General features: G+C 57.7%; 43 protein-coding genes and 1 pseudogene. 8 read left to right on the plus strand and 36 right to left on the minus strand.

The annotated features are described in order from the left end of the window. Positions 1-183: 183 nt before the first annotated feature. The 3 genes from ACESLM_RS14465 to ACESLM_RS14475 form a co-directional block, all read right to left on the minus strand. Positions 184-909, minus strand: coding sequence for a response regulator transcription factor (locus ACESLM_RS14465; RefSeq protein ID WP_372632282.1), 726 nt, complete (start codon positions 907-909; stop codon positions 184-186). A 120-nt stretch (positions 910-1,029) separates the two neighbouring features. Continuing rightward, positions 1,030-2,829: a two-component system histidine kinase PnpS gene (pnpS, locus tag ACESLM_RS14470; RefSeq protein ID WP_372632283.1), complete on the minus strand. Its 1,800-nt coding sequence runs from the start codon at positions 2,827-2,829 to the stop codon at positions 1,030-1,032. A gap of 24 nt (positions 2,830-2,853) precedes the next feature. After that, positions 2,854-4,386 carry a fumarate hydratase gene (locus ACESLM_RS14475; protein ID WP_372632284.1) on the minus strand — a complete coding sequence of 511 codons (1,533 nt, stop codon included), beginning with the start codon at positions 4,384-4,386 and terminating at the stop codon, positions 2,854-2,856. Positions 4,387-4,506: 120 nt separating this feature from the next. Here ACESLM_RS14475 and yfbR point away from each other — a divergent pair, with 120 nt between their 5' ends. Next, on the plus strand, positions 4,507-5,115 hold the full coding sequence (gene yfbR, locus ACESLM_RS14480) for a 5'-deoxynucleotidase (protein ID WP_372632285.1): 609 nt from the start codon (positions 4,507-4,509) through the stop codon (positions 5,113-5,115). Next, entirely contained in the window at positions 5,112-5,918 is an 807-nt protein-coding gene (locus ACESLM_RS14485) for a sugar phosphate isomerase/epimerase family protein (RefSeq protein ID WP_372632286.1), read from the plus strand. The genes yfbR and ACESLM_RS14485 overlap by 4 nt, the downstream gene beginning before the upstream one ends. A 226-nt stretch (positions 5,919-6,144) precedes the next feature. Here the strand turns inward: ACESLM_RS14485 and ACESLM_RS14490 are convergent, their stop codons facing one another. The 6 genes from ACESLM_RS14490 to citZ form a co-directional block, all read right to left on the minus strand. Then, complete coding sequence (locus ACESLM_RS14490) at positions 6,145-6,699, minus strand: DUF3221 domain-containing protein (protein ID WP_372632287.1); 555 nt, start codon at positions 6,697-6,699, stop codon at positions 6,145-6,147. Continuing rightward, positions 6,696-7,313 (minus strand): hypothetical protein, encoded by a 618-nt coding sequence (locus ACESLM_RS14495; RefSeq protein WP_372632288.1) that lies wholly within the window; start codon positions 7,311-7,313, stop codon positions 6,696-6,698. Before ACESLM_RS14495 ends, ACESLM_RS14490 begins: the two co-directional genes overlap by 4 nt. Positions 7,314-7,591: 278 nt before the next feature. Continuing rightward, complete coding sequence (locus ACESLM_RS14500) at positions 7,592-8,026, minus strand: DUF2269 family protein (protein ID WP_094041961.1); 435 nt, start codon at positions 8,024-8,026, stop codon at positions 7,592-7,594. Between the two features lie 196 nt (positions 8,027-8,222). Further along, on the minus strand, positions 8,223-9,167 hold the full coding sequence (gene mdh / locus ACESLM_RS14505) for a malate dehydrogenase (RefSeq protein ID WP_094041962.1): 945 nt from the start codon (positions 9,165-9,167) through the stop codon (positions 8,223-8,225). Positions 9,168-9,293: 126 nt separating this feature from the next. Beyond that, the gene (icd, locus tag ACESLM_RS14510; RefSeq protein WP_372632289.1) at positions 9,294-10,586 is read right to left on the minus strand and encodes an NADP-dependent isocitrate dehydrogenase; all 1,293 of its coding nucleotides are present in this window, start codon (positions 10,584-10,586) and stop codon (positions 9,294-9,296) included. A gap of 112 nt (positions 10,587-10,698) precedes the next feature. Further along, on the minus strand, positions 10,699-11,814 hold the full coding sequence (gene citZ, locus ACESLM_RS14515) for a citrate synthase (RefSeq protein WP_372632290.1): 1,116 nt from the start codon (positions 11,812-11,814) through the stop codon (positions 10,699-10,701). Between the two features lie 351 nt (positions 11,815-12,165). On the opposite strand from citZ, the gene ACESLM_RS14520 reads away from it, so the two are divergent. Further along, positions 12,166-13,734 carry a Ppx/GppA phosphatase family protein gene (locus ACESLM_RS14520; RefSeq protein ID WP_372632291.1) on the plus strand — a complete coding sequence of 523 codons (1,569 nt, stop codon included), beginning with the start codon at positions 12,166-12,168 and terminating at the stop codon, positions 13,732-13,734. On the opposite strand, the gene ppk1 is transcribed toward ACESLM_RS14520, so the two are convergent. Continuing rightward, positions 13,729-15,876: a polyphosphate kinase 1 gene (gene ppk1, locus ACESLM_RS14525; protein ID WP_372632292.1), complete on the minus strand. Its 2,148-nt coding sequence runs from the start codon at positions 15,874-15,876 to the stop codon at positions 13,729-13,731. The genes ACESLM_RS14520 and ppk1 overlap by 6 nt on opposite strands. A gap of 84 nt (positions 15,877-15,960) precedes the next feature. Between ppk1 and ytvI the strand changes: the two genes are divergently transcribed. Then, entirely contained in the window at positions 15,961-17,076 is a 1,116-nt protein-coding gene (gene ytvI, locus ACESLM_RS14530; protein WP_372632293.1) for a sporulation integral membrane protein YtvI, read from the plus strand. Between the two features lie 24 nt (positions 17,077-17,100). Here ytvI and ACESLM_RS14535 read toward each other — a convergent pair whose 3' ends face one another. After that, on the minus strand, positions 17,101-17,505 hold the full coding sequence (locus tag ACESLM_RS14535) for an FxsA family protein (RefSeq protein ID WP_372632294.1): 405 nt from the start codon (positions 17,503-17,505) through the stop codon (positions 17,101-17,103). Positions 17,506-17,521: 16 nt separating this feature from the next. Next, positions 17,522-17,992: an acyl-CoA thioesterase gene (locus ACESLM_RS14540; protein ID WP_372632295.1), complete on the minus strand. Its 471-nt coding sequence runs from the start codon at positions 17,990-17,992 to the stop codon at positions 17,522-17,524. A 984-nt stretch (positions 17,993-18,976) separates the two neighbouring features. Here ACESLM_RS14540 and ACESLM_RS14545 point away from each other — a divergent pair. The 3 genes from ACESLM_RS14545 (at position 18,977) to ACESLM_RS14555 (ending at position 22,933) form a co-directional block, all read left to right on the plus strand. Beyond that, positions 18,977-19,906: a transposase gene (locus tag ACESLM_RS14545; protein WP_372632296.1), complete on the plus strand. Its 930-nt coding sequence runs from the start codon at positions 18,977-18,979 to the stop codon at positions 19,904-19,906. A 748-nt stretch (positions 19,907-20,654) separates the two neighbouring features. After that, complete coding sequence (gene uraA / locus ACESLM_RS14550) at positions 20,655-21,962, plus strand: uracil permease (RefSeq protein WP_372632297.1); 1,308 nt, start codon at positions 20,655-20,657, stop codon at positions 21,960-21,962. Between the two features lie 362 nt (positions 21,963-22,324). Continuing rightward, positions 22,325-22,933, plus strand: a complete 609-nt coding sequence (locus ACESLM_RS14555; protein WP_372632298.1) for a 3'-5' exonuclease — start codon at positions 22,325-22,327, stop codon at positions 22,931-22,933. A gap of 37 nt (positions 22,934-22,970) precedes the next feature. On the opposite strand, the gene ACESLM_RS14560 is transcribed toward ACESLM_RS14555, so the two are convergent. The 20 genes and pseudogenes from ACESLM_RS14560 to ACESLM_RS14655 all read right to left on the minus strand — a co-directional run bounded on the left by ACESLM_RS14560 (position 22,971) and on the right by ACESLM_RS14655 (position 51,903). After that, positions 22,971-23,180 (minus strand): helix-turn-helix domain-containing protein, encoded by a 210-nt coding sequence (locus tag ACESLM_RS14560; RefSeq protein ID WP_372632320.1) that lies wholly within the window; start codon positions 23,178-23,180, stop codon positions 22,971-22,973. Positions 23,181-23,364: 184 nt separating this feature from the next. After that, positions 23,365-24,498 carry a response regulator gene (locus ACESLM_RS14565; RefSeq protein ID WP_372632299.1) on the minus strand — a complete coding sequence of 378 codons (1,134 nt, stop codon included), beginning with the start codon at positions 24,496-24,498 and terminating at the stop codon, positions 23,365-23,367. Between the two features lie 141 nt (positions 24,499-24,639). Then, positions 24,640-25,173: a hypothetical protein gene (locus ACESLM_RS14570; RefSeq protein WP_372632300.1), complete on the minus strand. Its 534-nt coding sequence runs from the start codon at positions 25,171-25,173 to the stop codon at positions 24,640-24,642. Between the two features lie 285 nt (positions 25,174-25,458). Continuing rightward, entirely contained in the window at positions 25,459-25,965 is a 507-nt protein-coding gene (locus ACESLM_RS14575) for a hypothetical protein (RefSeq protein WP_372632301.1), read from the minus strand. Further along, positions 25,962-28,121 (minus strand): ATP-binding cassette domain-containing protein, encoded by a 2,160-nt coding sequence (locus ACESLM_RS14580; protein ID WP_372632302.1) that lies wholly within the window; start codon positions 28,119-28,121, stop codon positions 25,962-25,964. Before ACESLM_RS14580 ends, ACESLM_RS14575 begins: the two co-directional genes overlap by 4 nt. 32 nt (positions 28,122-28,153) lie before the next feature. Further along, a complete protein-coding gene (locus ACESLM_RS14585) occupies positions 28,154-32,740 on the minus strand; it encodes an InlB B-repeat-containing protein (protein WP_372632303.1) in 4,587 nt (1,528 codons plus the stop codon). A 57-nt stretch (positions 32,741-32,797) separates the two neighbouring features. Beyond that, the gene (locus ACESLM_RS14590; protein WP_372632304.1) at positions 32,798-33,070 is read right to left on the minus strand and encodes a hypothetical protein; all 273 of its coding nucleotides are present in this window, start codon (positions 33,068-33,070) and stop codon (positions 32,798-32,800) included. A gap of 274 nt (positions 33,071-33,344) precedes the next feature. Continuing rightward, on the minus strand, positions 33,345-36,431 hold the full coding sequence (locus tag ACESLM_RS14595; RefSeq protein WP_372632305.1) for an ATP-binding protein: 3,087 nt from the start codon (positions 36,429-36,431) through the stop codon (positions 33,345-33,347). 41 nt (positions 36,432-36,472) lie between these two features. Further along, complete coding sequence (recQ, locus tag ACESLM_RS14600) at positions 36,473-38,281, minus strand: DNA helicase RecQ (RefSeq protein WP_372632306.1); 1,809 nt, start codon at positions 38,279-38,281, stop codon at positions 36,473-36,475. After that, the gene (gene helD, locus ACESLM_RS14605) at positions 38,278-40,635 is read right to left on the minus strand and encodes an RNA polymerase recycling motor HelD (protein ID WP_372632307.1); all 2,358 of its coding nucleotides are present in this window, start codon (positions 40,633-40,635) and stop codon (positions 38,278-38,280) included. The genes recQ and helD overlap by 4 nt, the downstream gene beginning before the upstream one ends. A 295-nt stretch (positions 40,636-40,930) precedes the next feature. Continuing rightward, the gene (locus tag ACESLM_RS14610) at positions 40,931-42,472 is read right to left on the minus strand and encodes an S-layer homology domain-containing protein (RefSeq protein WP_372632308.1); all 1,542 of its coding nucleotides are present in this window, start codon (positions 42,470-42,472) and stop codon (positions 40,931-40,933) included. A gap of 24 nt (positions 42,473-42,496) precedes the next feature. Next, positions 42,497-46,009 (minus strand): choice-of-anchor I family protein, encoded by a 3,513-nt coding sequence (locus ACESLM_RS14615; RefSeq protein ID WP_372632309.1) that lies wholly within the window; start codon positions 46,007-46,009, stop codon positions 42,497-42,499. 183 nt (positions 46,010-46,192) lie between these two features. Then, positions 46,193-46,459 carry a metal-sensitive transcriptional regulator gene (locus ACESLM_RS14620; RefSeq protein WP_372632321.1) on the minus strand — a complete coding sequence of 89 codons (267 nt, stop codon included), beginning with the start codon at positions 46,457-46,459 and terminating at the stop codon, positions 46,193-46,195. An 81-nt stretch (positions 46,460-46,540) separates the two neighbouring features. Further along, entirely contained in the window at positions 46,541-47,029 is a 489-nt protein-coding gene (locus tag ACESLM_RS14625) for a DsrE/DsrF/DrsH-like family protein (RefSeq protein ID WP_372632310.1), read from the minus strand. Between the two features lie 20 nt (positions 47,030-47,049). Further along, the gene (locus ACESLM_RS14630; RefSeq protein ID WP_372632311.1) at positions 47,050-47,844 is read right to left on the minus strand and encodes a sulfite exporter TauE/SafE family protein; all 795 of its coding nucleotides are present in this window, start codon (positions 47,842-47,844) and stop codon (positions 47,050-47,052) included. A gap of 37 nt (positions 47,845-47,881) precedes the next feature. Then, positions 47,882-48,112, minus strand: a complete 231-nt coding sequence (locus tag ACESLM_RS14635; RefSeq protein WP_372632312.1) for a sulfurtransferase TusA family protein — start codon at positions 48,110-48,112, stop codon at positions 47,882-47,884. A gap of 13 nt (positions 48,113-48,125) precedes the next feature. Further along, a complete protein-coding gene (locus ACESLM_RS14640) occupies positions 48,126-49,247 on the minus strand; it encodes an MBL fold metallo-hydrolase (RefSeq protein WP_372632322.1) in 1,122 nt (373 codons plus the stop codon). 42 nt (positions 49,248-49,289) lie between these two features. Further along, positions 49,290-49,838: pseudogene (locus ACESLM_RS14645) on the minus strand (sulfurtransferase TusA family protein); the annotation flags it as partial. 202 nt (positions 49,839-50,040) lie between these two features. Then, positions 50,041-51,033: a histidinol-phosphatase HisJ family protein gene (locus tag ACESLM_RS14650; RefSeq protein ID WP_372632313.1), complete on the minus strand. Its 993-nt coding sequence runs from the start codon at positions 51,031-51,033 to the stop codon at positions 50,041-50,043. Between the two features lie 48 nt (positions 51,034-51,081). Next, entirely contained in the window at positions 51,082-51,903 is an 822-nt protein-coding gene (locus tag ACESLM_RS14655) for an alkaline phosphatase family protein (RefSeq protein WP_372632314.1), read from the minus strand. A 204-nt stretch (positions 51,904-52,107) separates the two neighbouring features. On the opposite strand from ACESLM_RS14655, the gene ACESLM_RS14660 reads away from it, so the two are divergent. Next, positions 52,108-53,514 carry a SpoVR family protein gene (locus ACESLM_RS14660; RefSeq protein WP_372632315.1) on the plus strand — a complete coding sequence of 469 codons (1,407 nt, stop codon included), beginning with the start codon at positions 52,108-52,110 and terminating at the stop codon, positions 53,512-53,514. Positions 53,515-53,612: 98 nt separating this feature from the next. On the opposite strand, the gene ACESLM_RS14665 is transcribed toward ACESLM_RS14660, so the two are convergent. The 4 genes from ACESLM_RS14665 to ACESLM_RS14680 all read right to left on the minus strand — a co-directional run. After that, positions 53,613-54,374, minus strand: a complete 762-nt coding sequence (locus tag ACESLM_RS14665; RefSeq protein WP_372632316.1) for a hypothetical protein — start codon at positions 54,372-54,374, stop codon at positions 53,613-53,615. Between the two features lie 29 nt (positions 54,375-54,403). After that, positions 54,404-55,219 (minus strand): carbohydrate ABC transporter permease, encoded by an 816-nt coding sequence (locus ACESLM_RS14670; protein WP_372632317.1) that lies wholly within the window; start codon positions 55,217-55,219, stop codon positions 54,404-54,406. 1 nt (position 55,220) lies between these two features. Beyond that, entirely contained in the window at positions 55,221-56,129 is a 909-nt protein-coding gene (locus ACESLM_RS14675) for a carbohydrate ABC transporter permease (protein WP_372632318.1), read from the minus strand. Next, positions 56,119-57,296: ABC transporter substrate-binding protein (locus tag ACESLM_RS14680; protein WP_372632319.1), on the minus strand; the 1,178-nt coding region annotated here is incomplete at its 5' end. The genes ACESLM_RS14680 and ACESLM_RS14675, both read right to left, overlap by 11 nt.

Below are 57,296 nucleotides of genomic sequence, written 5' to 3' on the forward strand. Positions count from 1 at the left end.
GGGGATAAACCGCTCCCTCTTGCACCTGAGTCTTGTCGATCGGTCGCATGGCCGATTTCTCCCCTATCCTGAGCTCACGAAGTCTTACGGCCGTTCCCGGTTTGACAGAACCTTCAATAGCGCCAAGAAAAAACGCCCGAGTCGCAGGACCGGGCGATGATTGCGATATAAGTTCGGATGCTCTTAATGATTCGAAGTCGTCTTCCGGTTGACGAACAGCTTGTAGCCGACGCCGCGGATCGAATCGATCTGCACGCTCTGCTGGTTCAGCTCCAGCTTCTTGCGCAGGGAGCTGACGTGCACGTCTACGGTGCGTTGGCCGCCGATGTAATCGAAGCCCCATACGACGTTCATCAGGTCGTCCCGCGTAATGACGATGCCGGGCCGTTCCGCCAAGTACAGCAGCACCTCGAACTCCTTCGGCCGAAGCGTAATCCACTGGCCTCCCGAGAACACCTCGTACTTGTCGGGGAAAATCTGCAGATCGCCGATCGAGATGACCTTCTCGCCGTCCGCCGCTTTCGCCGGCTTGCTCTCCTCGTTGCGCGAGCGCCTAAGCACGGCCGACGTCCGGGCGAGCAGCTCCGCCACGCCGAACGGCTTCGTAATGTAATCGTCCGCCCCAAGCTTAAGCCCTTGCACGACTTCCTCCTCCGCGTTCCTCGCGGTCAGAATGATGACGGGCGTGCGCACGCCGTTCTGCCGCAGCTTCTGGAGCACTTCGAAGCCGTTCATGCCCGGGAGCATCAGGTCCAGGAAGATAATCGCATAGGATTCATGTATCGCTTTATGAAGCCCTTCCGCCCCGTTTCCTACCACTTCCGTTTCATAGCCTTCCTGTGAGAGGTTGTAGGTTACGAGACGGGCGAGCGTCGGTTCATCCTCTATAATCAAAACTTTGTCCGACATGCGTACCTCCGGATAGGCAGGATTCCCTGCCTTAATGGCTCATCTATGTTAGTTTTATCATACCACTGTAAAGCCAACATCATGCAAATGTTAACTCAACGTAAAATAGACTGGCCTGATTTACGGTTGCAGCAGCGGCAGCTCCAAAATAAACCGTGAACCCGCGCCGACCGTGCTTTCCACCCGAATCGTTCCGCGATGCAGCTCGGTCAGATGCTTGACGATCGACAGCCCGAGGCCGGTGCCTCCGGAGCTGCGGGAACGGGCTTTGTCGACGCGGTAGAACCGCTCGAAAATGCGCGGGATGTCCTTCTTCGGAATGCCGATCCCGGTATCCGACACCGTAATGCGCACCAGTTCCTCGTCTCCGCCATCCGCCTCCACGATCTCCGCCCGCACTCTCACCTTGCCGCCTTCAGGCGTGTAGTTGATCCCGTTCTGCATCAGATTCATGACGATCTGGCCGAGGCGGTCTTCGTCCGCTTCGAGGAACAGCTCCTCCTCCGTCTGCACGTCCAGCTCGATGCTCTTCTTCGCCGCTTCCGGCGACAGCAGCTCGGTCATCCGTGCGAGGAAGGCCGGCAGGTCGATCGGAGAAAATTGCAGCGGAGAACGGCGCGACTCGATCTTCGACAGCTCCAGAATGTCTCCGATCAGCCGGTTCAGCCGGTCGCTCTCGTCCTGAATGATCGTCAGGAAAGATCTCGCCGTCTCCTCGTCGTTCATCGCCCCCGCGAGCAGCGTCTCTGCAAAGCCTTTCACCGCGGCTACCGGCGTCTTCAGCTCGTGCGAGACGTTGGCGACGAACTCGCTGCGCATCCGCTCCAGACGGCGGATCGCCGTCACGTCCTGCAGCACGAGCAGCAAGCCTTGCTCGTCGTCGCCGCCCATCGTCATCGGCACGATATGAATTTCGAGCAGCCGCTCCTCCGGATAATACACCGTCAGCTCCTCGTGAACCGCAACCGGCTGCTCCAGAACTTCGCGGATCAGGTTGACCAGCTCGAAATGCTGGCGGATTTCCGTGACGTGCCGGCCGACGCGCTCGCGCACCGTGCTGCCGAGCAGCAGCTCCGCTTCGCGGTTGTACAAAGTAATTTTGCCGTCGGGCGCGATCATGACGACGCCGCTCGTCATATTGTCGAGCACGCTCTGCAGCCGCGTTCCGTTGTCGCGGATTTCATCGAGCTGATCCTGCAAGCTGGCCGCCATCGCGTTCAGCGCGCGCGCCAGCTCGCCGACCTCGTCCTTGCCGCCCTCCGGCACCCGCGTCGCGTAATCCATATTGGCCATCCGCTTCGCCGCCGAAGTCATCCGCTCCAGCGGCCTCGTCACGCCAAGCGCGACGCGGTAGCTGACCGCTCCGGCTACGACGAACAACAGAAGCAGCCCGAAAATAAGCGCCAGCCACATGTTGTCCAGGCTCCGCTCGACGTCCCCGAGGCTCATCGCCAGACGCACGACTCCCGTCGCAGCGGAGCCCTCGCCCGCGCTCACTTGAATCGCCACATACATCATTCGCTCTTTCACGGTAGAGCTGTACCGAATGCTGCTTCCCGTTCCGGACGCCAGCGCTTCGCGCACTTCCTCCCGGTCCAGATGGTTGTTCATCGTCCCGGGATCGTGATCGGAGTCGCCTATGACCGTTCCGTCAGGTCGAATATAGGTGATGCGCATCTCGGCGATTTCCTTGAACCGCTGAGCCTGTCCCTGCAAGTATTCGCTCGCTTGGGCGTCGTCCAGCGAACCCGGCCAAGGCACCGCCGCGTTCAGGACGTGCAGCTCGCGAATCATATGATCTCGCAAAGCCTCTTGATGGTTTTTCTGATAGGAATTGCCCATGAGCAGACCGGCCGCCAGCACGGAAGAGCCGATCAGCAGCACGAACAGGACGGTAAGCTTGAAACGGAACTTGGTCATGACCGGGGGTGCGCTCCTTCTTCGTTACGCGAATACGGGATCTTTGAACTGCTCCAGCTTCGCTCTTGAATCTTTGTCAACGTCCGCATGCAAGCTGTTGCCGTGAGCGTCCATCGTGACGATCGCCGCGAAGCCTTCGACCTGCAGATGCCACATCGCTTCCGGAATGCCGAATTCCATAAAGTCGACGCCGTTCACCTTCTGAATGCACTCCGCGTAATATTGGGCCGCGCCGCCTACCGCGTTCAAGTACACCGCTCCGTGCTCCTGGAGCGCCGCAAGAGTTTTCGGCCCCATGCCGCCCTTGCCGATGACCGCGCGCAAGCCGAATTTTTTCAAGATATCGCCTTGGTACGGCTCCTCGCGAATGCTCGTCGTCGGCCCCGCCGCCTTCACATGCCAGCCGTCGGAATCCTTGAGCATGACCGGTCCGCAGTGATAGATTACGCCGCCGTTCAGGTCGATCGGGGAATCGTGATCCATCAGGTGCTTGTGCAGCGCGTCCCGACCCGTGTGCATCTCGCCGTTCAGAATGACGACGTCTCCTACTTTCAAGCTGCGCACATCCTCTTCCGAGAGAGGCATCTGCAGCACGATTTCTTTCCCTCTGGGCGCTTCCGCCGCCGCAACCGCCTTGTCCTTCATCGGAACGTTCGAGCCGCCTTCGTAGATCCAGCTCTTGATCTCGTGCGTGTCGCCGTCGAGCAGCACGCCTTGGCGGCGATACGCCCAGCAGTTGTAGGCGACGGAGACGAAGAAGCTGGCCGGGAGACGGTTGACCACGCCGACTTTGCAGCCTAGCAGCGTAACGTTGCCGCCGAAGCCCATCGTGCCGATACCGAGCTCGTTCGCTTTCTCCAGCACATAGTCCTCCAGTTGGGCCAGCTCTGGAATCGCGTTAACGTCGTCGACGTTGCGGAACAGCTGCTGCTTGGCGAGCTCGTAGCCGGTCGTCCGGTCCCCGCCGATGCCGACTCCGATAAAGCCGGCGCTGCAGCCCTGACCCTGCGCCTGATACACCGCATGCAGAATGCATTTGCGGATACCGTCGAGATCGCGTCCCGCTTTGCCGAGCCCTTCGATCTCGCACGGCAGGCTGTATTGAATGTTTTTGTTCTCGCAGCCGCCGCCTTTAAGAATGAGACGCACGTCGACCTCGTCGCGCTCCCACTGTTCGAAATGGATGACCGGCGTGCCGGGTCCGAGATTGTCTCCCGTATTCGCGCCCGTCAACGAATCGACCGAATTGGTGCGAAGCTTGCCGTCTTTGGTCGCTCTGGCGATCGCGTTGCGGATCTCCTTCTTCATTACGATCTGGTTGGCGCCGACCGGCGTATGAACGACAAACGTAGGCATTCCCGTATCCTGGCAGATCGGCGACACGTTGCACTCGGCCATTTCGATGTTTTGCGCGATTGTGGACAGGGACAAGCCTGCGCGCGTAGCTTGGTCTTCCGCCTCTCTGGCGGCGGTTATGGCACGGCGGACATCCGCCGGAAGATTCGTGGACGTTTCTACGATGAGCTTATAGACGCTTTGTTCGAATGCAGATGACATAAGTGCTGAATCCCCTCTCTATTCGTTGACTCCTATTAAATATATAATAGCATATATGCTCCCTATAAGTTTAACCAAAGTCGAGCAAAACCGACTTGCCGGAGAAAGGGTGCCGCCTTCATGTCCAATCATTTTTTGGCGTATATGTACCGATTGCAGCATATCGAGCGCTGGAGTCTGATGCGCAGCGCGAATCCGGAAAACGTCGCCGAGCATTCCTTCCACGTTGCGCTGATCGCCCATTCCCTGGGCGTTATTGCGCGGGAAATATTCGGGCGCGACGTTCAGCCGGAGCAGCTCGCCTCCTACGCGTTGTTCCATGATGCGACGGAGGTATTCACCGGCGACATTCCGACGCCCGTGAAGCATCAGAACCCGCGCATTCTCGCCAATTTCCGCGAGATCGAAGCGATGGCCTCCGAGCGGCTGCTGGCCAACGTGCCCGAGCGGCTGCGCGGAAGCTATGCCCCGCTGTTCACGCGCCAGCCGGACGATCCTGCGCTCGCCAAGCTGCTGAAAGCCGCCGATCTGCTCGACGCCTATTTGAAGTGCACAAGCGAGATGTCCGCGGGCAACCGCGAGTTCGCCACGGCCCGCAGTCAGATCGAAGAAAAGCTGGCGCAGCTCGGGCTTCCCGAAGTGGAATGGTTTCTCGACCATCTGGCGCCGGGATTCGAACGAACGATCGACGAACTATCCGAAACCGAAGGAGGCGATCAGCCATCATGAAACTGAAAGTATTCAAATCGCTGTGGGGAATGGAACATCTGACGATTGAGGAAAAATTCGCGAAAATCGCGGCAGCCGGCTATGCCGGGGTCGAAAGCCCGCCGCCCGGCCCGGACGAGGAGGAGAAGTTCCGCGAGCTGCTGGCCCGATATGGACTGGAGTATTCCTCGATGGCGTTCACGAACGGCGATCACGTCGAGTCGTTCCGTAGTCAGCTTGAGCGGGCAGCCACGTTCTCGCCGGTGCTGATCAACGCTCATAGCGCGAAAGACGATATGCCTTACGAAGAGCAGCTGAGCTTCTATCGCCAAGCGGCGGAAATCGAACGCTCTCTCGGTATCCCCGTCGTTCATGAGACGCACCGCGGACGGGCGATGTATACGCCGTGGACGACCGAACGCCTGCTGAACGATCTGCCGGAGCTGCGCCTGTGCGCCGACTTCAGCCACTGGTGCGTCGTATGCGAATCCTTGCTCGAGGATCAGGCCGGACGGATGGAGAAAATCGCGGCGCGCGCCGCATACGTCCATGCCCGCGTCGGCTATGCCGAAGGACCGCAGGTCAATCATCCAGCCGCGCCGGAGCATGCCGACGCGCTTGCGGCGCACGACGCCTGGTGGCGCTCCATCGCCCGCCATCGGCGCGATCAAGGTGCGGACCAGCTCATTTTCGTCCCCGAGTTCGGACCTCCGGGCTATCTGCATTCGCTTCCGTTCACCCGGCAGCCCGTCTCCGATCTGTGGGAAGTGTGCCTGTGGATGAAAAATTACTTGGAGAGCCGTTGGGAAGAGTGGCTGGCTTAACGTACGAATAAGCCATCTTTTAGATGACCTGACCTCTATATTTCTTTGTCCATGTTCGTTTTGCGGGACATGTATCTCCTTCCGCTGACATTACGGTCGTGAAATCTGAATGATAAACCCTTAACAGGGAAATTTCACGACCGTAAGAAGCAGACGCTTCGCTCTATAGGAGATACATGTCCCTCTTTTTTATCGACAAATAGAACCTACTACTCTTTCAAGTCAGCTATTCTCTATCCGGAACGGTAACGACAACCGTACGAGCCTCTCCATTGTACGCCAGCTCGATCCGCCAATGCCCGGTGTTCGCCTTGTATTCCGCGGCTTTGACCGCTGGCGGGAACATTCCGCCGGCGTCTGGAGCTTCCAGCGCCTTGCGGATCGCTTCCGCCTCCGTCAGATTCGCGCCGTCAGGCTGCTGCGCCGCGAAAGCTTCCACGCGTCCCGCCTTCCCTTGCCCCGGGTAAGATTCCGCGATAGGTCCTTCCGGCCATACTCGAACCCGCTCGCCGATGTCGTGCTCCGTACCTGCATTGGAAAACCAGGTAGCTTCGTAATAGTGGTTTGCTCCCCCGTCGTCGCTGATATTCGTTTTGACAGAGCCCGTGACTAGAATTCCATCGCCTTTCCTATCGACGATATAACCCGTGTAGACAAACTCCGGCTCTTCGGAAGATTGCCCGGCCCCATCGTTCGATGTTCCCGTGCTCTCTCCGCAAGCCGAGAGCAGTACGACGAATGCAGCCAGAAACGCTAACAGAACACCCCTTTTCCTTCTCATCGTTGCCCGCCTCCTTTATTTTTGCTTCTGGTTCTGACGAAGATCAGAGCGCCAATGCCGACGGCGGCAGCTAATCCGATCCACACCCAGACCGAAGCTCCTCCTTCGACCGATCCGCTTCCCAACTCGCTCCCTTCGGCCGATACGCTTCCCGGCTTGCCCCCTTCGACCGGTTCATATCCCGCGCCCAGCTGCTCTAATGCGTCCCCGGCTTCATCGATCGGTTTCGTCAGCTCGCACATGCCCGTCTCCAACCGGTCCGGAATTCCGTAGGCGGACACGAGGTATCGGCCGCCTTCCTTGAAATGCACGTAACCGCAGCTTTCCGAGCCGATCGCCGTATACACCTTCGTTTGCTTGGTCAGCTCGCCTTTCCACACGTTCTCGACATCGAACGTCATTTCCACCCGATCGATCGAGCTGTCGATAATCCCTTTATCCGGCTTGACCACCTTCGTAACCGTGCCGGAAAATATCGCCGTCTTGCGGCTCAATTCGTCTTCGACGGACGGCGGAGCAGCGCAGGAGCAGGCGTAAGCCGTTCCCGGAGCCGCGATCGCGCCCGCGGCAAACGTCAGCAGCAGGCACGCGAACAGCGCCAATGCGGTTCTCATTTCTCATCACCTCTACCTTCAGACGACGAAAGCTCCCAGATTGTTCCGCGCTCGAAAAAAAAGAAGCCGACTAGGCGGCTTCGGAAAATTTGCGGACGACGCGGTATTGCGCGAAGCCGGCCAAAACTCGTAATCGTCGTTAACGCCGAGCCGAGCACCCTGATCCAGATTCCCGCGTCGTAGCGGTTGATTGCGTGTGCGATTCTCCACAGAATTAAGCAAAAATCCCCATCCGGCAACCGGAGGGGATTCCGCGAGAGGCGTTGCGCCCGCTCTGCTTACGCCTTATACCAAGGTACTTGCATAAACCAAATGATGACCAAAAACAGAACGAAAATGATCGTGCTAAGCGTCTGCACTTTCGAGATCGAAGCGCTGGCGCTCTCGCCCTTGACGGATGCTTCCGCGATTCGCTTAAGCGGTCCTTGGACGATGCCGCTGAGGGCGCCGATCGCGAGGAACAGGATGCCTACCGTCACGATCCAGGAGACGGCATAAGACACGTTTAATCCGGTCAACAGATAGCCGCCCGTGATCAGTTGGAGAACCAAGGCATACTGCCCGATTCTGCCGCCGGAGATCAACCCTCGGGCCAGCCCTTCCTGCGCGGTGCCGGACAATTGCTTGAACTTCCCGGCCACGAACGGCAGGATCGCGTACACGCCCATGCCGACCGCGCCTACTACGTGCAAAAACAACATTACATTCGCCATTCGTCTAAACCTCCAATATTGATCAACCAAACTAAGACATCCTAAGTATACACAAAAAAATGGACGAGCAAAACTTTTCGAGCCTGGGCGGCTGGGTTTCGGCTTCTTCTCGCTGCCCAACTCGCCCAAGACGCAAAAAATCGCCGAAGACCTGGTTCGAGGCAGGGTTTCGGCGATTCCGAGACGTCTTGATCCGTTACGCGTTGTCGACGATCTTGATGACGTTGCGCACGGAATCCGCGGATTTCTCGAGAGCGGCCTTCTCCTCCGCCGTCAGATCAAGCTCGATCACTTTCTCGATGCCGTCCCCGCCAAGCACGGCGAGCACGCCCATGAACAAGTTTTCGAAGCCGTATTCGCCTTGAAGCAGCGCAATGACCGGAAGGATCCGTTTCTTATCCTTCAGAATCGCTTCCGTCATTTGCACCAGGGATGCCGCCGGAGCGAAATACGCGCTGCCGTTGCCCAGCAGGTTGACGATTTCGCCGCCGCCTGTGCGGGTGCGGGCCACGATGGCGTCGATCTGCTCCTTCGGAAGCAGCTTCTCGACGGGAATGCCGCCGATCGTCGTATAGCGGACGAGCGGAACCATATCGTCGCCGTGGCCGCCGAGCACGACGCCGCGCACGTCTTCGACGGACACGTTGAGCGCTTGCGCGAGGAACGTGTTATAACGGGCGGTATCGAGCACGCCGGATTGGCCGATCACGCGATTTTTGGGAAAGCCGAGCGCCTTGTTCGCTACGTAAGTCATGGCGTCGACCGGGTTGGACAAAATGATGACGTAGGCATTGGGACTCGTCGCTTTGACATTCTCGCACACCGACTTCACGATGCCGGCGTTCGTGTTCACGAGATCGTCGCGGCTCATGCCCGGTTTGCGGGCGATGCCCGCCGTAATGATGACGACGTCGGAATTCGCGGAATCCGCATAGTCCGCCGTGCCGATAATGTTGGCGTCCACCCCTTGCACCGGAGTCGATTCCAGCATATCGAGCGCCTTGCCTTTCGTCGGATTCTCAAGCTGAGGAATATCGAGCAGAACGACGTCGCCCAACTCCTTCTGGGCCAGCATCAACGCCGTAGTCGCGCCTGTGAAGCCGGCGCCTACGACCGTAATTTTTGCGCGTTTGATTGCCACTTGATTGCCTCCTTTGTCATTTTGCCTTTTCCCGCATAACCCCGTTATGCGGGGAGAACCGCCGCCTATGCAGGCGACGGTTCATTCCCCTTGCGATTCATCCCCTTGCGGGCGACGGAATCTTATTTAGAAGTTCTTGATGATCTCGTCGGCGAACTCGGAGCATTTCACTTCCGTAGCGCCTTCCATCAGACGGGCGAAGTCGTAAGTAACGACTTTGCTGCCGATCGATTTCTCGAGGCCTTTGTAGATCAGGTCGGCCGCTTCCAGCCAGCCCAAGTGCTCGAGCATCATAACGCCGGACAGAATAACGGAGCCCGGGTTGACGACGTCTTTGTCCGCATATTTAGGAGCTGTGCCGTGCGTCGCTTCGAAGATCGCATGGCCGGTCACATAGTTAATGTTCGCTCCGGGAGCGATTCCGATTCCGCCGACTTGAGCAGCCAGCGCGTCGGACAGGTAGTCGCCGTTCAGGTTCAGCGTCGCGATGACGTCGAAGTCTGTCGGACGGGTCAGAACTTGCTGCAGAGCGATGTCGGCGATGGCATCCTTCACCAGGATTTTGCCTTCGTCCAGAGCCGCTTTCTGAGCCGCGTTAGCCGCCGCTTCGCCTTGCTCGGCTTTGATGACGTCGTATTGGCCCCAAGTGAACACTTTGTCGCCGAATTCTTGCTCGGCCACTTCGTAGCCCCAGTTTTTGAACGCGCCTTCCGTGAACTTCATGATGTTGCCTTTGTGTACGAGCGTAACGGATTTGCGGTTATGCTTGATCGCGTATTCGATCGCGGCGCGCACGAGACGCTTGGAACCTTCCGCGGATACCGGCTTGATGCCGATGCCCGAAGTTTCCGGGAAGCGGATTTTTTTGACGCCCATTTCTTTTTGCAGGAACTCAAGCACTTTTTTGACTTCTTCCGTACCGGATTGGTACTCGATGCCGGCATAGATGTCTTCCGTGTTTTCGCGGAAAATGACCATGTCTACGAGCTCCGGACGCTTCACCGGAGAAGGAACGCCCGTGAAGTAGCGAACCGGACGCAAACAGACGTACAGGTCCAGCTCTTGACGAAGCGCGACGTTCAGGGAGCGGATGCCGCCGCCGATCGGCGTAGTCAGAGGACCTTTGATCGCGATGATCATCTCGCGGATCGCTTCGAGCGTATCGTTAGGCAGCCATTCGCCGTAAGTATTGAATGCCTTCTCGCCGGCAAACACTTCGTACCAAGCGATTTGTTTCTCGCCGTTGTATGCTTTCTCGACTGCCGCGTCAAGCACGCGCTTGGAAGCTTTCCAGATGTCGCGGCCCGTGCCGTCGCCTTCGATGAAAGGAATGATCGGATTGTTAGGTACGTTCAGTACGCCGTTCGTTACCGTGATTTTCTCGCCGGAAGTCGGCGCTGCGAATTTTTCGAGTTTCATAATTACGTTACTCCTCCTGAATAATGATCTATTTGTCATCTCGCGAAGAACCGGCGGCCCGCCCCCGCGGAACGAGGATGGAGGCAACCCGCCGGCACACAGCTATGCTGCTTTAACCTCTTTGGGAGATCGGCGCGTAGTGCTGGTCTACCGGACCGACGTATTCCGCGCGCGGGCGGATCAGACGGTTGTCTTCGTATTGCTCCAAAATGTGGGCCGTCCAGCCGGATACGCGGCTGATCGCGAAGATCGGCGTGAACAGGTCGCGCGGAATGCCCAGCATCGTGTAGCAGGAAGCCGAGTAGAAATCCACGTTCGGCTTAAGCCCCTTCTGGCCGGTGACGAGCTCCTCGATCTTGACGGACATCTCGTACAGCGTCATATCGCCTTTCAGCTCGCCGAGCTGGCGCGACATCTGCATCAGATGCTTGGCGCGAGGATCGCCGTTCTTGTAGACGCGGTGGCCGAAGCCCATGATCTTGACCTTGTTGTCCAGCTTGTTCTGGATGTAAGGCTCCACGTTCGCCAAGGAACCGATCTCGTCGAGCATGACCATGACCGCTTCGTTCGCTCCGCCGTGCAGCGGGCCCTTCAGGGCTCCGATCGCCGACGTGACGCCGGAATAGATGTCCGACAGCGTCGCGACCGTGACGCGGGACGCGAAGGTCGAAGCGTTCAGCTCGTGGTCGGCGTGGAGGACGAGCGCTTTGTCCATCGCTTCGATGGCGACTTGCGCCGGCTCTTCGCCCGTCAGCATATAGAGGAAGTTATGCGCGACGCCCGCGCCTTTCTTCGGAGCGACCGGCTCTTTGCCTTCGCGGATTCGCGCGAACGCGGCGACGACCGTCGGCAGCTGCGCTTGCAGTCTGACCGCTTTGCGGTAGTTCGCTTCCTTGCTCATGTCGTTCGCTTCGCTATCGTATAGGGCCAGACTGGATACGGCCGTGCGCAGCGCGGCCATCGAGTTGGCGTTCTTCGGGTATAAGCGCAGGCCTTCGATAACTTCGGCCGGAACGGAAGCGTATTCGCCGAGCTGGGCTTGCAATTCGTTAAGCTGCGATTGAGTAGGAAGCTTGCCGTGCCACAGCAAATAAACGACTTCCTCGAACGAAGCCTTTTCCGCGAGTTCGTCGATGTTAATGCCTTGATAGGTCAGGACGCCGTCAATAATGGAACTGATGGAAGACTTCGCGGCGACGATTCCCTCAAGGCCCTTGGTTGCTGTCATATTTTTCTCTCTCCTTTGACCGGAAAATTCATGTCCGCCGGCTTGTCTGCCCTGTCGCCGGGGAATGCCCGCATAAGTCTGCGCGCTAGCTAGAATCGCTCCCAGCTCGATATTGTACGCAAACCGTAACAATCTTAACATTTTTTGACCTTTTTTAATGATAATCGATTTCACAGGCGAATGGAACCGATGGGGGCATAAAAATGCTTTATCGGGCCCATCACGAATCGTTCTTGAACAAGCGACTCTATAATCATTTGCTTAAAGCCCCTAATTATTCCACCGGACGATTTATGATACAATGTAACGAACAATGTCAAAGAAGGTTTGAACGTTTGGAGGACTCGCAGCATGCATACGACGACGAACCGGGTAACCGGAATTATAGATATCGGCTCCAACACCGTCCGCTTGTCCGTCTATCAGATTTCCGGCAACGGAGCTTACAGGGTTGTCGACCAGGGACGCTGGTCCGCCAGGCTGAGCCAGCGCATGGCGGCGGACGGCACGCTGCCCGCCGAAGCGGCGAACGAGCTTGCGGAAGTGCTGCGGCATTACGTCCGCATCTGCGCCAAGCACGGAGCCGAGCGGATTCGCGCCGTCGCCACGGCGGCGATCCGGCAAGCCGTCAACCGCGAAGACGTCATCGCCCGCCTTCGCTCCGCCTCCGGCCTCGACATCGAAATTCTGTCCGGCGAAGAGGAAGCGCGTATCGGAAGCGTGGCGATGCTGAACAGCTTGCCGCTCGACGACGGTTTCGTCGTGGATATCGGAGGCGGCAGCACAGAGATCACGCTTCTTCGGAACCGGGAAGTCGTCTCCGCCGTGTCGTTCCCGATCGGGTGCGTGAACGTCTCCGCCCGTTACGGCCTGGGAGAAGGCCCCGTGACCCCGGAAACGATGAACGAGATATTCGCCGATACCAAGCGCTTGCTTGAGGGGGCCGCCTGGATCGCCAAGCATCCCGGGCTGCCGCTTATCGGACTGGGCGGAACGGTGCGCGCGCTGGCCAAGCTTCGGCAGCGCGAATCCGGCTATCCGTTCCCGCATCTGCACGGATACGAGATGTCCGAGGCCGACGTGTCCGGCACGCTGGAGGATCTCGCCCGCATTACCGTTCCCCAGCGCCGCAAGCGCCCCGGCTTGTCCAAGGACCGCGGCGACGTCATCGTGCCGGGACTCGCCGTCTTGCTCGGCGTAATGAAGCATACGCGGGCTTCGGCGCTGGCCGTCTGCGGCACCGGGTTGCGCGACGGGCTGTTCTACGAAACGTGCGAGCCGTATCCGCTGCCCGCCTCCGTCGGCGACGTGCTGGAGGAAAGCGTGCGGAATCTGAACGCGTTGTATCCCGCCGCGCCGGGCGAGCATCTGCGTCAAGTGCGCAAGCTGGCCGCGGCTCTGTTCGAACGGCTGGCCGGCTCGTCACCGCTGCCGGAGGAAAGCCGCAGGCTGCTGGAGACCGCCGTCAGCCTGTCCCGGATCGGCGCGACGATCGACTATAACGACTGCGCCGATCATACCTTCTACATGCTTCTTCATACCCATTGGAACGGCTTGTCCCATCGCGAGACCATTCTGACCGCGGCGATCGCCTCGTACCGAAGCTCCAGCTCATCCAGGAGAAAGCTGTCGCCCTATCAATCCTTGCTTCTGGACGACGACCAGGAGACGGTCGTCAGGCTGGGAACGCTGCTGCTGCTCGCCTCGGCGCTGGACCGCAGCGAGTCCCAGGCGATCTCCGCGCTCGGGATCGCCGTCGAAGACAAGAAGCTCCGGCTGCTCGCCGAGTCCGAGGACCCTCTGCCGGTCGAGCGGATGGAAGTCGCCAACATGGCCAAGGAATTCAAGAAAGTATGGGGCATGACTCCCGAATTGCAAGTTGTCCGGACGAACGCCGCCGCTTCCGCGGACCGTCTATGAGTCGAACGCCGCTGCGACCGATTTCCACAGCGGAATGTCCGCCGCTTCGAACTGGCTGCGAAGCGGCGCCAGTTCGTTCGTCACCCGGGCGTACGAGCCCGTCGGTTGAAGCTCTCTCGCCTTGATGTTGTCGGCCAAGTTCATCTGCAGCACGTTCATCAGCATCAGGCGAAGCCCCTTGTCGTACACCGGACACATCAGCTCGACCCTGCGGTTCAAATTCCGGGTCATCCAGTCCGCGCTGGAAATGTACACTTCCTCGTTGCCTCCGGCAGACACCGCGAGTATTCTCGCATGCTCGAGATAGCGATCGACGATGCTGACGACCCGGATGTTCTCGCTCAGCTCCGGAACGCCGGGGCGCAGGCAGCACACCCCTCTGACGATCAGATCGATATTAACCCCCGCCCGGGACGCCTCGTACAGCTTGTCGATCATCGACTGGTTCGACAGCGAGTTCATCTTCGCCACGATCCGCGCGGTTTTGCCCGCTTGGGCGTTGGCGATCTCCCGGTCGATCAGCTCGAACAGCTTCGGCTTCAGGCCGACCGGCGCCACGGCGAAAGCCGACCACAGATGAGGCGCCGAATACCCCGTCATTTCGTTGAACAGCGCGGTCGCGTCCGCTCCGATGGCCGGATGGCTCGTGAACAATCCCGCGTCGGTATAAAAGCGCGCCGTGCTCTCGTTGTAGTTCCCCGTCCCCACATGCACGTATCTTCTGAGCGCTACGTCTTCCTTGCGCACGACGAGCGTGATTTTCGCATGCGTTTTTAATCCGACCAGACCGTACACGACGTGGCATCCCGATTTCTCGAGCTGACGCGCCCAGGCGATGTTGCGCGCTTCGTCGAATCTCGCCTTGATCTCCACGACGACCGTCACCTGCTTGCCGGATTCGGCCGCGCTCGACAGCGCCTGAATGAGCACGGAGTTGACGTTGACCCTGTACAGCGTCATCTTGATTGCAAGCACGTCGGGATCGGCCGCCGCTTGCAGCACGAAATCGTTAACGATCTCGAACGATTCGTACGGATGATAGACGAGCACGTCCCTCTCCCGGAGCACGGACAGAATGTCGTCAGTCTCGTCGAACTCCTCGGGATACACCGGCTCGTACTTCGGATACCGGAGATGATCGTAATTCGGGAGGGCCGCGGCGAATTTGGACAGGAAGCCCAAGTCCAGCGGCCCGTCGATCTCGTCGATAAACTCGTCGGACAGCTCCAGCTCGTCCTTCAGCAGATCGAGCGCTTCCGAATGAATGCCTTTCTCGACCTCGAGCCTTACCGGCAATCCTCTCTGGCGGCGGCGCAGCTCCTTCTCGATCTCCTGCAGCAGATCATCTGCGCCCTCCTCATTAGGCGTCAAGTCGGAATTGCGCGTCGCGCGGAAAGCATGCACCGCTACGACGCGGTATCCGCTGAACAGCAAGCCGATATGCTCCTTGATCAAATCCTCAAGCAGCAGATAGACGAGCTTTCGGCTGTTTCTTCTTCCGGGCACGAGAACCGTTCGGGCCAGAATCGAAGGCACCTGAACGATCGCGCAGTACGTCTCCTCCTCGTCTTCCGGCGTTCCCGCATGCTCCCTCTTCAGAACGACGGCCAAATACTGCTCCTTGCTATGAACGAGAGGAAACGGACGACTCTGGTCGACCGCCATCGGAGTCAGTACCGGGTAGACGATCTGTTTGAAATGCTCCGTCAGAATCTGCTGCTGCTCCTGATGCAAGTCCGCGTACGAGGCCAGCGACACGCCTTCCTTGGCCAGCAGCCTGAGCAGATCGCGATACGTCCGGTACTGTTCGCGCACCATCCGTATACTCCGTTTCATCAGCCGTTTGAGCAATCCTTGGGGCGTGTAGCCGGTAAAATCCGTTTTCGAGTAGCCGGCTTTGCTCTGAGCTTGTAATCCCGCGACCCTGACGCTCATAAACTCATCTAGGTTGCTCTGCACGATGGACAGAAACTGGAATCGCTCCAGAAGGGGAGTGCCCGGATCTTCGGCTTCTTCGAGCACCCTCCTGTTGAATTCCAGCCAGCTTAAATCGCGGTTAATGTATTTCTTGACGCTAGACAATCCGCTTCCCCCTGTTCGAAATGCCAGCGACCAACTGCTGCGCCGACTTGTTTCCTTCATTATGTTGGTCGATTGTAAACTCTAGATCAACGTTGCGTTAGCGGAATGTGAAATGAAATCCGGTTCGAGAAAGAGGCGATCGGCATGGATCGGAAAATCGGAGCCCAGTTGTCCCGTTTGCTGCTCGTGGCCGCGATGTTGACGACGGCGCTGCTGGCGCTGTGGTGGTCGCTGCCCTTCCTGTATCCGTTCCTGCTGGGCTGGCTGCTCGCCTATGCCTTGAACCCGCTGGTCGGCCTCCTCCACGTCAGAGCGCGGCTTCCCAGATGGCTTGCGGTCGGCGTCACGCTGCTCCTGTTCACGTCGGCATTGCTGGCGATCGCGTCCGCCCTCGTCATGCGCCTCGTCGACGAAATCGTAGCGTTGTCCCGCTCGCTGCAGAACCTGGTCGCCTGGGCGGAGAAATCGTTCAACGACTTGCTGGCCAATCCGGAAATTCAGGACGTCATGAGCCGGATCAACGACTTCTACCTGCACAATCCCGGCTACAAGGATACGATCAACAACAGCCTCTCCAATACCGCGCAAGCGATTACGAATACGGGAACCGGGCTGATCAGCCTGTTCTTCGGCGGCATCGTCCGCATTTTGTACTCGCTGCCCGCGGTCATGACGATCGCCATCGTCGTGCTGCTCGCCTCGTTCTTCATCGGCAAGGATTGGAACCGCTACGGAACTCGCATTCAGCTGTGGTTTCCCCGGGCGCTCGTCCGAAAAATCGGCGCAGTATGGAGAGACCTGCGCTTCGCCCTGTTCGGATACGTGCGGGCGCAGCTCATCATGATCTCCATTACGGCCGTCGTCATCATTATCGGGTTATGGCTGATCGGGGTTAAAAACGCGCTGGCGATCGGCCTCCTTATCGGATTCGTCGATCTGCTCCCGTACTTGGGCGTCGGCGCCGCGATGATCCCCTGGATCGCCTACGAGTTTCTGACCGGGAACTGGACGCTCGGGACGGGGCTGTCGGCGCTGTACGGCATTATCCTCGTCGCCCGCCAGATCATCGAGCCCAAAGTGCTCGCCTCCAGCGTCGGATTGGACCCGCTGCCTACGCTGATCGCGATGTTCGCGGGTCTGAAGCTGTTCGGCATATTCGGCCTGATCATCGGGCCGATCGCCGTCGTCATCCTGACCGCCTGCCATCGGGCGAACGTGTTCCGGGATATCGGACGCTATGTGAAATACGGCGGCCGCTAAGCGACAGCCGTATCGTTGTTATGTTTACCAGCGGTCCGGTCCCCGGTTGATCGTGAATCGGCCTCCGCGCACCAGGCGCTCGAGCCAGCGATACATATACAGCCGGTACAGCGGACGGGTAAGCGGGAGCAGCAGCGTCAGTCCGACGATGTCCGAGATAAAGCCCGGAACGATGAGCAGAATGCCCCCGGCCAGCACGCACAGTCCCTCAAGCAAAGTATGTCCCGGCGGCTGGCCGCTCTGCATCTGCTGCTGCGCCTGACGCCACACTTTGCGGCCTTCCGTCTGGATCAAGTAGGCTCCGAGCAAGCTTGTCGCCAGCAGAAGCCCGAACGTCCAGAATCCCCCGATCCAACTTCCCATCATATAAATGCCCCAGATTTCGATCAGAATCGCCAGTACGATAATCGTCAGCAGCTTTCTTGGCAAAGCCGTCACCCTCTCCTTATCCGTCTAGTCCCGCCAATACAGTCATTTTATCATACCAATCGGGAGCTTCGCGCGCGAATCGAACGGGCTTCCATTCCTTGTTCACCCACACATGGCGCGTGGATCCCTTAACGAGAAGCGTGCCGGGCGGCTCCTCTCCTTCATACAGATCGCCCAAACTGTCCGTCAAGTTGCCTCCGAGCACTCTCGATTCGAACCCGACGCGAAGGCTGGTCATCTCGGAGATGCGCGTACAGACGGTTATCCACTCGTCGTAATGCGCCGCCTGTTGGAACGAAGCCTCCAAATGCGTGACCGGGAGCAGCAAACCTCTGGCTTCCAACTCCCGATAGGCAATTCCCGCCCGCCGCACCCATTCCGTCCTGCCGATCTCGAACCAATTCAAATAGTTGACGTGATAGACGACCCCCATCTGGTCCGTCTCCTGATATCTCACTCTTAGCGGATGCAAAAACCATTTGCCCATTTTATCTTCTCCTTCCCGGACTTCCCTATAAAATCGGTTACGTACAATCATCTTCCTTGGTTTCAATGCAAAACAAGCTTTACGGTTTATTTCATAAAAGGGTATCATAGGTACCAGAAAATGTATTCGAAATCGACAATGAAACGAGCGGTGATCTAAAATTAGCCGAAACCGGAAATTAACCACCTTGTTCTATTTGGGCTCTTCTCTGCTTTTTCTTATTTGCGCCTTTTTTATTTTCCTGTTCGAGCCCCATTTTAAGCATTGGGATTCATTCTTTGTCGCGTATAGTTTGATTTCCGTAATTGCTTATGTATTTATCGGAACTTGACTTGATTATAACGATAATCTTCCCGAGTTTTTACGGTCAGTTTCCATCCCCAGCATTATCGGGTTTGTCATTTGGTTCTTTTTGTGCCTTTCCAGCCTCTCGGGCGGAGGCGGAGGGACGCTTGGCAACGGAATCGGATGGATTTTCTACCTTCCGTTCATTTCGCACTCCTTATTCGTTTTTCTGTTCAAACCTGCCGTGGACGGAGGTATCTTTCTTCTCCTCCCCTTCAATTTCCTTCCCATGTTCTTGTTCATGGCCGGAAGAGTGTTCAGTTTGCGGTCAAGCGACGACTCTTCTGTTCAATAGGAACCTCCCGGCAGTCCACGTTCAAGCAAACACGCACCGGTGTTCCCCATTAGCACACCTCTCTTTCATCACATTTGTCGCTATCCCTTTCATTCAGTTCACACCGCACCTGCCCCACCGTCTTTTCACACCCTTTTGCCGGTATCCCTTCCGGTCAGTTTACGCTATACCACGCTTTACAGCTTTTCGCCCCTTTTGCCGATATCCCTTTCAGTCAGTTGCGAATCAGGACAAATAAAGAGAAAAATCAACCAAATTGTAGCTTTAAATGAGAACAAATGTTTGGTATAATGAAAAGGAACATCAGTTCGCTATACGCGAAAGGGAGAGGAGAGGAGATTCGTATGAGCCTTAAAGAAGCCGCGGAGAAATTCCAAAAATTCTGTTCCGTCTTTAAAGAGGAAGCGGATTGTTTCCCTGTTCTGTTCGAGTTGAAGTGGCCCGACGGCTTTCGCTGTCCGCGCTGCAACCACCCGCTTTTCTATCTCATTTCCACCCGTCGGATTCCGCTCTACGAATGCCGCTCCTGCCATACGCAAACTTCCTTGATCGCCGGCACCATTATGGAGGGCAGCCGTACGCCTCTTCATCGTTGGTTCCAGGCCGTTTTTCTGCATGCCCAGCCCCGCTGCGTGAATGCCCGCCAGCTCTCCGAAGCGATCCATGTCACCTACAAAACGGCCTGGTTGATCTGTCACAAAATTCGCCGCGCCATGGCTGCGAGAGAATCGAATCGGCTGCTCTCGGGCATTGTTCGCGTTTCGGATTCCGTCTATTGCAAACGGATGGTTCCTTCCTTCGACTGGCATCAACAAGAACAGCCTCTGCTGATCGGCGCTTCGGATGCGAGCGACGGCACTCCAAACACGATCGTGATTAAACTGCAATCCAAAGCCCGGTTAAAAGACAAGTACGACTGCCCGGATACGGCACCTTTTATTCGCGCTCATGTTCATCCTGACGATGTGAAAAACGTGATCGTAACCCGAAAGTACGGACGGGATATGAATAAAAAGCTCGTGTGGATGGGGTACGATGTGACTTGGTGGATTGGCCGAACGTTTCTAGGCATCGGTCCTAAGCACCTGCAGGCGTATCTTGATCAATTTTGCTATTATTACAATCGCGGCCGCTCCACCCTCTACGTTCAATTACTCGCGGATTGCATCCATTCTTCTAGAATCACCTACCCGGAGCTCACTAAGACTGCCGACGGTTCCCGCTCTAACAGATTAACTCGAGCCGCACGGCAACAATCGCTTAAACTTGGGTAATCCTCCTCTCTATTCTTTGTATTTGTAAACAGCTTCCCTTCATTTTAACAAGCCCGATTTCCAACGAATTGGATTTGTACTGAGCGACGGGGATACTCTCAAGGGCGAATCAGTGTGAAATTCATAAATAGCACGAAATGCAACAACTGACCGAACGGGATAGTCTCTTCGCTAATGTCGGTTGATCAGGTTTCTGAGCTAACGGGATACCGGCAAAAGGAGAATAAGCGATATATCGATCTCGGATGAGAAATAGTCCATCCTGAACCAACGGGAGATCGGAAAAAGGGGAGAAAACGAAAGATGAGACCGGTCGAGATAGAACGAACTGACGGAAGGGGATAGCGACAAAAGGGAGAAAAAGCGATAGGTCGAGGCAACGCGAACTGACTAGAACTGACTTAGACGGGATACCGATAAAAAGGCGCGACTCGGAAAGGATCATACTTAAGGCGCACGACTTCCCTGACTCAACGGGATACCGAGAAAAGCGGGGAAAAGGAGCTTCTATCGGCGGGGGAAGTTCCGATGATTCGTGGCATTGAAAAATCCGATGATCCATGGCAAATAACGAAAATGAAGGCGCTACGAATAATAGATGCCATGATGCCGTTGGCAGCTCATTGAGAGGGCTAGATCGAAACTTGGCAGGTCCTAAAGAAAACGCTTGTCAAATGAACGGACTTGTATGTAGAATCAACAAGGAAAATCTCGAAGATCAGACGATTATTTTGGAGGAAAACAGACTATGAGACGCGCAATCGGGGTTCATGAGAGACCCCCCATCGGGCAAAGCTTGACGTTGAGCCTGCAGCATCTGTTCGCGATGTTCGGCTCCACGGTACTTGTCCCGAACCTCCTCGGCGTGGATCCGGCGGTCTGCCTGCTGATGAACGGTATCGGCACGCTGCTGTACCTGTGGATCTGCCAAGGCAAAATCCCCGCCTACCTCGGCTCCAGCTTCGCCTTTATCTCGCCGGCGGGCGCCGTTATCGGCATGTACGCCTCCGAAAGCGACGGCTACGCGGCTGCGCTTGGCGGATTCATCGCGGCTGGGTTGGTATTCACCTTGATCGCGATTTTGATCCAATATGCCGGAACCGGATGGATCAATGTCGTATTCCCTCCGGCGGCCATGGGCGCGATCGTCGCGGTCATCGGCCTGGAGCTGATTCCGGTCGCCGCGCAGATGGCAGGATGGATCGCTCCCCCAGGCGACGCCGAATGGACAATGGACGCGAATACGGTCATTATTTCCGTCGCGACGATGCTGGTGACGATTCTGGGCAACGTGCTGTTCCGCGGCTTCATGCGCATTATTCCGATTTTGATCGGCATCGTCTTCGGCTACGTGCTTGCATATTTGATGGGAGAAATCAAATTCGGATTCCTGGACGAGACGAACTGGTTCGACTCTCCGACGTTCACGGTTCCGGTATTCCATTGGGCGGCTATCTTGACGATCGTACCGGCTGCGCTGGTTGTCGTCGCTGAGCATATCGGCCATCTGATCGTGACCGGCAACATCGTGGAGAAGGACTTATCCAAAGATCCAGGCCTGCACCGTTCGATGCTCGGCAACGGACTATCCACGATGCTGTCCGGTTTCGTCGGGGCGACTCCGAACACGACGTACGGGGAAAACATCGGCGTGCTGGCGATGACCCGCGTCTACTCCACATTCGTCATCGGCGGAGCGGCAGTCATCGCCATCATCCTCAGCTTCCTCGGCAAGTTTTCGGCGCTCGTTGCCAACATTCCGGTCGCGGTCATGGGCGGCATCTCGCTGCTGCTGTTCGGGATCATCGCGGCGTCCGGTTTGCGGATGCTCGTCGAATCCAAGATCGATTACAGCAAACCGACCAACCTGTTCCTGACCACGATCGTACTCGTCACTGGCTTGAGCGGACTCAAGATCAAGTCGGGAGACTTCGAGCTGACCGGTATGGCACTCGCTACGGTCGTCGCCATCGTCTTCAGCCTGCTGTTTAAGCTGTTCGAGTTGACGAGAATGTCCAACGAAAGCGACGACGCGGTAGACACGACGAAACACTAGGCACGTTAAAGTTAGAGGATCGAACCGTCGGAGGGTAATGCGCCCTTTGGCGGTTTTTTCGTGCCGGGCGGCTTGCGGGCGTGAGGACTTGGCAGGCAATGAGGCTTGGCAGGCAATGAGGCTTGGCAGGCAATGAGGCTTGGCAGGCAATGAGGCTTGACGGACGTGATGGCTTGGAGGGCGTGAGGCTTGGCAAGTGGAGGCTTGTGTAGAAGGGCTAATTAGGAGCTGGCGTTAAGGGGAGTGGCGTTATTATTTCGGGTTAGATATTGGAAGGCGAATTATGGTAATGTAGGGATGACAGTATCATCCGTTATTCGGCATTATATGAGCTTATTCGCATTTGCGGGGAGGAAATTGCAGTGAGACTGGACAATATAACCGTGCTCGATTTCGAGACGAGCGGATTGGATCCCGCGCGCGACCGCGTCATCGAGGTTGCGGCCATTCGCTGCTACGGCGGGGAGATCGTCAGCCAATTTCAGACGCTGGTCCGGTTCGAAGGAACGCTGGCTCCGAAAATTACGGAGATCACCGGCCTCACGTCCGCCGATCTCGTTCATGGAATGGATGAGGAGACTTCCTTCCGCATCCTGAACCGGATTATAGGAGACAGCATTATCGTCGCCCACAACGCCTTGTTCGACCTCGGATTTCTGCATCACGCACTGGTGAGATTCGCGAAGCGGTCGTTCAGCAACGATTTTCTCGATACGCTGACGATCGCTCGCGACCGGCATACATACCCTCATAACCTGAAAGACATGTGCGACCGCTACGGAATCGTCCTGGAAGGCGCGCACCGATCGCTCAACGATATTATCGCGTGCTGGAAGCTGCTTGAGAAGATGAACGAGGAGAACAGCGTAAAGCCGTATCTGAATACGCTCGGCTATATGACGAAGTACGGCGTGCCCAAGTGGAGCCCGAAGCAGGCCAATCTGGTGCCTGTCCAGATCAAGTACGCTTGACGCCCCGAAAGAAAGACAAGTGCCCGGAGGCTCCGGCTTACAGGAACCGTCCGGGCGGAAGCCCGAAATGCTGCTTGAACAGCTTGATGAAATAGCTCTTGTTGTCATATCCGAGAGCCAGAGCCGCTTCTTCTACCGTTTTGCCCGCTCCTCCCCCCCAGCAGTTCCTTCGCCTTTTCCGTTTTCGAGCGATTGACGAATTCGATGAAGTTTTCTCCCGTCTACTTCTTGAACAGCCGGCTGAAATAGCTCGGGTTCAAGTGAAGGTGGCAGGACGCGCGAACGGTTGCCGTGTTGGCCATCGAATGCACCCGAATAAGCAAGGATTCTGACCGATTTGATAATATTTTTACTTTCGGAAAAAGGGGAATGTCGAGCGGAGCATAAGAAACGCCTCCGCTCAAACGCGGGGGCGTTGTACGTCGATAAGTTCAGAACATCGCGGCGGGATTCGCCTGAATCGATTCGTAATCCAGTTCGGACGCTTCATCTTCCCCCTCCATCAGCTCCAGAGCGAGCTCGTGATAGGCAAGAGCGTCCTTATCCCGATTCATCAGGAGCAGGAGGGCGATCATCTTCGCATGGAGCCTGCCGCTCAGAGGCAGCAGCTGCGACCATCTCTGCAGCGGATTCAGGGCGATCTCGTAACGCCCTTGTCCGACGTAGGCGTCGACCATCGCTTCGAGCAGCCCGACGAATTCGAGCTCAAGCTCCGCTTGGCGCGGGGCGGCCCATTCGTATCCGCTTCCTGCGAGATAACCTTCCCCGTAGAGCTGCACCGCGCGCATGAGCGGCGTCAGCGAACCGGTCTCGCGAAATCGCCGAAGCTCTTCCTCGTAAGCGATCACGTCGTCGAACGCCACGTCCCAGCGCAAAGCGTAGCTGCCGCCGGCCGTCTTCGACTGTTCGATCGCATTCTCCAGCCCGCACGATTCGAGATCCTTGCGCAGCTGGTAGACGGTCGTATGAAGATTCGCCTGCGTCTTCTCCGCGTCGCGGCCGAACCATAACCCGTCCGTCAGTTGGGCTTTGCCGACGGGTCGGCCTCGGTACGCGTGCAGCAGCGCGAGCAGTTCCCGGCCCTTGGAGTTGCGGAAACGAATGGGCTGGCCGTTCTCGTCTTCGACGCTGAAAGGGCCGAAGCTGCGAACGGACACTCCTTTGCGGGAAACCGTCTCCCGGGCCGATCCGGTCCGCTCACCGCGCCTGGCGGCCCGGCCGAGCGTGCGCTCGAGGTCCTCGGGCATGATCGGTTTCAGCAAATAATCGAGCGCCTCGACCTGGAAAGCTTCCCGGGCGTATTCCTCGTAGGCGGTCAGGAAGGCGATCTGAACCTCGGGACGGATTTCGCGAAGCCGTCGCGCCAGCTCCAGCCCGTGAATGCCGGGCATCTCCATGTCCAGCAGCACGAGATCGATCGGCTCGGGCGCCGTCAACGCATGCTCCAGAAACGCCTGGGCCTTGTCGAACAGTCCGTCTACCCTCACGCCCTCGAACGTCTCCAGCAGCTTTCCCGCTCTTCTGAGCGCGGGCAGCTCGTCGTCGACCGCGATTACCCTGATCATGTCGAACCTCCTTCCAGCCAAGCTATCTCCGATTCGATTCTATCATTCCCGCTGCCGCCAATCCAATAGATCCATAAGAACTCGAGACGTCTTCCCCACGGGTCGCTCTGCCGAGCGAATCGAAGACGCCCGAGCTTTTCCCTATCGGTGGTTCTTTCCATGCGTCTGCCTGTCGAATCGGCCGCAAAAGCTGACGAAAGAGTCATAGCTTGTCGAGTACTCATGAAATGGGCCGTAAGGGGTATCGTAACTGCGGAATCGCTTGGCGATTTTCCCGTAGAGCCGGTTCGTATATGCATTGCCGGCCGCAGTCGGCAGCCGGACCTCCTTGACCTCCGGCCCTGCGTCCCGGATTTGCTCCGCCAGCACCTGCAGGCCTCTCACGAAGGTCCGGTTGCCCTGAAACTCTTCCAAAAAATAAGCGTTGGCCAGAACGGCGATTTCTTTATGGCTGTACTTCTCTTCCGACAGGCCGAGCACGAAGCCTCCGATGCCGATTACTTGCCCCGCGTCATCCGTCAAAATCGCTCCCCTTCCGTGCAAGGCATAGCTTTTGACGTCCATAAGCGCGTTGATCACCGGATATCCCGGAATAATGCGCTCCCGATGCTCCAGATAAAAATCCGTAAATCGGGACCATTCCGGTTTGCCGGAACAGATTTCGAATTTCACCATTTCGAACGCCCCCGTCTCTATGCCATCAATTTCTATCTTGCATAACCACTAAATTTCTATCTTGCATATCCGTCATCGATGCATTATATTACTATTTAATCCATTATAAGGAGGTGTATTAGAATGGGTGCACCTGCATGCAATGCGCCAATGGCTGCGACTGTCGAGCGCGACGATGCCAAAACGTAATTGGACTATCTGCATCCGTATTCCGAATGGCCGGCGGCAACGCCGGCCATTTCGGCCACAAGGATGCCGATGGCGTTTTGGCCTTGCGTGTCAGCTCTAAGTTCGAAAACGTTCGGTAAATTCCAGCACGCGCTCCGGTGTCGTCGCGTAGAAATCCAGTTGACCGCAAGGCTGCTCCGACATATACTGCCATTGCGCGAATTTGCCGTATAGCCTCCTGCTCTCCTTGGCGACAGGCGCAAAGAAGACGACCTCACGGACGCCTGCCGCCAGCTCCAGCCAGTGTTCGGCAGCCATACTCATCGCCTGAAGCAGCGGCCTGCCACGCCTTAACCTCCGCTCGAAAAATAACAGGTGCACCTCGACTCTCGAACGATCCGCGTAGCTGTCCTCCATCGTCCCGAGCGTATAGGCCAATGCCGCCACAACGCGGCCGCTGTCGTCGCGGCCGATCATAAAGCCGTTATCCTCCATCGGATAGATCAACGAGGACATGACGGTAACCCAGCTGTAGGGAACCCCAAGCTCCTCTGCGTTCCTGCATAGCAGCCTCGCGCCCAGTTCCTTATCCCTTTCGTTCGCCGCGACCGACCATCGGATCATTGGGCAGCGCTCCTCTCGTTTCGTAGTTTCAGCGACGCTTCCAAGGAACGGCGAATAGACGGATAACGGGAAGTTATCGCATCGAAATCGGGTCGCGACAACGCCAGGCATAGGCTGGGCGTTAGAGCAATGACGCTTGCCGTCCGCGGAACGTTGCGAAGCAGCGCGATCTCGCCGAAGTGGTCTCCGTCTTCGAGAACGGCAAGCCGTCCGTGTTCCCCCGTACCCGTCTCTGCAACGACCTCTACTTTCCCGCGAGCGATCAGATAAAATTTATCGCCCTTCTCTCCTTGCGCGACTGCGCGCTCGCCCGCTTCGAATCTCTCCGCGACGAATAATCCGGCGATCTCTCGAAGCGTGGACGGCTCCAGCCCCTCTAAGAACGGGAGCAGGGCAAGCCGATCGGTTTCTACCCGGGCGCTGTCCCCTTTTCCGAAAAGAATGAAGCCTTGTTGCTTGTCCCACATTCGGCGATAGAGTCCTCCCCGCGCCCTCAATTCCTCATGGGAGCCGGACTCCGCCATCCTGCCTCCGTCCAGGACGATAATCCTGTCGGACAGGGCCGCATGCGCGAGCCGGTGCGTCACCGATACGACTGCCCTGTCTTTGGCCAGAGATCGCACGGTTTCGTAGACGGCCCGTTCCGTCTCGGGGTCGAGCGCCGATGTCGCCTCGTCCAGGAAAAGCACCCTCGGGTTCCGTACGAGCGCGCGCGCAAGCGCGATCCGTTGCCGCTGTCCTCCGGACAGATTGCTCCCCTGATTGAGGATCACCGTATCGTATCCATCGGCAAAGCAAATCACTTCTTCATGAATGCCGGCCGCGCGCGCAGCCTCCTCCACCTCGCGATCCTCTGCGTCCGGCTTGCCCATGCGGATGTTGTCTCGTATCGTGCCGCCGAGCAATATCGAATCCTGGAAAACGACGCCGACCTGCCGGAGCAGCGAACCGTAAGCGAACTCCCGAATATCATGTCCGTCATAGAGCACGGCTCCTTCCGACGGATCCTCGAACCGGAGCAACAATTGCAGCACGGTGCTTTTGCCCGATCCGCTGGCTCCTACGATAGACGTATAGCCGGTCGCTGGAAGGGTCAAATTCAAATGCCTAAGCACCTTCTGCCCGGGGACGTACTCGAACGAGACTTTTCGGAATTCAAGTTCCCGGCTGATTGCCGGAAGCTCGCGGGTTCCGTTCTCCTTCACGTCGGGTTGCCAGTCCAGCACCTCCTGGTAGCGCCGGAGGCTCGTTCTTGCCGTCAAAATATGGGGCAGCAGCGCAGCTACGCCGAACAGCGATTGTCCAACCGTGATAAAAACGGAATTAAACGTGATGAAGCTGCCAATCGACAACGCGCCGTTCGAAGCGAAATAGCTCCCAACGGCAAAAATCGTCGTCGTCAGCACCGCGACGCCAAGATTAGGCAGCCGGTTCAAATTCGCGTTGACGAAGCTTCTTTTCACGCCGATCGACAGCATGATCCGAAGGAGATCCTCGACCCGCGTCCGCATCTCGGACCTCAGATCGAATCCGCGAATAACCTGGTAGCTCTTGATGTTCTCGTCAATCGCTTCCATAAATCTGTCCAATTGCCCGGTGTAGGCTCCGTTAAGCTCCCGGGAGCGGGATTTAAGCAGACGATAAGGCAGAAATACGAGCGCGGAACCGACAACGGCGATCAGAGTCAATCTCCACTCCAGCGTCCATAAAATTGCGATTCCGAGCGGAACGCTCAGAATGGAGATCAGGCCGGAGGAGACCGTCAACTGCACCGCGGCCTGAATGTTGGGAACGTCTTCCGTATATCGCGCCATCAGATCGCCGCCCCGGAACCGTGCATAGAAACGGTGCGACTGCATTTGCATCTGTTTGAACAGCTTGATCCGATAGTCGAACACGAGCTTGCTGCTCAGCTTCGCCTTGGCATAATCGGAGGCAACTCCCGCGATCATGCTGCAAATCCCCAGCGCCAGCAGCGAACCGATAATGATGCTCAGCATGGAGGCATCGCGAGGAATCAGCGCGAGATCGATCAAGTATTTGTAGCTAACCGAGAACAAATAGTGGGAGGCAAGCTCGAAGAGCGCCCCTGCTGCGATCAGCAAAAACAAGCCGGGAGAAGTGCGAACCGATCGGATAATGGTTTTGAAAAACATCCATTCGCCCTCCTTCCCGGACAGGTTCGACTCTATCGCTGCCATTCCAATAGATTCAGCAGAACCGCGACCGCCTCCGCGCGGGTCGTCTTGCCCTGCGCATCGAAGACGCCGGAGCCTTTCCCCTGGATCAGCCCCGCGCCCTGCACGGCGTTAACGGCGGCTTTCGCCCATTGCGGAATCTGCTTGTCGTCCGCAAAACGGGTCGCGGCCAACGGTTCGAGCGTCTCGCCCATCGCGCTTGCGATCATGGCGGCCATCTCCGCCCGCGTAATCTCAGCATTCGGACGGAAGGTGCCGTCCTTGTACCCCTTCAAAATGCCCGCTTGCGCCGCCAGTACGACCGACTGCCGCGCCCATGCCCCGATTTTCTCGGAATCGGAAAACTCCGGCGGCGCATCCTCCGTGCCCTGCAGCTTCAGCGCTTGGGTCAGAAGCACGGCGAATTCGGCGCGGGTGACCGTGCGATTCGGCTTAAACGTTCCGTCCGCGTAGCCTGCGGCGATGCCCGCGGCAACCGCCGTCCTGATCTTCGCCTCCGCCCAGTGTCCCGCGATATCGCTGAACGGCGGAACGGGCTTCGTGACCGGGTTCGGCTCGCCGCCTCGATCGACCGCCAAGACGGCGACCGGCAGCAATCGCAGAACCTCGACGGAGATCCGGCTGCCGGTCACTTTCCCGCCCTTAAGCTCCGTCCATGCATCTGTCGCTTCATCGTAGACGAATGCCGCGGCTTCTTGACCGACCTTCAGCTTGGCCGGATCGAAGGAGATCGAGAGCGTAGCCGGCTTAAGCAAAGCCGCGGCCGGATCGCTCGCGATCCATAGCACCGGGCCGAGCGGCACGCTGCCGGATGGCAGACGCGCTCCTTGCTTCTCGGTAATGGCGATTTTCAGCTCCTGTTCCGAGGCGCCCGACGGAACCGTAATCGTTATCGCGCCGTTCAAGCTCACTTCGCCCTCCCGGCGAGCCGGGATCGTGATATGACCGTTATCGGAAACGGCGTCGCCGGCCGGCGGCAACGCCGGACCTCCTCCGCTTCCGCCGCTTGACGCCCGGTAAACGGTGACGACGTAGGTCTTCTTCGTTCCGTCCTGCGCCGTTACTTCGACGGTGATCGGATTCGAACCGACCGTCAGCGGAATTTCCGCGCCGGGTTGTCCGCTCGACACGGGGTGTCCGTTGACGGTAATCAAAGCCAACGGATCGGAGGCGTCAGCGGTAACGGCAAGGCTCGATACGCCGTTCGGCACATTGGCCGAATAAGCCGTCGTTCCCGGAACGAAGGCCGGAGAGAGCGCTCCGGCGGACAAAGCCAGTCCGCTTAAATCGGCAACGTTGCCGGCCTCGCGGATCACGTTGACGATGTACGCGTTAACCGTACCGTCCTGCGCGGTCACCCCTATGCGGATCGGATTAGAGCCTGTCGGAAGATCGGAAGCTTGATAGCGGTAGACCGCACCGGCGACCGATTGATAGACGGCTCCCGTGACGGAGACGGACTGGGTCGGATCGGCCTGGGAGAACGAAAGGCCGATGCCGGTCGTCGCATAGTCCAAGCGGACTTCGTAATTCAGAATCGACGGCGAGAACGCCGGTACCTGAACGGACGAATCTACCGACAGAAGAGAAAGCAGCGCGTTGTTGCTTAGCCACTGCGCATACAACGTCAGCGCGCCGTCGCCCATCGGGAACGTTTCGCCCGGCCGATAAGCGGTTCCGCTTCCGTCCGCCGCCGCGTTCCAGCCCGCGAACGTATAGCCCGGTTTATCCAACCCGCCTGTGTTATCCGGCACGAGAATGCCTGTGCCATAATCGTAGACGCCTCCGGCAGGGACGCTCCCCGCCGTGCTGCCGTTGCCGTCATAGGAAATCGAATAGCTGTTGACCGTCCACTGCGCGTAGAGCGTCACGCCTTCCGTCCCAATGGTCAGCGAATCGCCGGCGGCATAGACCGTTCCGCTTCCGTCCGCCGCCGTGTTCCAGTCGGCAAACGTATGCCCCGGCTTCGTCAATCCGCCTTCGTTGCCCGGCAGCGTAACCTGTTCGTTGTAATCGTAGACGCCAGCGGCCGGCACGCTGCCGCCGGTGCTGCCGTTGCCGTCGTAGGCCAGCGTATAGCTGTTGATGTCCCATTTGGCGTACAGCGTCAGGTCGCCTGCGCCGATCGGCGTCCCGAACGCGTACGGCGTTTGCATGCTCTCGTCGGAGTACCAGCCCGCGAACGTATGGCCCGGCTTCACCGGTTCGGCCGGTTCGGGGACGATCTGACCGAAGACGACGGACTGTTCCGTCACCAATGATCCGCCGTTGCTCTCGAAGCTCGCCAGGTAGCTGTTGATCGTCCATTTCGCGTACAACGTAAGGTCCTCCGCGCCGATCGGCGTTTCGAACGCATATGGCGTCTGCAAGCTTTCATCGGAATGCCAGCCCCTGAACGTATGGCCCGCTTTGGTCGGTTCGACGGGTACGGCAGCAGGATGGCCGTATACCACGATCTGATCGTCCACCTCCGAGCCGCCGTTGCTCTCAAAGCTAACCGCATAGCTGTTCGCCGTCCATTGCGCGTACAGCGTCACGTCTTCCGCACCGAGAGGAAAAACGTTCTGTGCGGCGTACCCCGCACCGCTCCCGTCCGCCTTCGTATTCCACCCCGCGAACGTATGCCCCGTCTTGAAGAGGCTGCCCGTATTGCCGTTCACCGTCACGTTCGTACCGTACGGGAACGCGCCTCCGGCCGGGACGGTTCCGCCGTCGCTGCCGTTGCCGTCGTACGAAACCTCGTAATCGTTAACGCTCCATTGGGCGTACAACGTTACCCCTTCCGTTCCCATCGTGAACGTATTCGCTTCGTTATAACTTGTGCCGGTTCCGTCCGCCTTCGTATTCCACCCCGCGAACGTATGCCCCGTCTTGACTAACCCCCCGCTATTGCCGGACACCGCGACCACTGTTCCGTAATCGCGGCTGCCGCCCGCTGGAACTTCGCCGCCTGTATGGCCGTTGCCGTCGTATGCGACCGGGTAGTTGTCCGCCGCCCATTTTGCAAAGAACGTAACGCTTCCCGCTCCCATCGTGTACGCGTCCCCTGCCGCGTAATTCGCCCCGGAGCCGTTAGCAGCCGTGTTCCAACCTGTGAACGAATGACCGGTTCTAACCAAGCCGCCCGTATTCCCTTGGACCATCACGGTGGCGCCGTATACCGCGCTGCCCCCGGGAGGAACGCTCCCTCCCGTATGACCGTTGCCTGCGTAATCGACCGAATACGGGATGGGAATCCATTGCGCGTAAAGCGTCACGTCGGCCGCGCCAACCGTTACCGGATAGCCCGCAGAGTAGCTTGTCCCGCTTCCGTTCTGAGCCGTATTCCATCCTCCGAACACGTGGCCTGTTCTGACCAGCCCCCCGACGTTCCCCCGCACCTCTGCGACGCTGCCGGAATCGTAGACGCTTCCGTCAACCGGCACGCTGCCGCCCGTATGACCGTTCCCGTGATAGACGACCTTATACCCCGTTGCCATTTTCATAACCGTCATCCTGTTGGAATTTGCCCCATCCTTAAAGGCGACGTAAGGCGTGCCGTTATCGATAAATAACGAGGTGTATTCGTAAGAATTGCCTAGGTTGGGATTTGCGCCTATTCCGGCGTTCCCTGCCGCCTCCCAGCCGCTCCCGTTAAATCTCATGACCGTGACCCTGCCGCCGTTCCCGTCATCGACATAGGCGACATAAGGGATGCCGTTACTCACCTTCAACGAGGTGTTCTTAGCCTGGCCTGCCGAAAATCCGGCATTCCCCACCGTCTCCCAGACGCTTCCGTTATACTTCGACACGGTCGCCTTAAAATCATGATAGTTATCCTTATAAGCGATATAAGGAACTCCATTGTCGACATACAAAGAGGGATACTCGGCCGAATATGGCGTAAATCCGGCTTCGCCTACAGGCTGCCAGCCGCTTCCGTCGAACTTCATCACCGTGATCCCGAAACCGTTCGCCGCATCCCGATATGCGACATAAGGAATTCCGTTATTGACGTGAAGCGAGGTGTCGTATACCCGCCCGGCCGAAAAGCCGGCGCTCCCTACCGTTTCCCAGCTGCTTCCGTTGAATTTCATCACCGTAGCTTTGTAGGAATTGGCAAAATCCTCATAGGCGACATAAAGAGTCCCATGATCCATATAAAGCGACAGGTATTCGGCGCTCCCTGCCGAAAATCCGGCGTTTCCCACCGTCTCCCAACTGCTTCCGTTGTACATTCTGACCGTCGCCTTATAGCCGACCTCATCATCGGCAAAGGCGACATAAGGATTGCCGCCGTATACGGCCAACGAGGTGAAAAAGCCTTCTTTGATTGAAGGGCCGGAACTGCCCAGCATTTCCCATTCTGTGCCGTTAAATTTCTTCACTTTGGCCTTATACCCGTGCCCATAATCCGTGTAAGCGACATACGGAGTGCCATTGTCTACGAACAACGAGGTATAAATGGCAATGCCTTCCGATATCCCGGCATGGCCAATCGTCTTCCAGCTTTCTACGGCGGCATGCGCGCGGTGTTCCGTTGTCGCAAGCATTCCCGGAATGCTGCCTGTCGCGATGGCGAGAGCGAGTAGGGTCATCCTTATTTTTCTCCAAATTTTACTCATCATCGTCCTCCGTTATTTGAACTGGTATCGCTAACTCAATAACTGATATCCGACCAGCAGGATCCACAGCATCGGAATCAAGTTGAGGATAATGGCCGCGCGCCGTCGCTTGGTCCTGAATTGCCAGGCGAAGATCGAGCAGACGATAACCATGATCGGGTACAGAGTTACGAAACCGGTAATCGCCAGACTAAACCAGTTGATGCCGTTGGCGAAGCCCATCAGCGTAAGTCCCCAGATTGTAAACCAGGGCAGCAGGCACAGCGCGTACACCGTTTGACAGGACACCAGAAATACTTTCATGGGTTTTTCCTCGCTTTCAGCGAATTTAGACGGATCATGAATTCGAGACAGCATAAAACGCGACGGCTTCTAAACCGAGTCGCCTTGTCCGCCGATTCCGGGTCGTCCTCGTTTCGGAAAACTTTTCTTCTCTCAGATTATAGCGACACTCTGCTTTCAGACTGAAAAGAAAGCGCTTCCTGTCAGGTTTTCGCCAAAAAAGGTTGGTCAGATGCAAAAAAAGAGAAGAGACGGCCTCCCTTTCGAGGAAACCTCTCTTCTCTCCCGTGCTTCATTATTCGCCATCGTTGGCGTTTGCCGCAGGCACCGTTATCGTCACCCGCGTTCCTTGTCCGGGCGCGCTGTCCACATCGAGTCCCTGTCCGAATTGCCGAAGCAGGCGCTGGTGGATGTTACGCAGTCCCACGCCTCCCGCTTCCTCGCGTTCATTCGAGAGGAGCGCCTGGGCCGGCAGAGACATTCCCGGGCCGTCGTCCGCGACGATAATGACGGCGGCGCCGCCTTGCGAAAGGACGGACACCGTCACGACGCCTCCATCCTCCTTCTTCGTTACGCCGTGTCGCACCGCGTTTTCCACCAAAGGCTGGATCGTCAGAGGCGGTAGCAGGCAATCCGCGCTGCCGTCGGCCTCGAAGCGTACGCGCAGCCGGTCTCCGAACCTGGCCCTTTCGATTTTCAGATAGGCCTCCGCCAGGTCCAATTCCTTCCGAAGCGGAACGAGCCGTTCCTTGTTTCTGAAATCAAAGCTGCCGCGCAAATACCGGCTAAGATACAGCAGCAAATCATGGGCGGTACCCGGTTCTTCGAGCGAAAGGGATATGATCGTATTCAGAGCGTTAAACAAAAAATGCGGTTTGATCTGCGCCTGCAGGAAGGCCATCTCCGAACGGACCGCTTCCTCCGCCGAACGCTTCATCTCCAGCAAAGTACGGGCACGGGCTCTTAAATCGTACGCATGAAACGGCTTGGTCACGTAATCGTTCGCTCCGGCCTCGAAGCCGTGCATGACGTCCTCGGGCTCGCTTCTCACCGTGGTGAGCAGAACCGGCAAATCCGACAGCGCATGCTGCTCGCGAATTCTCCGGCAAGTCTCGTACCCGGACATGCCCGGCATCATGACGTCTAGAATGACCAGCCCGATCCGGCTTCTTTGCTTCGCCAGCGCCTCCAGCGCCTCCGCTCCCCCGGAAGCCGTTACGATCTCGTAAGGCTCGTCCGCGAATACGGCCCTCAGCACGACGAGGTTAACAGGGTCATCGTCCACGGCCAGTATCGCGAGCTCCCTCGGCGCGGCGGCGTTGTCGGACGATAGAGCCGCCGCGGCTTCCAGCCGGCTTTGGCGGATTCCGTATCTCTCCGCGCCGTCCGCTTCCGGCAGCGAGCGGATCTCGGACCGTTCCGGAGACTTGACCGGGCTGACGGGAAGCGTGAACGTGAAGACGGAGCCCCTGCCCGGCTCGGAGTCGACCGTAATCTCTCCCCCGTGCAGCTCAACCAGGCGGCGGGCGATGCCCAAACCGAGTCCGGTTCCGCCGTATTCACGGGCGACCGACGTGCCCATCTGCTCGAACGTCCGGAAGATCGCCTCGATCTTGTCCTTGGGGATACCGATTCCGGTGTCCGATACGGAGACGGCCACTTTGCCGCCCGCGGACGCCGCAGAGACGACGACTTCCCCTTCGGGCGTGAACTTGATGGCATTGCCGATCAGATTATAGGCGATCTGGAGCAAGCGGCTTTCGTCCGCAACCGCGTTCGGCAGCTCTTCGGGCCACTCCATTCGCAGCGCGACGGGCTTGTCTCCGATATAGTTGCGGAAGATTTCCTGCTGCGAGCCGATGACGGCCCTGACGTCGACCGCCTTCGTCTGCAGCTGAATGCCCCTGTGCTTCAAACGGGACAAGTCCAAAATATCGTTGATCAGATTGGACATCCGACGGGCGACCGAGACGACGACTTCGAGCTGCTCCCGCTGCTGGACGTTCAAAGGTCCCGACTTGCCGTCCTTCAGCGCCGAGGACAGGTTGAGTATGCCGTGAAGCGGCGTCTTCAGCTCGTGGGACGTATTCGCCAGGAATTCGTCCTTCATCCGGTTCAGGTCGATCAATTCCTCCGACAGCGTTCCGATGACGCGATAGGCGTTCGTGAACCGTCTGGCCAGCTCCAGCGCCTCGATAAATACGAGCAGCAGGAAGCCGTAAGGGACGAGCTGCCAGTCTACCCAGATGATCACGCCGTTGCTGTACAATATGTCGTGGAAAGCCGCGGCGACGAAAGCCAGCCAGCCGAGCAGCTGGAGCAAGGCTCCGCTGCGTCCCCTCCACAGCGCCAGCGCGAATCCGTAAATAAAATAGGCCAAGCCGAGCAGCGAGACGACTTTGAAGTAATCAATGAAAGCCGTGAACGTACCGACAGGAAGCAGCAGCGCCGAGGCGGCGAACAATCCGCCGATGCCGGCAAGCGCGCGGACGAGCCGGGAGCTGAACTCCTGCGGGAACAACTCCTTCACGAATAGCGCCGCCATCGCCACTCCGCCGTAATAGGCCAAATACTCCAGCCGGACGATCGTTTCGATGCTCGTTCCGGGAAATACGTCGATCGCGTGCATGCCGCCGACAACCCATAGCCGGGTCGCGCCCAGCAAGCAGCAGAGGCCGAAGTACAGCGTCGACCGGTCCGCCCGGCGCAGCAGAAACACCGCGATCTGATAGAAGCCGAGAAGAGCGCAGCCTCCGAACACCGCCATATCGACAATCGTATTTCTCATGTTCGTTGCGGCTACGCCGCTTTCCGTCCCCAAGGAGAGACTGAACCAGACGCCGCCGGAAGGATAGAGCGCGTTCGCGACTTGAAGCGTCAGCTCGAATTCGCCGGCTTCAGGCTCGAACGCCGCCGTTTGCGGCCGATAAGCGGACACTGCGGCGTTCAAATCCGAGTCCACCTTTCCTGCCTGCGCGATGAGCCGTCCGTCCGCATAGAGCCGGTAGGCCGGCGCGATCGCCGGCACTTGCAAAGCCAGCGGACCGGTATCCCCTCCGGTCAGAACGGTAAGCCGATACGTCGCGTATCCGTGTCCCGGCTTGCCGTTTGATCCCCATTCCCCCGGCACCCGGGCGTAGTCCGCCGGTCCGCCCGGCTCGCCTCCCGCAATCAGTTCGCTCCAATAGAACCGCCATTCGCCGTTCAGCCTCGCCGCTCCGTCTTCGGAAAAATTCCAATCGCGCAAGTCGATCGTCCCGCTCTTCGCCCGCGGCTTGCCTTCTTCGTTCGACAAGCCCGCGAACGGCCAAGCTATCGCGACGGCAAACGCGCACAGCAAGACGGCCAGCCCCGCAACTCTAAAAATCCGGTCTTTCCGCATCCCCGAATTCACCGTCTTTTCGACTCAATATGGATCGTGCGCTACCGATGCTCTTGAATCAGCTCTAGAAACGCCCTGCCGTATTTCTCGTACTTGGCGGCTCCGACGCCCTTCACGCCCCGCATCTCGCGTTCCGTCTCCGGCATCGCCTCGCACATCTCCCGCAGCGTCGCATCGTGGAAAATGACGAACGGCGGCAGTCCTTCGGCATCGGCGATTCTTTTGCGCAGTTGGCGCAAGGCATTGAACAGCTCCGCGTTCGCGACCGGAGCGGACGAGCCGCCTCCGCTTCCGCGCGAGCGGTTGCGCGACGCCGGAGGGGTATCCGGCTCGACCTTCTGGTAGACTTGCGCTTCTCCGCGCATGACCGCGAGCACCGGCTCCATCAGTTGGACGACGGGATAGGCCGTATCCGACATGCGCAGGTAGCCGTCGGCCACAAGCGCGTGAATGAGCTGCACGAGCGGCTTCTCGGCCATATGCTTCAGACGGCCGTAGGACCGGAGACGATCGAAGTTGAATTGCTTGATCTTGGCGTCATTAGCGCCGCGCAGCACCTTTGCCGTCAACGTTACGCCGAAGCGCTGCTTCATCTCGGAGATGCAGGCGAAAATAAACTTCGCTTCCTCGGTCACGTCCTTGCTCTCCCGCGTATCCGTGCAGTTGCCGCACGTGCCGCAGGCTTGTCCGTTCTCTTCGCCGAAATAGCGGACGATCGCCTGCTGCAAGCAGTCGCCCGTATGCGCATACTGAACCATGTCGTTCAGCAGCCGATAATCGTTGCGCTTGCGCTCCTCGTCGGCCTCGCTCTGCTCGATGAAGAACTTCTGCGTCACGACGTCCTGAGCCGAGAACAGCAGCACGCACTCTCCCGGATCGCCGTCCCTTCCCGCACGCCCGGCTTCCTGGTAATAGGCTTCGAGATTTTTCGGCATGTTGTTGTGAATAACGTACCTGACGTTGGACTTGTCGATACCCATGCCGAAGGCGTTCGTGGCGACGATGATCTGCAGGTCGTCCCGTTGAAAAGCTTCCTGCGTCTCGCCCCGCTCTTCCTCGCTTAAGCCAGCGTGATATTTTCCGACGGAAACGCCGAGGCCGCGCACGAACGAATAGACGCTCTCCACTTCGCGGCGCGTGGAGGCATAAATGATGCCCGCTTGATCCGAATGCTCTCTTATATATCTCTCTACGAAATCCCGTTTGTCCGCGCCGCGGACGACCGACATCGCGAGATTGCTTCGCGCGTAGCCGGTCGTCACCCGAGCCGGATCGCGCAGCTTCAGCCGCTCCACGATGTCGTCCTTGACGACGTCGGTCGCGGTTGCCGTGAACGCAGCCATGACCGGGCGCGGTTCGATATCCTGCAGCACGCGGACGATCGTCATGTAGCTAGGCCGGAAATCGTGCCCCCATTGCGAGACGCAGTGGGCCTCGTCCACCGCGATCAGCGGCACTTCGAGGCGGCGGATCATCGCGCGGAACTGCTCAGACTCGAGCCGCTCGGGCGCGATATAGAGCAGCTTGTAGTGACCGGCCGCCACGTCTCTCATTCTCTCGCTCGTCTCCCGCGCGGAGAGAGAGCTGTTAATATAGGTCGCCTCGATGCCCGCCGCGTTCAGCGAATCTACTTGATCCTTCATCAGTGAGATGAGCGGAGAGACGACGATCGTCACGCCGTCCAGCAGCAGGGCCGGAATTTGGTAGCAGATCGATTTGCCCGCTCCGGTCGGCATAATGCCGAGCACGTCCCGGCCGTCCAAAATCGCTTCGATCAGCTTCTCCTGCCCGGAGCGAAAGCTGTCGTAGCCGTAATACGTTTTGAGCGCGTCAAGCGCGGCCGCTTTCATCGTTCGTCCCCCTTTGCGGGAAGCCAAGGCGATGCCTCGCCTTCCCAATAGACGTGCAGCACGTGCAAAGCCCTCGTGCATACCGTATAAAGCAGCTTGCGGTCCTTCTCCTGTCCATAACGCTTGGAGGAAGCGTTCCAGACGAGCACGGCGTCGAATTCGATTCCTTTGGCCAAATAAGCCGGCAGTACCGACACGCCCTTCGGCAATTCGGCCGAGCCGCCCGTAACGAGCGTCAGCGGAACGTCGTCCGCCAGCAGCTCCTTCAGCAGTGCCGCCGCGTCCGCGGCCTCGCTCGCCGTCTTCGTGATGACGCCGATCGTCCCATAGCCCCTTGCGAGCAGTTCGCCGATATCCGTCGATGCGCGGTCTCCCAGTTCGCCGGGGTCGGCGCAGGCGATCAGGCGCGGCGGCTCTCCGCTGCGATGAAAGGGAGAAATGTTGACCGCATCCTCCGGCGTCAGAATGCCTTTCGTGAAGTCGACGATCTGCTCGGTCGAGCGATAGCTCGTCGTCAGCCGAAGCACGGACGTCACCTCGGGCGCCATCAGCCTCGTCCAGCCGCCGAAGCCTCCGCTTTCCTGAGACTGCACGTAGATCGCCTGGTTAAAATCTCCCAGTACGGTCATTCGCGCGCGCGGATAGCGGCGGCGCAGGAACGCCGCCTGGAACGGGGAATAGTCCTGCGCTTCGTCGACGAACACGTGCTGAATGTCTCCTTCGACGCGCCGGAAGCCTTCCAACGCTTCCGACAAGTACATGAGCGGCGTCGCGTCCTCATGGTCGATTCGCTTGCGCCCGATCATCTCTTCGATGCGCAGGCTCATCCAATCCCACCCCTGAGGTAGCATTCCGTCCGGAGAACAAGAGGCGAACGCCGGGCGGCTCTCGAACAGCACCGCATAGGTCGCGACGGCATCGATGAAGCGATAGGAGCGCACCGCCTTGGCGATCGGCGCGATCGCCGCCTCGGCCACTTGACGCTTCAGCCTCAGGCTCATCTGCTCCTCGTCGTCGAACACTTCGTCATGGAAGCCGCCGCTGCGGCGAACGTCGACGTACGCGCGCTGGATGTCCTCCTGGTCGACGAGTTCGGCCGCTTCCTCCAGCCATTTCTCGCCCATCTGCGATTCCACCCACGTCTTCAGCCGCTCCAGCAGCCAGCGCTTGACCGTCGCGGCGCGCGTGGCGAAGCCGTCCGACGCCCGCACGGCGTAAAACTGCCCGGAGATCTCCTCGGCGGACGCGATCGTCATATCCCGGAACCGCAGCGTGCGGAATTGGACGCCCTCCTTCTCCAGCCGCTTCAAGTAATTTTCGACCGTAATAAAAAAATGCTCCGATCCTTTGTACTTGACCGACCGCTCGCGGGCATCTCCTTCCGGAGTTCCGTCCAGCCCGTCCAGCGCTTCCGTCTGGGCGAACAGATCCTCGACCTCGAACCGGCGTCCCAGACGGGCTTCGATCAGCTCGCGGAACGTCATCTGGCGCATATTCGCTTCGCCCAGATCGGGAAGCACGCGCGAGATGTAGCCTTTGAACACCGGGTTCGGGGAAAACAAAATGATCTGATCCGGCGTCAGCGAATCGCGGAACCGGTACAGCAAATACGCGATCCGCTGCAGGGCGGCCGAAGTTTTCCCGCTTCCCGCCGCGCCCTGCACGACGAGCAGCTTGTGCCTCTCGTCGCGGATGATGCCGTTCTGCTCCTTCTGGATCGTCGCCACGATGCTCTTCATCGCCGTATCCGAGCCCTCGGACAGCACCGCCTGCAAAATCTCGTCTCCGACCGTCTCCGACGTGTCGAACATATGCTTCATCAGGCCGCCGCGAATGACGAACTGGCGCTTCAGCTCCAGCTCGCCCTCGATCTCTCCGTCCGGAACGCGGTACGCCGCCGGCCCCGGCTCGTGATCGTAGAACAGGCTGGACACCGGTGCCCGCCAATCGTAGACGTAGAACGTCTCCCCGTCTTCGCCGATCAAGGAGGCGCGGCCGATGTAGACGACCTCCGTCTCCCCTCCCCGCTCGGCGAAATCGATGCGCGCGAAATACGGCGAATCGAACTGCTTCGTCAGCCGCTCCACCGCCTCCGAGGCGACGCGATGACTGCGCTCCCGCTCGGCCAGCACTTCGGCCTGCTGCACGATGCTGGTCCACGTCTCGGCGACTTCGGACGAATCCGAGAAGTTCATCCGCACGTCCTCCCAGAATTCCTGGCGGATGCCGACGACGTCTCCTCGCCTCTCCCCGAGCACGGCAAGCTCCTTGCGCATCCGTCTGCCGACCTGCTCCAGCACGGCCAGCAGCCGTTTTTCTTCCTCTCCCCGGGGGGTTAAGGAACTGTTCTCCATGCTTCTCGACTCCCTGCGCGTAAACTTCGTATTCTTTGTTGTAACATGCGGGGAAGTCAAACGCAACCTCTTCCAGGCGTCCTTACGACGCAAGCAAAACCGCCTTCGGCGTCCTCAGGACGATGAATGCGGTTTGTCGGAGACGATTCAGATAAGGATAGCGGATTTTATACTTGCGCAATCGTCAAAAAAACCGGACAACCCGGCATTTGAGATGCCGGACTGCCCGGTACCGCTATTCCATAAAGCTTCCGTCCGGATGAATACGCCCGTCCGCCGTTCCTGGCCGCTCCTGTCAGTTCACAACAAACCGCAGGAAGTTCTTGAACATCTGCGCTACCTCGGCGCGGCTTGCGTCTCTCTGCGGCATAAATCCGTTGTTGCTGCCGTTCAATACACCCGCCGCTGACAGTTTTCGCACCGCCGTTTCCGCCCACGAATCGATTTGGTTGTCATCGACGAAGTTTGGCAGAGAACGGTTTTCGATAAGGTCATAGCTTTTGAAATTCGCATAGTTCATCAGCATAAGCGCCATTTCCTGACGAGTGATCGCTCGCTCGGGGGCGTATTTCCCATCGCTGACACCGCTCACTATGCCGTTCTCAGCCGCCCACTGCGCAGGAGCGTGATACCATGCGCCGGGAACAACGTCGACGAATTTTCCGGAACCGCTTGGCGCATGGGCGCCTTCCAGTTTCCATAACACCGTTACAAACATCGCTCTGGTCATTCTGTCCTCCGGAGCGAACATCCCGCCGCCGTAACCGGCGAACAGACCATAGTAGTTGGCGTATGCCACTGCATCATAGTACCATGCGCCTTTAGCTATGTCTTTAAATGGGTTTGCCCAAAGCGTGACCGGTTCGTAGCCTACGACAAAATAGCTCTGATGATTGACGGCAAATGTAATCAAGCCCGTGTTCCTGTCATACACCCCGTTCAAATCGGTCAGATTTCCGTTGTCGTCCAAGTACCACGCGCGGACGGCGACAGGATTCTCGTTGGGCTTGAGCGTATACGGAAGGCTGACCATGATCGGAACGTCGATCTTCTTGTCGCCTACGAACAATTCGATGTTGACTACCGTTCCGTAGGCCTTGACTTGCGCCGTCTGCATCCCCTTAAGATCCTTCTTATCCACGATTGCCGCCTTTATCGTGACGGTTCCGCCGACCTTGGTCACGGCGCCTAGGGAAGCCAGCGTTTCCAGCGAGAGAGCGATCGACCCGACGGGAAATTTGACTGCCAAGGCAATCCCGTTCTTGCTCAACGCTTGCACGGCTTCCACGCTTAATACGGCTGTCGTCACTTCTTTTATTCCAGAAAGGTCGAGTGAGACTGCGGAATCCGCGTCGGCGATCAGAGCTTCCATCGCTTGCTTGTCCAGAACCACTGAAACTTCGCCGGTGCTGTCGTTCACCGTTACAGGAAAAGCTGCGGGGCTCCTGCCTCCGCTGTCGGGAACGGTCGTGGGCGGGGTCGTTCCTCCCTCGCTGCCGCCACTGGAAGGAACATAAGTCAGCGTCCCGGTTGCCGCCAGATCGCCGTTTCTGTCATTTACGTACACCGTATAGCTTGAACCTGTTAGCGTGATGTTGTCTGTAGCCGTAAAGCTGCCGCCAGAACTCACTGTGACGTCGGTTATTGTTTTTAGGGAACTGCCGTCAAGCAATCTGATGATGTAGGAACCCGGTGCGAATCCCGTACCCTTATAGGTTATCACGCTGTTTGAGTAGCTCGCCGTTATCGTCGGCGAATTCACGGCCGCTAACGAAAGAGGAACTGCGGCAAAGCACATCGATAATATAATCGCAAGGAGCAATATTGTTTTTTTCATTTCAGATTTTCCTCCTTGGCTATATTATTTAAGCGCCCCGTTATAAGCCTCGATTTTGCCTATAGTGGTTCCGACCAAGTCAGGAGATCCGCTCAAGAGCCACACTTCCACACCGGCATTAGGCTTGGTGTACGTGACGAATATGTCGTCCCTGCCATCGCCTCTTAAAGAAACGATACTGCTCGCAACGGTTTTTACAGCTTGCCCGCCAATAGTTGCCGTCTCTGTAACTTTGGTGAGCAGGAACATACCCGCGGTATTCGAGATATCAGCCGTGTTCACGCTGACAGCGCGCTTATAGCCGATTCCGCCTAGGCTCTCCTGGCCGATTTCAATGTTGAACACAGCATCGGAAGGACCCGTATAACCCTCGTTGATCTGCAGAACGGTAACCGTACCGGAAACTTCATTCGCTACCAGCACCATCGGCCACCCTGTAGGGCTGTCCTCGGCGGAGATGACGCTGATCCCTTCGGCGCCGAGATCATTTACATTGTCATCCATCGTTTTCGAAGGATTGCGGTTGTTAAAGTAATCTACAAATACAGGAGCCGCCGGGTTGGTGATGTCATACATCATCAACCCGCCAATACGTTCCAGGCCGATGAACGTGTAAATTTTGGAACCAACTTGAAGAACCTTTATATCTTCCGGTTCGGGGCCTTTCCGCGGGCTTCTGGCCTCCATGCCGTTAACTCTGTGGTGCGCGTTGAAAATGGTCGGGAGAACTTCAGCCGTAATCCGCTCAAAGTCGGAGCCGCTGTCATAGACACGGGACATGTCGGAAGCCTTCCAGATAGAGAAGGAGCGTCCGCCCATCGTAAAGAGGTCATCCGGCCTGTCTTTCAATACATCGCGTTCCGAGTTGATCAACCACTCGGCGCTGCCTACATTCCCGAGTCCGGGAATAGAACTGCCTTCGTTGATGTCTTTATATCCGGCCCAGTCACTGCGTGATTCTCCCTCGTTGGGGGTCAGTACGTATTGGACGCCGCCGATGTTGACAGTGGCGAGGCCGTCGGGCATATAGACGCCGAACACAGGTTCTTTCTTGATGTTGATGCTTCCGTCGTTTCTGAAATCCAGCTCGTTTCCGGGCTGACTATGATCTTTAAATCCCAGGCCTTTAATCGAAGTGAACGTCTTGGTAGCCATATCAAATGTCGCAACCGCGTTTGCTTCCTGCAGGGAAACATACGCCGTTAAGTTATCCTTGGAGAACGCGATGTACTCCGGTTCCAGATCCACCGAGGGTGCGGTGCCTGCTTTCAGAAGCACAAGGTCGGTCACCAGCTGCGCCCGCGCTTCAGGAGCGTCGTAATTGTCAAAATAAACGGTGGTCAACTTATCGGTCGCAAGGTTTTTAAGGTCGTTAGGATTGTTTGCGCTGCGCAGGTCGACGATCGTGACCGAGCCCTTGGGGTCGACCGACCCAGGTCCAAAATTTCTGCGCTCACCCTCGTTGGCGGTCATCGCATAATTGTTGTCGGGGCTGAAGCCGATCATATCAGGCTGGATTCCGGCCTCGTAATGCGCGATATAGTTGCCGTCGTAATCCAAAAATACGATATAGCCGCTTTTGTCGTAATCCGGGTGCTGTACGCTGACGGCAACTGCCTTCAGGCGCGTGTTGATGGACACGCTGGTCATGTCGCCGGCCGAAAAACCGTTTGCCGTTCCAATCGAGGCCATATTAACGCGTTTCTCATAGGCATAGGAGTTAAGCTGCCCCGCCTTAATATCGGCAAGAGATACGATGTCCAACGCCTGTATTGTACCGCTAATAACATACATTTTTTGGTTGTCCTTATTATACGCCACGATTTCGGCTACGCCGCCGTCCGGATGCTTATCGCCGACCGAATAACTGCCCAGATGGGTCAGCATCGTGCTGTAAGTAGCGGGAAGCGCCGAGGTGATTGCGAAGCTTCTGCTCGCAGAACCGGAATATCCGCCGCCCGGCTTCGCCGTGACGGTAACTTGCGCAGTTGTCCCCACATTAGTGTTGTTGCTGTATGAAAGGGTGTAGTGCTCACCTTCAATAAGAGGCGTGCCTCCGTCGGTTACTATCACTGCGGGTTCAATGGGGGCGCCCTTGAAGGCTTGTCCAGCTATTGCCGAGATCATGGATTCCGTGAGGGGCGTTCCGCCGCTGCCTATCGCATCGCCGGTGATGACGATGTCGTTGATGGAAGTGTTGCCGTTTTTGGTGCCACTTATCGCACTGTCTACCAGGTAAACTCTGAGATATACTTCGTCCTTGTCGTTCAGTTCCGCCGGAAGAGAAAAATCAGTGTAAACCGGACGAAGATCGGAATAAGCATCGGTGGCGGCTTCTTTGGGAGCGTTGATCTTGGAGCCCGCAATAGGCGTAAACGGGCCAGTCGGGTTGCCTATGCTGTAGGCAAGCGCGAAGGATTCGGGGCCGCTTTTCGTGGATTTCTGCGAGCTGGAGAACTTGATGTTCTCGTAACCTGCGGTTTTGAATTGAATTTGGAACGCCGAAGCGTTGGCAACAGAAGCGTCTGCGTCCACCATTGCAGAGTCTGCCGACTGCCAGCCGTTTGCTGACAGAGAGCCATTGTTGAGGACAACAGGCGTCCTGTTGCTGCCGGCATATCCGATCAGAACCTGTTGATTCTCGCTCCACGCGGTCAGTTTGAAATTGTCCGGGTACAACCCGCCGGTAGCGGTAAAATGGGAAGTGCCCGGAATAACCTCATAGTCAAAAGCGGCTGCGGCGTTATTCGCCTCAACCTTTAAACCCATCAGTTCCGTGTTGACTGCACCGCCCGCTGTCGCATCGCCGGTGATGACGATGTCGTTGATGGAAGTGTTGCCGTTTTTGGTACCGCTTACCGCACTGTCTACCAGGTAGACTCTGAGATATACTTCGTCCTTGTCGTTCAGTTCCGCCGGAAGAGGAAAATCAGTGTAAGCCGGACGAAGATCGGAATAAGCATCGGTGGCGGCTTCTTTGGGAGCGTTTATCTTGGAGCCCGCAATAGGCGTAAACGGGCCTGCTGGGTTGTCTATGCTGTAGGCAAGCGCGAAGGATTCGGGGCCGCTTTTCGTGGATTTCTGCGAGCTGGAGAACTTGATGTTCTCGTAACCTGCGGTTTTGAATTGAATTTGGAACGCCGAGGCGTTGGCAACAGAAGCGTCTGCGTCCACCATTGCAGAGTCTGCCGACTGCCAGCCGTTTGCTGACAGAGAGCCATTGTTGAGGACAACAGGCGTCCTGTTGCTGCCGGCATATCCGATCAGAACCTGCTGATTCTCGCTCCATGCGGTCAGTCTGGAATCGTTCCGAAACTCGCCGGAAGTTGCAGTGAAATGAGAAGATCCCGGAATCACCGCACGGTCATATTCAGCAGCGGCGTTGGACGCCAGGTAGACCATGTTCGCCAGAGCCGTTCCTGACGGCGTGCTGGCCTGGAGGAACGGCGCTGTTCCCGTAAACAAGCCTAATGTCATGCATACAGTCAGCACCCACGATAAAACGCGTTTTGGTTTGAATATGCTCATTTTTTCCATATCGATGTACACTCCCCTGGCAAACTGTTTTTCCCAGTGTACAAGCACTGCATTAACACGAATCCCTGACAATTGTAAAACCCATGTTAAACTTTCGGGGGCCGATTCAGACAAAAAATGGCGATGCTGAGGGAGTTTATCCCCGCATCGCCATTTCTGATCTTCGATCTATGGCTGTCTTCGTCACCGACTCTTAACGAGAAGCTCGACCGCCTGCTGGACCATCTTCTTCGTATCCCCGCCCGAAGCCTGCTCCTGAACAATGCATTTCTCCAGATTCTCGGCCACGATCGTCGCGATTGCTTTGTCGGCGGCGCTGCGGACGGCGGACAGTTGGGTGATGACGTCTTTGCAATCCTTGCGTTCCTCCATCAGCCGCAGCACCCCGCGAACTTGTCCTTCCAGCCTTCTCAGCCTCTTTTTCACATCGTCGTTGTATTCGTAAGCCAATTCCATCGCCCCCTTCGCCTTGTCGACGCGCTTAATACCTGCATGGGTATATTATAGTCCAAAAAAGAAAGCCGTGCCAAGTCAGATAAACAGATTAACCTTGGCCCTGGTCGCGTCTCCGAGATAAGCGCCCACTCCCGCCAATTCCATGCCGTCGATCAACTCCTCGCGCTTCAGACCGAGCAGATCCATCGTCATCGTGCAAGCGACCAGCTTGACTCCTTGCTCCTGTGCCAGTTCGATCAATTGTGGAAGGGCGAGCGCGTTGTGCTTCTTCATGACGTGCTTGATCATCGCCGGCCCCATACCCAGCATGTTCATCTTGGACAGACCGAGCTTGTTCGCTCCCCGCGGCATCTTCCAACCGAACATTTTCTCCAGCAAGCCCTTGTCGGTCTTGACGACCTCGTCCTTGCGCATCGCGTTAAGCCCCCAGAAGGTGAAAAAAATCGTCACGTCATGATCGTAAGCGGCCGCCCCGTTGGCAATAATGAAAGCCGCGATCGCCTTGTCCAGCTCTCCGCTGAACAGCACGATCGTCGTTCGCTCCTTGTCCGTCGTAACTTCCATGAATTGAATTCCCCCTATCGTTAAAATAATAAGTCCGTCCATATTTTCACGACCGTAGCCGAGATAAGCGCGATTAACATCCATTGCAGCGTCTTCGTGCCGATCTTCTTGCTCATCCTCGCCCCGATCGGGGCCGCGATCAAGCTCGCGACGATCATGATGACGGAAGGCCAAAACGGCATGTGGCCGCCCATCAGCTTGCCCGCCGTCGAGCCGATCGACGAGACGAACGTAATGACGAGGGAGGAAGCGATCGCGACTCTCGTCGGAATACGCAAGATGACGAGCATAACCGGCACGGTGATGAACGCCCCCGCGGCCCCGACGATGCCGGACACGATTCCGATCGCCAAGGAGAGCGCGAACGCGAGCGGCCGGTTGAATTTCAGCCCGGCGGCATCGCCCCCGCCTTCATCCGCCCGTTTCGGGAAGAACATCATCACGGCCGCTATAAGCGCCAAGACGGCATAGGTCGCATTAATAACGGAGTCGGACAGCCACTGCGAACCGTAACCTCCGGCGAAGCCGCCCGCCACGATCGCCGTTCCCATCACGACGACGAGCGGCTTGTGGATGTAGCCTCCCTTGCGGAATACGAGCGCTCCGGAGAGCGTCGCGAAAAACACCTGAATCGCGCTCATCGCCGACACCTGCTGGGCGGTAAAGGCCGCAAAGCCAAGCGCCGGCGGAATGTAGAGCAGCATCGGATACTTGATGATCGAGCCTCCGATGCCGACCATGCCCGAGATCATCGAGCCGACAAAACCGATTGCCAGCAGCAGCGCAGCCAAACCCGGGTCCAGGTCAAACGCCATCGCATCGAACACCTCCCTTGTGCGGCGCGCGTACGCCTCAGCCCTTCCGGATCAGAAAACGGAAGACGCCGTTCATTTCTTCGTGCGAAATCCATTCGTTCGGGGACTGTTTGACCCATGCCTGGAAGTCATTCAAAGCCCCCCGATCCGTCACCAGCAGCTCCAGCACTTGTCCCGCCTGCATCCCGTCGAGCGCTCTCTTCGCCTTGACGAGCGGCATCGGACAAGCAAGACCTTTCGTATCCACCGTCAAATCGATATTAGCCATGTTCGTGTTCCTCCTATTTGTCGTGAATGGCGCAGCGGTTCGGTCCGATTTCCATTTCCCGCTGTTCTTCCTCGTCAGGGGTCAAACGCCCCATGTTGGTCTGGCGAATCTGTTTGTAGGCATTCGGCTGAGGGGGCAAATCCGCCGTGACGGCATTGTCGAAAGCCGTCTCGTCCGCGATGTTCAGTCCCGGATTGTTCGCGTACAAATCCCCCAGCTTCGCCGACACGCTCCCGTCCTCGGCGAGCTCTTCGGGTTGTCCGTAGTGAGCCGGCAGCACGATCAGGCGGTCGGGCAGCCTTTTGTAGGTTTCGTACAGCGTTCTGCGCAGATCCCCCGACCAAGCTTCGGCTTGACCGGCCAAATCCGGACGGCCGATCGAGACCGTGAACAGAATGTCCCCGCTCAGCAAATACCGGTCGTCGACAATAAGCGAAGTGCTTCCGATCGTATGCCCCGGGGAGTATATCGGCTGAATCGAGATTTCCGAGCGGCCGACCTTGATCGCGCGTCCTTCCTTCAGCGGCTCGTAGGAGAACACGACTTCATCCGCGTCCTTGGCGGGCAGCCAGTAGGTCGCTCCGGCCTCTTCGGCGATTTTCCGCCCGCCGGAAATATGATCCGCATGCAGATGGGTGTCGATCGTATGCCGAATGAACGCTCCCTTCTCTTCCGCGAATCGGGCGAGCGCACCGGTCATGCGGGGCGCATCCACGACGGCAGCTTCGCCTTCCGAGACGATCATATACGACAAGCAGCCCTTGCCCGGCCGGACGAACTGATACAGCTCGCCGCCTCCGTTCAAGTCTCCGATCTTGACCGGCTCCAGATGCTCGCTCCAGGCTTTCATGCCGCCTTCCAGGTAACGGACGGAGTTGCGGCCGGCTTCGGCGAGTTGATCGGCGACGAAACGGGAAGAGCCTTCCTTGGCGCAGGCGACCAGTATCGTTCCCTCTTCAGGCAGATAAGGCAGAGCGGGCTCGACGCCTTCCAGCAGTTCGAAGTAAGGAACGTTGGCGCTCGCGATGCTGGGTCCTTCGATTTTCCAATCCGCGTAAGCGTCGCCGTTGCGAACGTCCAGAATAAACAGAGGCGAGCGGGCGATCATCGCACGCGCCACCTCCCCGGGCGACATCGGGGCGGCTTGGCGGCTGCGCGTTCCGTCCGCCCACCCGGACATTCCCGGCACGACGTTGATCGCGCTGAAGCGATGCTCCTGAAGCATCCGGCAAGCCATTGCGCTCCTTCTGCCGGTACGGCATACGACGTAGATCCGATGGCTGCGATCCAGCTCGCCGAGCCGGTTCTCCAGCTCTCCGAACGGAATGGAGATCGCGCCGGGGATGTGGCCGAAGGCGAACTCCGCCGGCTCGCGGACGTCCAAGATCGTCAGCTTTCCACGGTCTGCGGCGGACTCGAGCAGTTCGCGAAGCGCCTCGTTCCCGATTGCCGGAGAGAACGGCTCTTCCTCGAGCGCCTCTTCCGCCGAAGCTTTGCGAATATAATGCTTCAGCACCCCCTCTTCGCGCAGCGTGCCCAAATACTGGTGTCCGGTTCCCTTGGCCCAGCCCTGCAGATCGGCGAGCGACCCTTCGTCCGTCGCCTGGACCTCGATCACTTCTCCCGGCTTTAACGTTTCCATCGCTTGCTTCGTTCTGACGACAGGCATCGGGCAAGCCAGCCCTTTGCAATCCAACGCTTGATTCGCAACGACTGAACGCGTCATCCTCCAAGCCCCCTTCTAAATACCCCATATGGTATATTTGAATGTATAAAATTATACCCTGTAGGGTATGTTATAGATCATAAAGACAAATCGCGCATTTGTCAACAGCTTTCCGAAAACGCCGTACGAGCCGACGTCCCCGCACACGAAAAAGCCGCCCCAAGCTCCGGAGAAGGGAGCGGGCGGCTTGCGACGATTCGCGTTACAGCGGCAACGTCAGCCGTTTTCTTTTCTCAAAATAGACGATTTCCGTATAGCCCGTCCGCTTGGCAAGCTCGGCCGCTTCGTCCAGCAAAGTGCCGATGTCGTCCGGGTAGTGGGAGTCGGAGCTGAGCGTGATCGGAACGCCGTGCTCGCGCAGCTTGGCCAGAAGACTCGGACTCGGGCACATCTCCTTGACCGGATAACGGTAGGCGAGACCCGTATTGATCTCCGTCGCCACGCCTGCCCGCTTCAGCGCCGCGGCGAGGTCGTCGTACAAGTCGATCAGCAGGCTCTCGTCCGGCCTGTAGCCGAACACCTTCAAGTTGTCGAGATGCGCGATCATATCGAACAATCCGGAGTTGGCCGCCTGCTTGACGTGCTCGAACGCATATTTGTACAGCTCCAGCAAATCTTTGCTCTCGTAAATCTCTTTCACTTCCGGGTTGTCGAACCCCCAGCCGTCCAGGAAATGCACGCTTCCGATGACGTAATCGAGCTCGTACCGATCCAGCAGCGCCTTCAGCTCCGCCTCTCCGCCCGGGAAATAATCGGCCTCCACGCCGATGGACAGCGGATGCCCTTTGGCCTGCATGTTGCGCGCCGCGCCCAGAAACTCCTCGATCGAGCACAGCCGCACTCTGTCGAACCAATAACGCTGCAGCCGTCCCAGCTCGCTGTCGTCCATCAGAATAAATTTTTCATAATAGCCGCGAAACTCTTCGAACCGGTACAGATGGTCGACCATGCCGAAGCGCTCGATGCCTTTTTTCCGACCTTCGATCAAATAAGCTTCCATCCATCTTTCCGCAAAGCCGCCCTCGTCGATCCGTTGCTTCAGACGCTCGATCTGACCCTCCATCCACTGCAGCGTATTGCGGTCCCCGCGCGGCTCCGGCTCTCCCGGCACGACTTCCAGCGCCTTGGCCGTTCTCTGCAGCCAGTTAAAGGAGTAAGGCCCCTCCTCCAGATGAAAATGGAAATCGACTTTCATTGCCCTTCCTCCTTGTGCGCAGCCCCGAGGGCTCCTCTGCTCCGAGCTTTAATCCGCGAAGCCCGGAATCGGACCGGGAGTCATGACCGCAGTCGGCTCTACGCCCAGCAGCTTGCACACCATCGGTGTAACGAGAAGCTGCGGCAAGTATTCGTCGGTATAGACGCCCGGGGCGAACGACGGACTGATCGCGAACAGGGGAACGTCCCGTTCCGCCGCGCCGGTTCCGCCGTGATGGCCGAATTCGTTCATGCCGTGATCCGCGGTAATGACGATATGATAGCCTTCCGACATCCAAATTGGCAATAGCTGAGCCAAAATATTGTCCACGCCGAGCGTGCGGCCGCGGTATTGCGCCGAATCCGACGTGAACTTATGTCCTGCGTCGTCGATATTCATCGAATGAATGTACAGTAAATCCGGATCGTACGTTCTTCTCAAATATTCCGCGTCGAGAAACAGATGCGAGTCCGGGTAGACGTCGTCGAAGTAAAATTTCCCGTGCTGAATCGGCCTGTCCAAGTCGTGCTGCTCGCGGTCCGTCAAATAGTCGAACGGAGCGCTGTTGTACAGCTCGCTTACCCAGTGATAGGCGGCGGCGGCCGTCGTCAGCCCTTTCTCCCTCGCCAGATGGAACAAGCTCTTGTTATGGGACAATCGGACGACTTGGTTGGAGGTGATGCCGTTCTGCCAGCTCGGAGTTCCCGTCAAAAGCACTTCGTACAGAGGCCGGGACAGGCTGGGCAGCTCGGACTTGACTTTGTACAGCGCCGCTTTCCCTTTCTCCACCAGATGATAGACGTATCCAAGCTGGGCTACCGCGGTGTCGTAACGCAATCCATCCAGAACGACAAATATGACTTTGGACAAGCAGAAAACCTCCTGTTGTGTTTTCCTGTTTTTAGTTGTATTGTTTCCTGTATTATACCTGTCCAAAGATTAACGAATCAACAAGTTTACGTTAAATAAATGTTAAAAATAAGAGCCCCCCAATGTACCAAGCACACTCCCGCCGGTTCCCACATATACATAAGGTGGTGAAATTTTTGTTCATGACAGGGGGCTTGGCTTAACATGATACGCGAAGAGGAACAACTTGAGCTGGAGACGGCGATTGCGGACATTACGAAAATTGCGGAACGATTCGAGCTCGATTTCTATCCGATGAGGTACGAGATCTGTCCGGCGGACATCATCTATACCTTCGGCGCTTACGGCATGCCGACACGATTCAGCCACTGGAGCTTCGGCAAGACGTTTAACCGGATGAAAATGCAGTACGACCTCGGTCTCAGCAAAATTTACGAGCTCGTCATCAACTCCAATCCGTGCTACGCCTTTCTGCTGGACGGCAACTCCTTGGTGCAGAACAAGCTGATCGTCGCCCACGTGCTCGCCCACTGCGACTTCTTCAAGAACAACGCCCGCTTCTCCGTCTCCAACCGCAATATGGTGGAGAGCATGTCCGCCGCCGCGGAGCGCATCAGCGGATACGAGATCGAATACGGCACGGCGGAGGTCGAACGCTTCCTCGATGCGGTCATGGCGATCCAGGAGCACGTCGACCCCGTCATCCGCAAGCCGTACGGCCTCGACCGCAAGCATTACATGGAGACGCAGCAGCGCCGGGAGAAGAAGGAGAGAAACGCGGGCCGCCTCTCCTCCCCGTACGACGACCTGTGGGATCTCGAGAGCTACGAAGCGAACGGACAGAGCAAGGCGGATCAGGAGGAGAACGACGTTCCGAAACGTTTTCCGGTCAGCCCGGAGAAGGACATCGTCTGGTTCATCCAGCAATTTTCTCCTGTGCTCGAAGACTGGCAGCGCGATATCATGAGCATCATCCGCGAGGAGATGCTGTACTTCTGGCCGCAGATCGAGACGAAGATCATGAACGAAGGCTGGGCTTCGTACTGGCATCAGAGAATCATGCGCGAGCTGCCGCTGACGAGCGAGGAGACGGTCGAATACGCCAAGTTGAATTCGGCGGTCGTGCAGCCTTCCAAGCATTCGCTTAATCCGTACTATCTCGGGCTTAAAATATTCGAGGACATCGAGAAGAGGTTCGGGCGCGAGAAAATATTCGAGGTGCGCGAGCTCGATTCCGACGCCTCCTTCCTGCGCAACTACTTGACGAAGGAGCTGACGGAGGAGCTGGATTTGTACATTTTCGAGAAAAAGGGGCAAGAGTGGAAAATTACCGACAAAGGCTGGGAGAACGTGCGCGATCAGCTCGTCTTCTCCCGCGTGAACGGCGGCTTCCCCTATCTGGAGGTGACGGACGCCGACTATCAGCGGACCGGCGAGCTATATGTGACGCATCGATACGAAGGTACCGAACTCGACCTCAAATACGTGGAACGGACGCTGCCTTATCTCGTGTCTCTATGGGGCAAGAACGTGCATCTGGAGACGTTCTGCGATGACAAAAAGGTGCTGTTCACATGCGACGGCAAGAAGACGAACCGGCGCAGCGCGTAACGAGCGGCGAGAGGGGGCTTACCCGTAAGCGAAACTTCGCTTGCTTACGGGAAGCCCCCTAAAGTGTTATTCAGGAGAGACGAGCGATTTCCATTTTCTCACGACCCGTTCGCCTCCCTCTCCGCAAGAGCGGCAAAGTCCTTCACGGCAAAGACGTCCCGAAAATCGTTCATATGATAGTGGTGCTGGTAGACGAGCTCGGAGACGTCCAGCTCGATTGTCATCTCCAATTCCCGGTTGATCCGGCGCAGCGTGTCGTACAGAGCGATTACTTCCTCCGGACTGTGCGGTCCGACCCAGTGATACCCGAGCGAGACGTGCGGCACGAACAACTCGCCAAGCGGATAGACAGCTTCCAGCCTATCGAACAGATCGATGAGCAGCTCGCAGTCCTCTTTCGCTTCGGGCACGAACTTAAGACCGATAATGTCCTTCCCTCCGGTGCTGACGCCGAGCGCCCTCATGCGAATAGAGCGCTCTCCGAATTGCGCGGCGATCCGTTGAAATTCGGCCTTCACCCGAGGCTCCGTCCGCTCGATGCTGTGTTGGATCCTTTCGTCGTCGCCGGCAACGTTGTACGCGTTGCTCAGCGCGTGAATCGTCAGATGGTAAGTATGCGGGTCGAGCGCGACGAACCGGCCTCCGTGCTTCTCGAACAGATGGTCGCTAACATCCAGGCAAATTTTGCGATCGTTGTCCGACAGCATAATGACCGTGGTCGCCCCGTAGAACGGCATCATCTCTCCGTCTGCGGTCACCTTTCGGAGCAGCCGGTCCGATACGGTCCACGGCAGCGGCAGATCGTTCATCTGCCGCTCGAACAAAGAAATCAAGCGATCCGAATAAGTTCGATAATCCAACTGCAATCCACTCCTCCTGCGTAATGCCGTCATTTGACGGCTCCGTCCGTCAAACCGGAAATAAAGTACTTTTGCAGTGCCAGGAACGCCACGGTGACCGGGATGACAGCCATAACCGCTGCCGCGGACGCCGAGCCGAAATCCGACGAAGTGTCGGAGAAGAAGCGTGAGATCGCCAGTGTGACCGTCTGGTTGTGCGGCTTCTGCAAGAAGTAAAGCGGAAACTCGTAGTCGTTCCACACTTTGAGTCCTTTCAGAATCAGCACGGCGGCGGTCACCGGCTTGAGCTGCGGCAGCACGATGCTGTAGAACAGTCTGAAGTGCCCGCATCCGTCCACCTTGGCCGCCTCGTCCAGCTCTCGCGGAATCGTGCGGATAAAGTTGGCGTACAGGAAAATGCTCAGCGGCAAATTGTACGTCGTCAGCACAAGAACGATGCCCCAGTTGGCGTTGATCGCGCCGAAATCGCGCATGACCGCGTACAGCGGGACGATAACGCTCAACGTCGGAACCATCATGACGCCGAGAATGACGTTCATCCAAAGCCGGTTCAGCCGGGAATGAATTCTTGCCAGCGGGTAAGCCGAGACGGACCCGATGACGACGAGCAATACAGCGGTCGATACGGTGAGGACCAAAGTGTTGCCGAACGCTCTCGGGAGATTGCTTTCGAGCAGCGCGCTCTTGAAGTGATCCAGGTAAACGTAATCCGGCAGTCTCCATCGGGAAGACAGATCGGTCGTCCGCTTGAAGGCGACGGACGCCGCGATGTACAGCGGCAGCAGATGAATGACGGCGAGAGCTAGCCCGAGCGGAGGCAGCGCCAGCTTGCGAATACGGCTCATCTCAGTGCTCGACCTCCCTCTTGCGCAAAAATCGGTTAACCGCGATCGTAATCGCCATAATGGTCAGAAACAGCGCGATGCCCAGCGTCGCGGAATAGCCGGCGTTCTGACTGGTGAAGTACAAGTAGTTGATCATCGTCGACACCGAATGAGTGCTGAAGCCCGGCCCTCCGCCGGTCAGCGCCATGACGAGATCGAACAGCTGCAAGCCCCCGATCAGCTTAAGCGTCGCGTTCGTGATAATCGCCGGCGCCAGCAGCGGCAGCGTAATATGTCGAAATCGGCTCCACACCCGAACTCCGTCCATCTCGGCGGCTTCGTAATACGTCTGAGGAATCGTCTGCAGGCCGGCCAGATAGATGACCATGGCTTGTCCGACGTATTGCAGCGACGTAATGAACAGAATCAGTCCGACCGCCCGGCGGGGATCGGCCAGCCAGTCGACGCGCGCCAGCCCGAGCGCGAGCATCAGATCGTTTAGCGCCCCGCCGCTGTATTGCAGCATGAAATACCAGATATAACCCATGATCAAGCCGGAGATCATCACCGGCAAATAGATCGCGGCCCTCGCCAGCGTTCTTCCCGCGAACTTCCGGTTCAACAGCAGCGCGTACAGCAGCCCCCATACGTTCTGGATTACGGCGGAGCCGACTCCGTAAATGATCGTATTGACGAAGGCGGTGCGGATGTTCGAGTCGGAGAACAGCTTCCGGTAATTGTCCCATCCGATGAAGGAATAGTTCTGGGAATAACCGTTCCAATCCGTGAACGAGATCCTCACACCGCTAATCAGCGGGTAGAAGACGAACAGGCCGAAAAGAACGACCGCCGGCGCGTACATCGCGGCAATCTGGAGCCGATCGGCCAGTCGGCTTCGATTCAAGCCGCCGACGCTGACATTACTTCGCATTCGACAGTCGCGTATAATCTTCGCTCATCGCGGCGATGACCTGGACGGCATCCATCGTACCTGCCAGCAGGCCGGAACCGACATTGCCCAGCGTCGTGAACATGCCGTTCGGAAGATACTGCCGATCGAAATGATTGGAGACTGGCGCGTCCTCATATTGATCGAACACTCCTTGCAGCGTGCCGAGATCGACTTCGACGCCATTCAGTCCGGCAGGCAGCGAGTAGGCTTCGGCGATTTTGCGCACGTTGTCGGGCTGGGCCAAGTAATCGATGAGTGCGAGCGCCTGCTCCGGATGTTTCGTGTCCTTCCAGACGCCGACGGAATCCCGTTCCCCGCTGATCAGGAACGGCTTGGCGCTCGCATCCCCGACCGGAATGCGCATCATCGACACGTCGGCGTCGGGATTCAGCTTCTTGATCTCGGCGATCGTCTGGTTCGATTGGAAGGCGAAGGCGACGTTGTTTTTGGCGAATTCAGAGTAGATCGTCGCCTTGTCGGCCGTCAAATAATCGGCATTAAAATAGCCTTGCTCCTTCAGGTTCAGGACGAAATCGGTCACGGCGCCAAACTCCTTCCAGTCGAACGAACCCTGCTCGAAGGCGCTCTTATGGCTGTTCCCGCTCTGCACGAGCAGCGACAGGGAGACGCGGCTGAGCATGCCGGCGATGTCGGACTGCTCCTTGCCGGCTACGGCGATCGGCGTATAGCCGGCTTTCTTGATCGCCTCGCATGCGGCCAGAAACTGCTCCCATGTCTCGGGAACGGACAAGCCGAGCTGCTGCAAAATCGTTTTACTGTAGATCATCCCGCTGACGTCGATGTCCATCGGCAGCGCCAGCAGATGGCCCCCGGCATCGGTAACGACCGGCTTGATCGAATCCGCGACCTGCCCCGCCCACGCCCGGTCTCCGAGCGGCAGCAAATATTCTCCGAATCTGCGCACGGACCAGCCGGCCGTCGAGAACAAATCGGGCATGTCGTTGTTCGCCATTCTGGCCGTCATCAGCGTGTTAAAATCTTTGCCGAGCTCGGCTAGCTCTACGGTAATGCCCGGATGGCTGTCATTAAACCCGACGACGATCTCTTTGAACGCTTCCAGCGTCCCGCCCGATGCGTTGGTCGAGAATTCGAGCGTAACCGGCTGCTTGGAAGGCGAGGGCGAAG

The organism is Cohnella sp., assembly GCF_041641335.1.
Lineage (GTDB): Bacteria > Bacillota > Bacilli > Paenibacillales > Paenibacillaceae > Cohnella.

What these genes read in the sequence shown, in the direction of transcription:
- ACESLM_RS14465 (WP_372632282.1), bottom strand. Translation starts at nt 909, where the DNA reads ATGTCGGACAAAGTTTTGATTATAGAGGATGAACCGACGCTCGCCCGT.
- pnpS (WP_372632283.1), bottom strand. Translation starts at nt 2,829, where the DNA reads ATGACCAAGTTCCGTTTCAAGCTTACCGTCCTGTTCGTGCTGCTGATC.
- ACESLM_RS14475 (WP_372632284.1), bottom strand. Translation starts at nt 4,386, where the DNA reads ATGTCATCTGCATTCGAACAAAGCGTCTATAAGCTCATCGTAGAAACG.
- yfbR (WP_372632285.1), top strand. Translation starts at nt 4,507, where the DNA reads ATGTCCAATCATTTTTTGGCGTATATGTACCGATTGCAGCATATCGAG.
- ACESLM_RS14485 (WP_372632286.1), top strand. Translation starts at nt 5,112, where the DNA reads ATGAAACTGAAAGTATTCAAATCGCTGTGGGGAATGGAACATCTGACG.
- ACESLM_RS14490 (WP_372632287.1), bottom strand. Translation starts at nt 6,699, where the DNA reads ATGAGAAGGAAAAGGGGTGTTCTGTTAGCGTTTCTGGCTGCATTCGTC.
- ACESLM_RS14495 (WP_372632288.1), bottom strand. Translation starts at nt 7,313, where the DNA reads ATGAGAACCGCATTGGCGCTGTTCGCGTGCCTGCTGCTGACGTTTGCC.
- ACESLM_RS14500 (WP_094041961.1), bottom strand. Translation starts at nt 8,026, where the DNA reads ATGGCGAATGTAATGTTGTTTTTGCACGTAGTAGGCGCGGTCGGCATG.
- icd (WP_372632289.1), bottom strand. Translation starts at nt 10,586, where the DNA reads ATGAAACTCGAAAAATTCGCAGCGCCGACTTCCGGCGAGAAAATCACG.
- citZ (WP_372632290.1), bottom strand. Translation starts at nt 11,814, where the DNA reads ATGACAGCAACCAAGGGCCTTGAGGGAATCGTCGCCGCGAAGTCTTCC.
- ACESLM_RS14520 (WP_372632291.1), top strand. Translation starts at nt 12,166, where the DNA reads ATGCATACGACGACGAACCGGGTAACCGGAATTATAGATATCGGCTCC.
- ppk1 (WP_372632292.1), bottom strand. Translation starts at nt 15,876, where the DNA reads ATGAAGGAAACAAGTCGGCGCAGCAGTTGGTCGCTGGCATTTCGAACA.
- ytvI (WP_372632293.1), top strand. Translation starts at nt 15,961, where the DNA reads ATGGATCGGAAAATCGGAGCCCAGTTGTCCCGTTTGCTGCTCGTGGCC.
- ACESLM_RS14540 (WP_372632295.1), bottom strand. Translation starts at nt 17,992, where the DNA reads ATGGGCAAATGGTTTTTGCATCCGCTAAGAGTGAGATATCAGGAGACG.
- ACESLM_RS14545 (WP_372632296.1), top strand. Translation starts at nt 18,977, where the DNA reads ATGAGCCTTAAAGAAGCCGCGGAGAAATTCCAAAAATTCTGTTCCGTC.
- uraA (WP_372632297.1), top strand. Translation starts at nt 20,655, where the DNA reads ATGAGACGCGCAATCGGGGTTCATGAGAGACCCCCCATCGGGCAAAGC.
- ACESLM_RS14565 (WP_372632299.1), bottom strand. Translation starts at nt 24,498, where the DNA reads ATGATCAGGGTAATCGCGGTCGACGACGAGCTGCCCGCGCTCAGAAGA.
- ACESLM_RS14570 (WP_372632300.1), bottom strand. Translation starts at nt 25,173, where the DNA reads ATGGTGAAATTCGAAATCTGTTCCGGCAAACCGGAATGGTCCCGATTT.
- ACESLM_RS14575 (WP_372632301.1), bottom strand. Translation starts at nt 25,965, where the DNA reads ATGATCCGATGGTCGGTCGCGGCGAACGAAAGGGATAAGGAACTGGGC.
- ACESLM_RS14580 (WP_372632302.1), bottom strand. Translation starts at nt 28,121, where the DNA reads ATGTTTTTCAAAACCATTATCCGATCGGTTCGCACTTCTCCCGGCTTG.
- ACESLM_RS14585 (WP_372632303.1), bottom strand. Translation starts at nt 32,740, where the DNA reads ATGACCCTACTCGCTCTCGCCATCGCGACAGGCAGCATTCCGGGAATG.
- ACESLM_RS14590 (WP_372632304.1), bottom strand. Translation starts at nt 33,070, where the DNA reads ATGAAAGTATTTCTGGTGTCCTGTCAAACGGTGTACGCGCTGTGCCTG.
- ACESLM_RS14595 (WP_372632305.1), bottom strand. Translation starts at nt 36,431, where the DNA reads ATGCGGAAAGACCGGATTTTTAGAGTTGCGGGGCTGGCCGTCTTGCTG.
- recQ (WP_372632306.1), bottom strand. Translation starts at nt 38,281, where the DNA reads ATGAAAGCGGCCGCGCTTGACGCGCTCAAAACGTATTACGGCTACGAC.
- helD (WP_372632307.1), bottom strand. Translation starts at nt 40,635, where the DNA reads ATGGAGAACAGTTCCTTAACCCCCCGGGGAGAGGAAGAAAAACGGCTG.
- ACESLM_RS14610 (WP_372632308.1), bottom strand. Translation starts at nt 42,472, where the DNA reads ATGAAAAAAACAATATTGCTCCTTGCGATTATATTATCGATGTGCTTT.
- ACESLM_RS14615 (WP_372632309.1), bottom strand. Translation starts at nt 46,009, where the DNA reads ATGGAAAAAATGAGCATATTCAAACCAAAACGCGTTTTATCGTGGGTG.
- ACESLM_RS14625 (WP_372632310.1), bottom strand. Translation starts at nt 47,029, where the DNA reads ATGGAAGTTACGACGGACAAGGAGCGAACGACGATCGTGCTGTTCAGC.
- ACESLM_RS14630 (WP_372632311.1), bottom strand. Translation starts at nt 47,844, where the DNA reads ATGGCGTTTGACCTGGACCCGGGTTTGGCTGCGCTGCTGCTGGCAATC.
- ACESLM_RS14635 (WP_372632312.1), bottom strand. Translation starts at nt 48,112, where the DNA reads ATGGCTAATATCGATTTGACGGTGGATACGAAAGGTCTTGCTTGTCCG.
- ACESLM_RS14640 (WP_372632322.1), bottom strand. Translation starts at nt 49,247, where the DNA reads ATGTCGCCCGGGGAGGTGGCGCGTGCGATGATCGCCCGCTCGCCTCTG.
- ACESLM_RS14650 (WP_372632313.1), bottom strand. Translation starts at nt 51,033, where the DNA reads ATGAAAGTCGATTTCCATTTTCATCTGGAGGAGGGGCCTTACTCCTTT.
- ACESLM_RS14660 (WP_372632315.1), top strand. Translation starts at nt 52,108, where the DNA reads ATGATACGCGAAGAGGAACAACTTGAGCTGGAGACGGCGATTGCGGAC.
- ACESLM_RS14670 (WP_372632317.1), bottom strand. Translation starts at nt 55,219, where the DNA reads ATGAGCCGTATTCGCAAGCTGGCGCTGCCTCCGCTCGGGCTAGCTCTC.
- ACESLM_RS14675 (WP_372632318.1), bottom strand. Translation starts at nt 56,129, where the DNA reads ATGCGAAGTAATGTCAGCGTCGGCGGCTTGAATCGAAGCCGACTGGCC.